The 57,671-nt window shown below is 72.5% G+C and carries 43 protein-coding genes and 1 pseudogene (2 of these 44 cut by a window edge); 26 read left to right on the forward strand and 18 right to left on the reverse strand.

The genetic code is table 11. The annotated features are described in order from the left end of the window. A protein-coding gene (locus AB0J74_RS21535; RefSeq protein ID WP_363450499.1) for a hypothetical protein crosses the window boundary here: on the reverse strand, nucleotides 1-42 show its 5' end (the start). It extends 888 nt beyond the left edge of the window; 42 of the gene's 930 nt are visible here — the first part of the coding sequence; the start codon lies at nucleotides 40-42; the stop codon falls past the left edge of the window. 48 nt (nucleotides 43-90) lie between these two features. Then, nucleotides 91-1,362 carry a glycosyltransferase family 4 protein gene (locus AB0J74_RS21540; protein WP_363450502.1) on the reverse strand — a complete coding sequence of 424 codons (1,272 nt, stop codon included), beginning with the start codon at nucleotides 1,360-1,362 and terminating at the stop codon, nucleotides 91-93. A 356-nt stretch (nucleotides 1,363-1,718) separates the two neighbouring features. Here AB0J74_RS21540 and AB0J74_RS21545 point away from each other — a divergent pair, with 356 nt between their 5' ends. The 3 genes from AB0J74_RS21545 (at nucleotide 1,719) to AB0J74_RS21555 (ending at nucleotide 10,298) form a co-directional block, all read left to right on the forward strand. Next, entirely contained in the window at nucleotides 1,719-5,396 is a 3,678-nt protein-coding gene (locus AB0J74_RS21545) for a PQQ-dependent sugar dehydrogenase (RefSeq protein ID WP_363450504.1), read from the forward strand. A 138-nt stretch (nucleotides 5,397-5,534) separates the two neighbouring features. After that, complete coding sequence (locus tag AB0J74_RS21550; protein WP_363450506.1) at nucleotides 5,535-9,209, forward strand: PQQ-dependent sugar dehydrogenase; 3,675 nt, start codon at nucleotides 5,535-5,537, stop codon at nucleotides 9,207-9,209. A 21-nt stretch (nucleotides 9,210-9,230) separates the two neighbouring features. Then, on the forward strand, nucleotides 9,231-10,298 hold the full coding sequence (locus AB0J74_RS21555; RefSeq protein ID WP_363450508.1) for a DUF2855 family protein: 1,068 nt from the start codon (nucleotides 9,231-9,233) through the stop codon (nucleotides 10,296-10,298). On the opposite strand, the gene AB0J74_RS21560 is transcribed toward AB0J74_RS21555, so the two are convergent. Then, complete coding sequence (locus AB0J74_RS21560; RefSeq protein ID WP_363450510.1) at nucleotides 10,299-11,171, reverse strand: class I SAM-dependent methyltransferase; 873 nt, start codon at nucleotides 11,169-11,171, stop codon at nucleotides 10,299-10,301. 120 nt (nucleotides 11,172-11,291) lie between these two features. On the opposite strand from AB0J74_RS21560, the gene AB0J74_RS21565 reads away from it, so the two are divergent. After that, nucleotides 11,292-11,936 carry an SUMF1/EgtB/PvdO family nonheme iron enzyme gene (locus tag AB0J74_RS21565; RefSeq protein ID WP_363450512.1) on the forward strand — a complete coding sequence of 215 codons (645 nt, stop codon included), beginning with the start codon at nucleotides 11,292-11,294 and terminating at the stop codon, nucleotides 11,934-11,936. Beyond that, nucleotides 11,936-12,715, forward strand: coding sequence for a GNAT family N-acetyltransferase (locus AB0J74_RS21570; RefSeq protein WP_363450514.1), 780 nt, complete (start codon nucleotides 11,936-11,938; stop codon nucleotides 12,713-12,715). The genes AB0J74_RS21565 and AB0J74_RS21570 overlap by 1 nt, the downstream gene beginning before the upstream one ends. Before the next feature lie 39 nt (nucleotides 12,716-12,754). On the opposite strand, the gene AB0J74_RS21575 is transcribed toward AB0J74_RS21570, so the two are convergent. After that, nucleotides 12,755-13,588 (reverse strand): NAD(P)H-binding protein, encoded by an 834-nt coding sequence (locus AB0J74_RS21575; RefSeq protein ID WP_363450516.1) that lies wholly within the window; start codon nucleotides 13,586-13,588, stop codon nucleotides 12,755-12,757. Between the two features lie 102 nt (nucleotides 13,589-13,690). On the opposite strand from AB0J74_RS21575, the gene AB0J74_RS21580 reads away from it, so the two are divergent. Then, complete coding sequence (locus AB0J74_RS21580; RefSeq protein WP_363450518.1) at nucleotides 13,691-14,047, forward strand: helix-turn-helix domain-containing protein; 357 nt, start codon at nucleotides 13,691-13,693, stop codon at nucleotides 14,045-14,047. Here the strand turns inward: AB0J74_RS21580 and AB0J74_RS21585 are convergent. Together AB0J74_RS21585 and AB0J74_RS21590 are read right to left on the reverse strand one after the other, a co-directional pair. After that, nucleotides 14,029-14,895: an SDR family NAD(P)-dependent oxidoreductase gene (locus tag AB0J74_RS21585; protein WP_363450520.1), complete on the reverse strand. Its 867-nt coding sequence runs from the start codon at nucleotides 14,893-14,895 to the stop codon at nucleotides 14,029-14,031. The genes AB0J74_RS21580 and AB0J74_RS21585 overlap by 19 nt on opposite strands. A gap of 70 nt (nucleotides 14,896-14,965) precedes the next feature. Further along, entirely contained in the window at nucleotides 14,966-17,737 is a 2,772-nt protein-coding gene (locus AB0J74_RS21590; RefSeq protein ID WP_363450522.1) for a BREX system ATP-binding domain-containing protein, read from the reverse strand. Between the two features lie 43 nt (nucleotides 17,738-17,780). Here AB0J74_RS21590 and AB0J74_RS21595 point away from each other — a divergent pair, with 43 nt between their 5' ends. Both AB0J74_RS21595 and AB0J74_RS21600 read left to right on the forward strand, forming a co-directional pair. Then, nucleotides 17,781-18,083, forward strand: coding sequence for a hypothetical protein (locus AB0J74_RS21595; protein ID WP_363450524.1), 303 nt, complete (start codon nucleotides 17,781-17,783; stop codon nucleotides 18,081-18,083). Then, nucleotides 18,080-18,988: an NAD(P)-dependent oxidoreductase gene (locus AB0J74_RS21600; RefSeq protein WP_363450526.1), complete on the forward strand. Its 909-nt coding sequence runs from the start codon at nucleotides 18,080-18,082 to the stop codon at nucleotides 18,986-18,988. Before AB0J74_RS21595 ends, AB0J74_RS21600 begins: the two co-directional genes overlap by 4 nt. Here AB0J74_RS21600 and AB0J74_RS21605 read toward each other — a convergent pair. From AB0J74_RS21605 to AB0J74_RS21625, 5 genes are read right to left on the reverse strand one after another with little or no spacing between them, the layout of a single operon-like run. Further along, nucleotides 18,972-20,225, reverse strand: a complete 1,254-nt coding sequence (locus AB0J74_RS21605; protein WP_363450528.1) for a Coenzyme F420 hydrogenase/dehydrogenase, beta subunit C-terminal domain — start codon at nucleotides 20,223-20,225, stop codon at nucleotides 18,972-18,974. The genes AB0J74_RS21600 and AB0J74_RS21605 overlap by 17 nt on opposite strands. Then, nucleotides 20,222-21,490 (reverse strand): polysaccharide pyruvyl transferase family protein, encoded by a 1,269-nt coding sequence (locus AB0J74_RS21610; RefSeq protein WP_363450530.1) that lies wholly within the window; start codon nucleotides 21,488-21,490, stop codon nucleotides 20,222-20,224. Before AB0J74_RS21610 ends, AB0J74_RS21605 begins: the two co-directional genes overlap by 4 nt. After that, nucleotides 21,487-22,113 (reverse strand): PIG-L family deacetylase, encoded by a 627-nt coding sequence (locus AB0J74_RS21615; RefSeq protein WP_363450533.1) that lies wholly within the window; start codon nucleotides 22,111-22,113, stop codon nucleotides 21,487-21,489. The genes AB0J74_RS21610 and AB0J74_RS21615 overlap by 4 nt, the downstream gene beginning before the upstream one ends. 5 nt (nucleotides 22,114-22,118) lie before the next feature. Next, a complete protein-coding gene (locus tag AB0J74_RS21620) occupies nucleotides 22,119-22,934 on the reverse strand; it encodes a glucose-1-phosphate cytidylyltransferase (protein ID WP_363450536.1) in 816 nt (271 codons plus the stop codon). Beyond that, nucleotides 22,934-24,163: a class I SAM-dependent methyltransferase gene (locus AB0J74_RS21625; RefSeq protein WP_363450538.1), complete on the reverse strand. Its 1,230-nt coding sequence runs from the start codon at nucleotides 24,161-24,163 to the stop codon at nucleotides 22,934-22,936. Before AB0J74_RS21625 ends, AB0J74_RS21620 begins: the two co-directional genes overlap by 1 nt. Nucleotides 24,164-24,358: 195 nt before the next feature. Between AB0J74_RS21625 and AB0J74_RS21630 the strand changes: the two genes are divergently transcribed. Genes AB0J74_RS21630 through AB0J74_RS21645 form a run of 4 tightly spaced genes read left to right on the forward strand, consistent with a single transcriptional unit; the run spans nucleotide 24,359 to nucleotide 28,997 of the window. After that, on the forward strand, nucleotides 24,359-25,387 hold the full coding sequence (locus tag AB0J74_RS21630; protein WP_363450540.1) for an NAD(P)-dependent oxidoreductase: 1,029 nt from the start codon (nucleotides 24,359-24,361) through the stop codon (nucleotides 25,385-25,387). Next, on the forward strand, nucleotides 25,375-26,553 hold the full coding sequence (locus AB0J74_RS21635) for a methyltransferase domain-containing protein (protein WP_363450542.1): 1,179 nt from the start codon (nucleotides 25,375-25,377) through the stop codon (nucleotides 26,551-26,553). Before AB0J74_RS21630 ends, AB0J74_RS21635 begins: the two co-directional genes overlap by 13 nt. Then, entirely contained in the window at nucleotides 26,553-27,449 is an 897-nt protein-coding gene (locus tag AB0J74_RS21640; protein ID WP_363450544.1) for a glycosyltransferase family A protein, read from the forward strand. The genes AB0J74_RS21635 and AB0J74_RS21640 overlap by 1 nt, the downstream gene beginning before the upstream one ends. Beyond that, a complete protein-coding gene (locus tag AB0J74_RS21645; RefSeq protein WP_363450546.1) occupies nucleotides 27,450-28,997 on the forward strand; it encodes a lipopolysaccharide biosynthesis protein in 1,548 nt (515 codons plus the stop codon). A 15-nt stretch (nucleotides 28,998-29,012) separates the two neighbouring features. Here the strand turns inward: AB0J74_RS21645 and AB0J74_RS21650 are convergent, their stop codons facing one another. From AB0J74_RS21650 to ccrA, 5 genes are all read right to left on the reverse strand, one after another. Then, complete coding sequence (locus AB0J74_RS21650) at nucleotides 29,013-29,999, reverse strand: hypothetical protein (RefSeq protein WP_363450548.1); 987 nt, start codon at nucleotides 29,997-29,999, stop codon at nucleotides 29,013-29,015. A gap of 112 nt (nucleotides 30,000-30,111) precedes the next feature. Continuing rightward, a complete protein-coding gene (locus AB0J74_RS21655) occupies nucleotides 30,112-31,209 on the reverse strand; it encodes an AI-2E family transporter (RefSeq protein ID WP_363450695.1) in 1,098 nt (365 codons plus the stop codon). A 154-nt stretch (nucleotides 31,210-31,363) separates the two neighbouring features. After that, complete coding sequence (locus AB0J74_RS21660) at nucleotides 31,364-32,797, reverse strand: hypothetical protein (protein ID WP_363450550.1); 1,434 nt, start codon at nucleotides 32,795-32,797, stop codon at nucleotides 31,364-31,366. A gap of 136 nt (nucleotides 32,798-32,933) precedes the next feature. After that, on the reverse strand, nucleotides 32,934-34,175 hold the full coding sequence (locus AB0J74_RS21665; RefSeq protein ID WP_363450552.1) for a cell division protein DivIVA: 1,242 nt from the start codon (nucleotides 34,173-34,175) through the stop codon (nucleotides 32,934-32,936). Between the two features lie 137 nt (nucleotides 34,176-34,312). Continuing rightward, nucleotides 34,313-35,662 carry a crotonyl-CoA carboxylase/reductase gene (gene ccrA / locus AB0J74_RS21670; RefSeq protein ID WP_363450554.1) on the reverse strand — a complete coding sequence of 450 codons (1,350 nt, stop codon included), beginning with the start codon at nucleotides 35,660-35,662 and terminating at the stop codon, nucleotides 34,313-34,315. Between the two features lie 172 nt (nucleotides 35,663-35,834). On the opposite strand from ccrA, the gene AB0J74_RS21675 reads away from it, so the two are divergent. Beyond that, a complete protein-coding gene (locus tag AB0J74_RS21675) occupies nucleotides 35,835-36,767 on the forward strand; it encodes a TIGR03621 family F420-dependent LLM class oxidoreductase (protein ID WP_363450556.1) in 933 nt (310 codons plus the stop codon). On the opposite strand, the gene mce is transcribed toward AB0J74_RS21675, so the two are convergent. Then, nucleotides 36,760-37,230 carry a methylmalonyl-CoA epimerase gene (mce, locus tag AB0J74_RS21680; protein WP_363450558.1) on the reverse strand — a complete coding sequence of 157 codons (471 nt, stop codon included), beginning with the start codon at nucleotides 37,228-37,230 and terminating at the stop codon, nucleotides 36,760-36,762. The genes AB0J74_RS21675 and mce overlap by 8 nt on opposite strands. A gap of 66 nt (nucleotides 37,231-37,296) precedes the next feature. On the opposite strand from mce, the gene AB0J74_RS21685 reads away from it, so the two are divergent. From AB0J74_RS21685 to AB0J74_RS21745, 13 genes and pseudogenes are all read left to right on the forward strand, one after another. Further along, the gene (locus tag AB0J74_RS21685) at nucleotides 37,297-38,481 is read left to right on the forward strand and encodes an acetyl-CoA C-acetyltransferase (RefSeq protein WP_363450560.1); all 1,185 of its coding nucleotides are present in this window, start codon (nucleotides 37,297-37,299) and stop codon (nucleotides 38,479-38,481) included. Next, nucleotides 38,478-39,464 (forward strand): methylmalonyl Co-A mutase-associated GTPase MeaB, encoded by a 987-nt coding sequence (gene meaB, locus AB0J74_RS21690; protein WP_363450562.1) that lies wholly within the window; start codon nucleotides 38,478-38,480, stop codon nucleotides 39,462-39,464. The genes AB0J74_RS21685 and meaB overlap by 4 nt, the downstream gene beginning before the upstream one ends. A gap of 32 nt (nucleotides 39,465-39,496) precedes the next feature. Further along, nucleotides 39,497-42,601 carry an FtsX-like permease family protein gene (locus AB0J74_RS21695; protein ID WP_363450564.1) on the forward strand — a complete coding sequence of 1,035 codons (3,105 nt, stop codon included), beginning with the start codon at nucleotides 39,497-39,499 and terminating at the stop codon, nucleotides 42,599-42,601. Further along, nucleotides 42,598-43,497 carry an ATP-binding cassette domain-containing protein gene (locus tag AB0J74_RS21700; protein ID WP_363450566.1) on the forward strand — a complete coding sequence of 300 codons (900 nt, stop codon included), beginning with the start codon at nucleotides 42,598-42,600 and terminating at the stop codon, nucleotides 43,495-43,497. Before AB0J74_RS21695 ends, AB0J74_RS21700 begins: the two co-directional genes overlap by 4 nt. Next, nucleotides 43,472-44,146 carry an ATP-binding cassette domain-containing protein gene (locus AB0J74_RS21705; RefSeq protein ID WP_363450568.1) on the forward strand — a complete coding sequence of 225 codons (675 nt, stop codon included), beginning with the start codon at nucleotides 43,472-43,474 and terminating at the stop codon, nucleotides 44,144-44,146. The genes AB0J74_RS21700 and AB0J74_RS21705 overlap by 26 nt, the downstream gene beginning before the upstream one ends. Nucleotides 44,147-44,179: 33 nt before the next feature. Continuing rightward, nucleotides 44,180-44,740: an Asp23/Gls24 family envelope stress response protein gene (locus tag AB0J74_RS21710; RefSeq protein ID WP_363450570.1), complete on the forward strand. Its 561-nt coding sequence runs from the start codon at nucleotides 44,180-44,182 to the stop codon at nucleotides 44,738-44,740. Nucleotides 44,741-44,796: 56 nt separating this feature from the next. Further along, nucleotides 44,797-46,470 (forward strand): methylmalonyl-CoA mutase family protein, encoded by a 1,674-nt coding sequence (locus tag AB0J74_RS21715; RefSeq protein WP_363450572.1) that lies wholly within the window; start codon nucleotides 44,797-44,799, stop codon nucleotides 46,468-46,470. A 50-nt stretch (nucleotides 46,471-46,520) separates the two neighbouring features. After that, the gene (locus AB0J74_RS21720; protein ID WP_363450574.1) at nucleotides 46,521-47,387 is read left to right on the forward strand and encodes an ATP-binding cassette domain-containing protein; all 867 of its coding nucleotides are present in this window, start codon (nucleotides 46,521-46,523) and stop codon (nucleotides 47,385-47,387) included. A gap of 66 nt (nucleotides 47,388-47,453) precedes the next feature. Next, a complete protein-coding gene (locus AB0J74_RS21725) occupies nucleotides 47,454-50,522 on the forward strand; it encodes an FtsX-like permease family protein (protein WP_363450576.1) in 3,069 nt (1,022 codons plus the stop codon). Beyond that, a complete protein-coding gene (locus AB0J74_RS21730) occupies nucleotides 50,519-53,530 on the forward strand; it encodes an FtsX-like permease family protein (RefSeq protein WP_363450578.1) in 3,012 nt (1,003 codons plus the stop codon). The genes AB0J74_RS21725 and AB0J74_RS21730 overlap by 4 nt, the downstream gene beginning before the upstream one ends. Nucleotides 53,531-53,536: 6 nt before the next feature. Beyond that, nucleotides 53,537-54,469, forward strand: a complete 933-nt coding sequence (locus AB0J74_RS21735; protein ID WP_363450580.1) for a tetratricopeptide repeat protein — start codon at nucleotides 53,537-53,539, stop codon at nucleotides 54,467-54,469. A gap of 13 nt (nucleotides 54,470-54,482) precedes the next feature. Then, nucleotides 54,483-55,385, forward strand: a pseudogene (locus tag AB0J74_RS21740) (arginase family protein); the annotation flags it as partial. Nucleotides 55,386-56,497: 1,112 nt separating this feature from the next. After that, nucleotides 56,498-57,388 (forward strand): Shedu anti-phage system protein SduA domain-containing protein, encoded by an 891-nt coding sequence (locus AB0J74_RS21745; RefSeq protein WP_363450582.1) that lies wholly within the window; start codon nucleotides 56,498-56,500, stop codon nucleotides 57,386-57,388. A 3-nt stretch (nucleotides 57,389-57,391) separates the two neighbouring features. On the opposite strand, the gene AB0J74_RS21750 is transcribed toward AB0J74_RS21745, so the two are convergent. Then, on the reverse strand, nucleotides 57,392-57,671 hold the 3' end of the coding sequence (locus AB0J74_RS21750) for a penicillin-binding transpeptidase domain-containing protein (RefSeq protein ID WP_363450584.1). The gene runs 1,649 nt beyond the window's last position; only the last 280 of its 1,929 coding nucleotides appear in the window; its start codon lies off the right edge, out of view; it ends in the stop codon at nucleotides 57,392-57,394.

Consider the following 57,671-nt stretch of genomic DNA (forward strand, 5'->3'; position numbering starts at 1 on the left):
CCACCGCCGGACGACGAGCTTGAGGAGGTCAAGGAGGTCCATGGAAAGGCCCTTTGATCGAATGCGGCGGGAAGGGGCGTCAGGGGGTCGTCAACCGACCGTCTGGTTGGTATCACGCTGGCTCCCCGGTCGGTCGCCTCCCCCCACCGGTGAACCTGATTTGTAACCTTTTCGCGTCTGGCCCAGCAACCTGTCCCACAGTCGGATATAAGACTTGGCCTGGTGGTCCCAGGCCAGCACGTCGACGAAGCGGCGGCGGGCCACCTTGCTCATCTCGGCCCGCGCGGTGCTGTCGCTGAGCAACAGGTCGAGCGCCTTGGCGAGCTCGTCGGGTGTGCCTGTGGGCACGTAGAGCGCCGCGCCTTCGGCGGTGCGGCGGGTCTCCAGCAGGTCGACGGCGACCACCGGGAGCCCGCGGGCGACATATTCCACTGTTTTGGCCATAGTGGACAACTCGGCCATCTTGGTCGGCGGATCCGGCTGGATCGCGATGGTCGCGCTGTTGAGCAGGGCGTCGACCTCGTCGGCCTCGAGCCAGCCGCGGAACTCGACCACGTCGTCGAGATGCCGGGTGGCGGCCAGCTCGCGCAACTCGGGCAGGCACTCGCCGTCGCCGGCGACCACCAGTTTCCAGTCGTGGTTGCCGCGCAGCCCGATCAGCCGCTCGGCGGCGAGCACGGCGGCGTCGACGTGGTCCTGCGGGTTGATCACGCCAAGGTAGACCACGGTGTGCCGGTCGGCCGGCGCGGCCGCGGCGTCGAAGGCGACCTCGGCGACGGCGGGCCCGTTGCGGACCACGACGACCTTGTCGGGGTCGACGCCACCACGGGTGATCGCGAGGTCACGGTAGGACTCGTTGGTCGACACGACGGCGGTGGCCCAGCGCCAGGACATCTTCTCGAACCACTTGAGGATGGCCAGCACGGCCGGTTTGGGGGCGTCTGTCTTGCACTCGTAGAGCTCGGGGCTCAGGTCGTGGTGGTCGAAGACGAACGGCCGGCCGAGCGCACGCATAAGCAGGGCCAGCACCCAGAACACGTCGGGCGGGTTGCAGGCCTGGACCGCGTCGACCCGGGTGCGCAGCATCAGGCCGAGCAGGCGGGTGGTGACCGCACAGAGCGCCCAGGCGAACTCGAAGGCGAACGACAGCACCCCCGCACCGGCCAGCGGTTGGGGGAACGACCGGATGTCGGTCGACCGGCTGCCCGGCAGGCGGGTCAGTCGGTTGGCGCCTCGCGGGCAGATCACCGTGACCCGGTAGCCGGCTTCTTCCAGCGCCAGGCACTCGCGGATGACCCGGCGGTCGCGTTCGACCGGCAGGTTGACCACGACGATGACCACATGCCCCCGCGTTTTGGTCATCTCCACCTCTGGATACTGTGGACAGTTTGTGCGCTCCCTTAAGGGAGGCTTAACCAACACAGGCGACGATGCTCTATCCGAACCACGCGTGGCAAGGGTGACCGATGGACCAACTAGTGTCGACTTCACTACATGGCCATGGCCGATCGGGCGATTGCTCGTCGGAAGACCGGACCATACTTGCTGGCGGGTCGGTCGGCCAAATCCCGGATATGCCACCGGATGGTGCGGGTGCGCCGCAATTGCCGGCAATCAGCCGTCAACAATCGGACACCGCTTCCCCTTGAGCCACTGGCTAGCCTGTGCGCCTGCGACGCAGCGTATGCGTACATGTGAATCTTGGGGGAGGTGGCGCGATGACGCGCCCACGACGTCCGCTGCGGACGGTGCTGGCCATGGTGCTGGTCGCCGGCGGGCTCAGCGCGCTGGCGGGGGCGGAGCCGGCGGCGGCGACCACGCTGCCGAGCGGCTTCCAGGAACAGATCGTGTTCAGCGGGCTCTCGCAGCCCACGAACATAGAGTTCGCCCCCGACGGCCGCGTCTTCGTCGCCGAGAAGGGCGGCCGGATCAAGGTGTTCGACAACCTGGCCGACCCGACCCCCACGGTGTTCGCGGACCTGTCGACCAACGTCTTCAACGTGTGGGACCGCGGCCTGCTCGGCCTTGCGCTGGCGCCCGGTTTCCCGGCCAACCCCTACGTCTACGTGCTCTACAGCTACGACGCGCCGCCCGGGCAGACCGCGCCGTTCTGGAACGACAACTGCGGCGACGCCAACAACGGGCAGTGCGTCGTCCAGGGCCGGCTCTCCCGGCTGCAGGCGGCCGGCGACGTGATGACCGGCAGCGAGCAGGTGCTCATCACCGACTGGTGCCAGCAGTTCCCCAGCCACTCGATCGGCGACCTCAAGTTCGGCGCCGACGGCATGCTCTACGTGAGCGGCGGCGACGGCGCGAGCTTCAGCGCCACCGACTACGGCCAGTTCGGCACGCCGCGCAACCCGTGTGCCGACCCGCCGTCGGCGGTCGGCGGCGCGATGAACCCGCCCACCGCCGAGGGTGGCGCGCTGCGCTCGCAGGACGTGCGCTCGACCGGCGACCCGACCACGCTCGACGGCGCGGTGCTGCGGCTCGACCCGGCCACCGGCGCCGCCGCCGCCGGCAACCCGCTGGCCGCCTCACCCGACGCCAACGCGCGCCGGATCGTCGCGCACGGCCTGCGCAACCCGTTCCGGCTCACCGTGCGGCCGGGCACCAACGAGGTGTGGGCCGGCGACGTCGGCTGGAACGTCTGGGAAGAGATCAACCGCGTGACCAACCCGACCGGCGGCGTCACCAACTTCGGCTGGCCCTGCTACGAGGGCATGGGCGTGATGGGCTCCTACGACGGAGCCAACCTCAACCTCTGCGAGTCGCTCTACAGCGGCGGCGGGCACACCCAGCCCTACTACACCTACAACCACAGCGCCGCCGTCGTGCCGGGCGAGAACTGCGGCAACGGCGGCGACGCCACCAGCGGCCTGGCGTTCTACCCGGCCAGCGGCGGCAACTACCCGGCGGCGTACGCCGGTGCGCTGTTCTTCGCCGACTACTCGCGCAACTGCATCTGGGCGATGAAGCCGACCACACCGGGCGGCCTTCCGTCGACCAGCGCGATCGAGGCGTTCGGGCAGGCCGCGGCCGGGCCGGTCGACCTGCAGATCGGGCCCGGCAACGAGCTCTACTACGTCGACCTGGGCGGCACCGTCCGCCGGATCCGCTACTTCCCGGGCAACCAGCCGCCGGTGGCCGCGTTCAGCGCCACCCCGGTCGCCGGCCAGCCGCTGCGGGTCACCTTCGACGCCAGCGCCTCCTCCGACGCCGACCCGGCCGACCAGGGCCGGCTAACCTACGCCTGGGACTTCACCAACGACGGCTCGACCGACGCGACCGGTGCGACCGCGGCGTTCACCTACCCGGCGGCGGGCAGCTACACGGCGAAGCTGACGGTGACCGACACGCTCGGCGCGACCGACACCCACCTGGTGGCCCTCCAGCCCGGCCACACCGCGCCGGTCGCCGTCATCGACACCCCGGCCGCCGCGACCACCTGGAAGGTCGGTGACACGATCGCGTTCAGCGGCCACGCCACCGATGCCGACCAGGGCGACCTGCCGGCCGGCGGGCTCTCCTGGCGGCTGCGGATGCACCACTGCGAGAGTGTCGGCAACTGCCACGTGCACGAGGTGCAGCAGTGGACCGGCGCGGCCGGCGGCTCGTTCGTCGCGCCGGACCACGAGTATCCGTCCTATCTGGAGCTCGAACTGACCGCGACCGACGCCGACGGGCTGAGCAACACGGCCTCCCGGCAGCTCGACCCGAAGACGGTCGACCTGACGTTCCGCAGCAACCCGGCCGGGCTGCAGCTCAACGTCGGCGCGTTCACCGGCGCGACGCCGTTCACGCGTACCGTGATCCAGGGTTCCACCAACTCGGTCAGCGCGCCTACGCCGCAGAGTTCCGGCGGCAGCGTCAACACGTTCGCGAGCTGGTCCGACGGCGGCGCCAACAGTCACGTCATCACCGCGCCGACCGCGGCCGCCACCTACACCGCGACGTTCACCGGCACGCCCGGCTGCGCCGACAGCTTCGGCTATGTCTGCACCACACAGACCGGCCAGCCGTTCGCCGCGGCCGACGGCGCGGTGCTGCCGCTGACCGGCGACGACGCGGTGGCACCGGTGTCGCTGCCGTTCCCGTTCCGGCTCTACGGTCAGGAATACGGCAACGCCTGGGTCTCCACCAACGGCTTCGTCTCGTTCGCCGACCCGGCGGGCGCGGTGCCGGCCAACGGGCCGCTGCCGTCGACCGGCCCGCCCAACGCCGCCGTCTACCCGTTCTGGGACGACCTGGTGCAGCGGGCCGACTCGACCGTGCGCACCGGCGTCAGCGGCGCGGCGCCCAACCGGAAGTTCACCGTCGAGTGGCGCAACAGCGGCTACTACGGCTCCAACTCCGGTCGCGTCCGGTTCTCGGCCGTGTTCGGCGAAGACGGCTCGATCACCTACCACTACGCCGACCTGTCGACCGCCGGCCGCGAGCAGGGCAACTCGGCCACGGTGGGCATCGAGGACGGCTCCGGGACCGTCGGGCTCGCGTACTCGGTCGAACAGCCGGTGTTGCGCGACGGCACCACGGTGACCTTCTCGCCGCCCGGTGGCACACCGCCGCCGACCTCCGGCACCATCTCCGGTGTGGTCAGCGCCAACGGCAACCCGCTCGGCGGCGCGACCCTGACGCTGTCGCCGGGCGGGCGCACGGCGACCTCGGCCGGCAACGGTTCCTACCAGTTCACCGCCGTGGCACCGGGCGCCTACACCGTCGCGGGCACCGCGCCGGGCGGGTTCACCGGCTCCGCACCGGTCACCGTGACGGCCGGCGGCGCACACACCGTCAACCTCACGCTGACCGGGCCGCCACCGGGTTCGGGCGACTACACCAAGACGACGCAGGCGCGGCCCTACGTGTCGACGGCCGACGGCACGGTGCTGCCGCTGACCGGCGACGACGCGGTCGCACAGATCTCGCTGCCGTTCGGGTTCGAGTTCTACGGCCAGCAGCAGACCACGGCCTGGGTCTCGACCAACGGCGTGCTGTCCTTCGTGAACCCCGGCGGTGCCACGCCGGACAACACGGCGATCCCCGCGACCGGGCTGCCGAACGCGGCGATCTATCCGTACTGGGACGACCTGGTGCAGCGCTCCGGTAGCGCGATCCGCACCAAGGTGGTCGGCTCCGCACCCAACCGCCAGTTCGTCATCGACTGGTTCAACACCGGCATGTACGGCTCGTCGTCGGCGCGGATCTCGGCGCAGGTGGTGCTGGCCGAGAACGGCGAGATCGCCCTCAACTACGCCGACCTGGCGACCACGGCCCGGGAACGGGGCGACTCGGCCACCGTCGGCATCGAAGACGCGGCCGGTCTGGCCGCCGTGCAGCACTCCTTCAACCAGGGTGTGCTGACCAACGGCGAGGCGATCGTGTTCACTCCCAACTGATTCGTCCGGTCCGACCGGGCGGGCAAATAGGCCCGTCCGGTCAACGGGACCGGTCACGAAGCTGACGATTTGATGGCGCCATCCGGATGACCATGAGCATCCGGGATGCGGTGGTTCACCGCGGGATGGAGCAGTGCCGTGTCGTTGCACGTACGGCGGTTTTTCGCCGGCCTGCTGGCGTTGGTTCTCGGCGTGCCGTTGTCGGCCGGGCTGCTCACCGCGCCCGCCGCGGCCGGCCCGCCGCCCACCGGCTTCACCGAGCAGGTGGTGATGACCGGCCTGACCAGCCCGACCAAGCTGGTCTTCGCACCCGACGGCCGGATCCTGGTGGCGCAGAAGAACGGCGTCATCAAGATCTTCGACAGCCTCTCCGACACCACCCCGACCGTGTTCGCCGACCTGAGCACCGAGGTCTTCAACTACGGCGACCTCGGGCTGCTGGGCCTCGCGGTGCCCCCGGACTTTCCGGCCACGCCCTACGTCTACGTCAGCTACACCTACGACGGGCCGATCGGCGGCAGCGCACCGACCTACAACGACAAGTGCGCGGTGCTCGGCGACTGCATCGTCAGCAGCCGCGTCGCCCGGTTGCGCATCGCCGGCGACGTGATGACCGGCACCGAGCAGGTGCTGCTGCACGACTGGTGCCTGCAGTACGAGACGCACTCGATCGGTGACATCAAGTTCGGCCCCGACGGTGCGCTCTACGTCAGCGGCGGCGACGGCGCCTCGCCCAGCTTCCCCGACTACGGCCAGCGCGGCGCGGTGACCAACGCCTGTGGCGACCCGGGCGCGCCGGTCGGCGGCGCGATGACCCCGCCGACCGCCGAGGGCGGCGCGCTGCGCTCCCAGGACGTCCGCACGCCGGGCGACCCGACCGGGCTCAACGGCACGTTCATCCGGGTCGACCCGGACACCGCCGCCGCGCTGCCGGACAACCCGATGGCCGGCAGCAGCGATCCCAACACCCGGCGGATCCTGGCGTACGGGCTGCGCAACCCCTACCGCTGGGTCTTCCGGCCGGGCACCGACGAGGTCTGGTTCGGCGACGTCGGCTGGCGCACCTGGGAAGAGATCGACCGGCTGGCCAACCCGCTGGCCGGCCCGGTGGAAAACTTCGGCTGGCCCTGCTACGAGGGCGACGAGGACCAGAACGGCTACAACGCGCCCAACCTCTCGCTCTGCGAGACCCTCTACGCGCAGGGGCCGAGCGCGGTCGTGCCGCCGCAATACACCTACAACCACGCCGCGGCCGTGGTCTCCGGCGACGGCTGCCCCACCGGCGGCTCGTCGCCCAGCGCGCTGGCGTTCTACCCGACCAGCGGCGGCAGCTACCCGGCCACCTACCAGGGGGCCCTGTTCTTCGGCGACTACGCCCGGCAGTGCATCTGGGCGATGCTGCCCGGTGCCGGCGGCGTGCCCGACCGCGACCACATCGTGCCGTTCACGTCGACCGCGGCGACGCCGGTCGACCTGGAGATCGGGCCCGACAAGCGGCTCTACTACGTCGACCACTCCGGCGGCACGATCCGCCGCTTCGACTACAACACCGGCAACCAGCCGCCGACCGCGGCCGTGACCGCGACGCCGACCGCCGGCAACGCGCCGCTGACGGTCAGCTTCGACGCGTCCGGCTCGACCGATCCCGACCCCGGCGAGGTGCTGTCCTACCAGTGGGACTTCACCAACGACGGCTCCTACGACGCCGCCGGCGTGACCGCGTCCTACACCTACCCGAGCACCGGCACCTATACCGCCCGGCTGCGGGTCAGCGACCTCGGCGGCCTGTCGTCCGAGAAGACCGTGCAGATCCTGGTCGGCACCGGCGCGCCGACCGCGTTCATCGACACGCCGGCCAGCAACCCCAGCTTCAAGGTCGGCGACCAGATCTCGTTCAGCGGGCACGCCACCGACCCGCAACAGGGCAACCTGCCGGCCTCGGCGCTGCACTGGCAGTTGCTGCTGCAGCACTGCTACGCGGCCGACAACTGCCACACCCACGACGTGCAGGAGTGGGACGGCGTGGCCGGCGGCACGTTCAACGCGCCCGACCACGAGTATCCGTCCTATCTGGACCTCAAGCTGACCGCGACCGACGACGGGGGCCTGACACACACCGTCACCCGGCGGCTCGACCCGCGGCACGTCGACCTGACGTTCACCAGCAACCCGCCCGGGCTGCAGATCAGCGCCAACGGCGTGCTGGTGACCACGCCGGCCACCCGCACCGTGCTGGCCGGCTCGACCAACTCGATCAGCGCGCCGACACCGCAGAGCGGCTACGCCTTCGACCACTGGTCCGACGGCGGCGCCGCGACCCACGTGGTCGTCGCGCCGGACGCGCCGGCCACCTACACCGCGACCTACACGGCGACCTCCGGCGTTGGCGGCGACTACGAGATGAGCGACGCCACCGGCCAGCCGTTCGTCGCGGCCACCGCGACCACGCTGCCGCTGGCCGGCGACGACGTGAAGCAGCAGGTGTCGCTGCCGTTCGCGTTCCCGTTCTACGGTGTGCCGCAGAGCAGCGTGTGGGTGACCAGCAACGGCTACCTGTCCTTCGCCGACCCCGGCTTCAACGGTCTGATCGCGGAGAACACGCCGCTGCCCAACGGCAACGCGCCCAACGCCGGCATCTACCCGTTCTGGGACGACCTGGTGCTGCGGGCCGACTCGACGATCCGTACGGAGACGCTCGGTTCCTCGCCCAACCGCCGCTTCGTGGTCGAGTGGCACAACGTCGGCCATTACGGCTCCAACTCGGCGCGGCTGTCGGTCAGCGCGGTGCTCTACGAGTCGGGCCGGATCGACTTCAACTACGAGGACCTCAACACCGCCCGCGAAGACGGCAATTCCGCGACCGTCGGCATCGAGGACGCGGCCGGCTCGACCGCGTCGACCTACTCGTTCAACCAGGCCAACCTCGACAACGGCAAGCGGGTCACGTTCACGCCGGCCGGCGGGGGTTCCGACGATCCGCCGCCGCCGACCACCGGAACGGTCAAGGGCGTGGTGACCAACGCCGGCGGCACACCGATCGTGGGCGCGAGCGTGACGCTGACCCCGGGCAGCGGCTCGACCACGACCGCTGCACAGGGTGCCTACCAGTTCGGCGGGGTGCCGGCCGGCAGCTACACGGTGACGGCGACGTCGGGCGGCCAGAGCGCCAGCAAACCGGTGACGGTGACGGCGGGCGGCACCGCGACGGTCAACCTCGCGGTGGGCAGCGCACCGGCGGAGCCGGGCTACACGAAGAGCACACAGCAGCGGGCGTACGTGCCGGCGACCGGCGGCACCGTGGTCGACCTGACCGGCGACGACGCGGTGGCCCAACTCAGCCTGCCGTTCCCGGTGCCGTTCTACGGGCAGGCGAAGTCGCAGGCCTGGATCTCCACCAACGGTTTCGTCTCGTTCGCCGATCCCGACTGGGCCCAGCCGGAGAACGTGGCGCTGCCGGCCGCCGCGCTGCCCAACGCCGCCGCCTACGCCTACTGGGACGACCTGGTGATGCGGCCGGACAGCACGATCCGCACGAAGGTGACCGGGTCCGCGCCCAACCGCCAGTTCGTCGTCGAGTGGAACAACATCGGCCAGTACGGGTCGGCGTCGGCGCGCGTCTCGATCGAGGCCATCTTCGGCGAAGACGGCACCATCGTCTTCAACTACCTCGACCTGGCACCGACCAAGACCCGCGAACGCGGCGACAGCGCGACGGTCGGCGTGGAGAACCCGACCGGCACGGCCGCCGTCCAATACTCGCTCAACCAGGGGATCCTGGCCGACAACCAGGCGGTCATCTTCACCCCGAACTAGACAACGGTTACCGTCACGGGCATGGCTCACGCATGGACGTTCGCCGTTGCCCGTGACGACCTGACCCGCACCAGCGTCGCCGAGGGACCGGTGCCCGAACCGGCCGACGGTGAGGCGGTGCTGCGGGTCGACCGCGTGGGCATGACCGCCAACAACGTCACGTACGCCGTCCTGGGTGAGTCCTTCCGCTATTGGCGGTTCTTCCCGCCCGAGCCCCGCGGCCTCGACGCGGGTTGGGGGCTGGTGCCGTTGTGGGGCTTCGCCGACGTGGTCGGGTCGACGGTCGCGGGGGTGGAGCCGGGGCAACGCGTCTACGGCTATCTGCCGCCCGCGAGCCACCTCGTGGTGCGGCCCGACCGGGTCGACGCGAGCGGCTTCCGTGACGGCAGCGCGCACCGGGCCGACCTGCCCTCGCCCTACAACGCCTACCGGCTGACCACCGGCGACGCGGCCTACCGGGCCGAGGAGGAAGACCTGCTGGTGCTGTTCCGGCCGCTGTTCTTCACCTCGTTCATGCTGGCCGACCAGATCGCCGACAACGAGTTCTACGGAGCGCAGGCCCTGGTGCTCTCGTCGGCGTCCAGCAAGACGGCCTACGCCGCCGCGTTCGAGCTGCGCGGCCAGGGGCCGCGGGTGGTCGGGTTGACCTCGCCCGGCAACGTCGCCTACACCGAGTCGCTGGGCTGCTACGACGAGGTGCTCTCGTACGCGCGGGTCGAGGCGTTGCCGCCGGTGCCGACCGCCTACCTCGACCTGTCCGGCGCTCCGGCGACCCGGGCCGCGCTGCGCGCGCACCTCGGCGAGCACCTGGTTCGCGACATCGCGGTCGGGCTGACCAACCAGGTGCCCAACACGGAAGCGGCCGGCGAGTTCTTCTTCGCGCCGGTGCAGATGCGCAAACGCGGCGCGGACTGGGGCCGCGACGAGTTGGATCGCCGCTTCGGCGTGGCCTGGCGCCGCTTCGTCGACGCGTTGGGCGACCGGGTCGAGGTGCGCGTCGGCGACGGCCCCGAGGCGTTGCGCACGGCCTGGCTGGACGCCCTCGCTGGCCGCACTCCGGCCCGGGTCGGCCGGATCGTGCGGATGTGATCACATCCGGTCGGCGACCAGCACTGCGCTGAGCACCAGTGAGGCCGGGTGCCGCACCGGGGTGCGCAACTCCCGGGCCACGTCGAGCAGGTTGAGGTCTTCGGAGACGGTGAAACCGTGCCGGCCCAGCAGGTCGCCCATCGACTGCGGTGTCCAGAACGAGAGCCACGGCTCCTGCGCGAACACGCTCGACCGGCCGGTGGACGCGCTCAGCAACCGGGCCAGGACCCGGCTCACCCGGCGCGAGCCGGCCGGTAGCTGGTAGTTGACGACCAACCGGCTGCCCGGTGCCGAGCAGCCGGCGAGCGCCTCGACCGTCGCCGCCACCTGGTCGGTGGTGAGGTAGGGCACGACGCCCTCCCAGATCCAGGTCGTGGCGAGGTCGGCGCGATGCCCGGCCGCGGCCAGCGCGGTGCTCAACACGTCGCGGGTGAAGTCGACCGGCACGAACGCCGGCGGCCGGCCGGGCAGGGCCGCGGCGCGGTCGCGCTTGTCCTGTTGGGAAGCTGGCTGGTCGACCTCGAAGACCGGGCCCCCGGCGAGTTCCGGCATCCGCCAGGCCCGGCCGTCGAGCCCGGCGCCGAGGATGACCACCTGCGGGCTCGGGTGGGCCCGGACAGCGTCGTCGATGGCCACGGTGCGCGGCACCATGAGCTCGGCCATCGCCCGCACGGTCTCGTAGTCGACCCGCGCCCGCCACTGCCTGGGCACGTCGCCCGCGCGAACCGCCGCCACCGCTACCCGCTCGTCGGGAAGCAGCAGCGGCAGGGCGGTCGGATCGGCGAACCGGTGCGGAACGACCAGGCCGTCCGCGGCCGCCCGGCCCTGGCACACCAGGACCGCGGTGCGACTGGCCCGCAACGTATCCGCCATCGCTTCGAACCTAGCGCGAACTCACGAGATCGTCAGTTCGGCGGTTAGGGTGCTCCGGTGAACGAGTGGCGCAGGGCAGTTGTCGGTGGCCGACCCGCATGGCGGCATGAGCCATCCGGCGTGTTGTTCCGGATGGTGCGGGGCGGCACGTTCCGGATGGGTCTCTCCGATGCCGAGGCGGCGGCACTGCGCGTGATCGCGGCACGACAGGGCGACGACCTCGACTGGTTCCTGAAGGACTGCGCGCCGGCGCGGACGGTCACGGTGCGGCCGTTCCTGCTGGCCCGGCACCCGCTGACGGTGGCGCAGGTGCGGCACTGGCTGCCCGACTACGCCGACGACCACGCCCACAGCGATGACGAGGCCGCACACCTCGACGACCGGCTCGAAGAGCTGTTGACGGCACTGCCCTTCCGGCTGCCGAGCGAGGCCGAGTGGGAGTACGCCGCCCGGGCCGGCACTACCACCCTCACCTACCGCGGCGACCACCTGCCGTCGGAAGACGACCTGCTGATGGACTTCGGCGTGGAGGAGCGGGTCACGGCGCACGAGAACGCGTTCGGGCTCGCGGCCATCGGCTCGCCGGCGGAGTTGTGCGCCGACCCGTTCGACGCCGGCGCTTCGCGGGCCTGCCGGGGCGGCGCCGGCGACCTGCGCCCGTGGCAGGGCGGCAACGAGTGGCTGGGTATGGTCTCGGTCGCCCGGTCCGCATTCGACATGTTCGCGTCCGTCCGCCCGGCCGCGAACCTTCCGGAAGGTGCCTAGTGCGCGACGAACTGCTGCTTCTGCATGACCAACAGGTGCGCGGCACGGTCGCCGCGCGGATGCCCGGCTCGTGGGAAGTCGTGCAGGACGGCCCGGTCCTCCAGTTCACCACGCCCGGACGCGGCCTGACCTTCGCGCGCGATCTCGACGGCGTCAGCGTCGAAGACCTCGACACCTTGATCGCCCGAGTACGCGACCGCGCCGCGGCGACCGGGCGGACGGTCGAGTGGAAGACCTACGGCCACGACCGGCCGGATCTCCCCGAGCGGCTTCGGCTGGCCGGCTTCGCGCCGGAAGACGCCGAGACGGTGGTGATCGGGTTGGCCGAAGACCTGACCGCGGCCGGCGCGGCTCCCGATGGCATCACCATCCGCGCGACCACCGAGATGTCCGACCTGCGCAGGATCGCGGCGATGGAGTCCGAGGTGTGGGGCCAGGACCTGTCGTGGCTGGCCGACGACCTGCGCGACCGGATCGCGTCGGGGCCGGACCGCATCGTGATCCTCGTCGCGGAGGCCGGTGACGAGGTCGTCTCGGCCGCGTGGCTGGTCGTCTTCCCCGGCACGGAGTTCGCGGCGCTGTGGGGCGGGTCGACGCTGGCGGCCTGGCGCCGCAAGGGCGTCTACCGCGCCCTCGTCGCGCGCCGCGCCCAGATCGCCGTCGACCGGGGCATCAAATACCTCCAGGTGGACGCGTCCGACAACAGCAGCCCGATCCTGCAACGGCTCGGGCTGCGGCCGGTGACCACGACCACGCCCTGGGTGTGGAGCCCCGCATAGGTACGGGTGGGCGAGCGCCACGCCCAGGGCACCGGGTCGCTACAGCTCTTCTGAGCCGCCGAACGCGGCGGCGTTGCGGCGGGCCCAGTCGGCGAAGGCGCCGGGTGCCCGGCCGAGCAGCGCCGCGCCGTCGGGGCTGATCCGCTGCTCGGCCGCGGTGGGCGTGCCGAGAATGGCCAGGGTGCCGTCGACCACCGGCTCCGGCATGAACTGGAGCATCCGGGCGCGGGCCTCCTCGCGGGTCAGGTCGACGAACCGGATCGGTTCACCCAGCGCCGCCGAGATGGCCTCGGCCTGCTCCCGGGGCGTCACCAATGCCGGGCCGGTCAGCTCGTATACCCGGCCGCCGTGCCGGCCGTCGCGCAGCACCGTGGCCGCCGCCCCGGCCAGGTCCGCCGGGTCGACGACCGGCAGGCCGACGTCGCCGAACGGCGCCGCCACCGTGCGCTCGGCGCGGATCGACGGTGCCCAGGCGAACGCGTTCGTCGCGAAACCCGTCGACCGCAGCACCGTCCACACCAGACCGGAGCCGGCGATGGCGTCTTCGATCGCCCGCAGCGGGGCGTAGGACGGGGAACCCGGCCGGGTGCCCACCGCCTGCGAGGAGAGCAGCACGATCCGCCCTACGCCGCCGGCCCTGGCGACGTCGAGGATCGCTCCGATGTCGAGCCCCGCACCCGCACCGGAGACGAGCAGAAAGAGGGCGTCGGCACCGTCGACCGCCGGCTTGAGCGTCTCCGGTCTGAACAGGTCGGCCGGCACGCCGGGAGGCGTTGCCGTGCGGGACACCGCCGTCACCCGCTCGCCCGTCTCGCGCAGGGCCCGCACCAGCGGACGGCCGACATTACCGGTTGCTCCGGTCACCACGATCATCGAAAGCTCCCCGATGTTTGGCGTCAGCCGCGCCTGGTGCGCGGCGACCGGGCGACGCTAACATCGCGTTGATAGTAGGTACCTAGAGGAAAGTGACTACCCATGGAGCTGGCGCCGGAGCAGGCCTGCCCGATCTCGCCCGTGGTCGACATCGTGTTCAGCCGGTGGACGACGCCGATCCTCTGGTCGCTCAACTACTACGGCCGGCAGCGCTTCGTCGAACTCGAGCGCGGCATCGCCTCGATCACACCGAAGGTGCTCACCCAGCGGTTGCGGCAACTCGAGCGCGACGGGCTGGTGGTGCGCACCTATCACGCCGAGATCCCGCCCCGGGTCGAATACGAGATCAGCGACCTCGGGCGCACCCTCGCGCCGCTGTTCGCGCACCTCTCCGAGTGGGCCACCACCCACCTCGACGCCGTCGAGGAGGCCCGGCAGGCCTACGACGGGCCGCGCTGAGCGGGGAGGTGGAAGATCCGCCGGCGCAGCGCGTCCTGGGCCCGGATGGGCAACCAGCGGCCGACTGCGGCCAGCAGCCGGGCGTCCTTGCCGGTCAGATAGCGGGCTCGGGGCCGGCGCGCCGTCAACGCCTTCGCGACCGTCGCGGCGACCACCTCCGGCGGGCTGCCGGCCCGCTCGCGGGCCATCGCGCGGGCGACCATGCCGAGGTAGGTGTCGGCGTAGAGGTCGCGCAGTTCGGCCGGGAACTGCTCGACCGCCCGACGCGCACCCTGCTCGACCTTGTCGACCGCCTCGGTGTGGATGCTCGCCGGCGCCAGCAGCACGACCCGCACGCCGAACGGCGCCACCTCCTGGCGCAGCGACTCGGTCAGCGCGCCCAGCGCTGCTTTCGAGGCACCGAGCGGGCCGCCAAACGGGATGCTCATCCGGTCGCCGATCGACCCGATCACCACGATCCGGCCGCGGGCCGCGCGCAGCAGCGGGAGGAAGCCCTGCGTCACCGCGACCTGCCCGACGACGTTGACCTCGAACTGATGGCGGAGCGTCTCCAGCGGCAGCAGTTCGAGCGGCCAGGTCACCCCGATGCCCGCGTTGTCGACCAGCCCGGTCAGCCCGGCCGGGCCGACGTGCTCCTCCACCGCCACGACCGCAGCCTTGACCTGGTCCTCCCTGGTCACGTCGAGGATCAGTGGGGTGATCGCCGCCGCTTCGACCGCGCGCGCGTCGACGTCCCGCCGCACGCCCGCGAAGACGTGCCAGCCCGCCGCGGCGAGCCGCGCTGCCCTGGCGCGGCCGATTCCGGTCGACGCGCCTGTGACCACCACGTGTGGTTTCCCGCATTCCATGCGCGCCAGCCTGCGCCGTCGGAGCCGGCCGCCGAATCTGTCGGACGACCGGTCACCCGGCCGGATCGGCTCAGCTCAGGTCGATGCCGGCGAGCTGGTGCCGGTCGGCGATGCCGAGCTTGGGGAAGATCTTGTAGAGGTGGTAGCCGACCGTGCGGGGGCTCAGGAACAACTGCGCGCCGATGTCGCGGTTGCTCAGCCCGCTGGCCGCCAGCCGGGCGACCTGCAACTCCTGCGGTGTCAGCCGGGTGAGCACGCTGGCCCGGTCGGCGGCGACCGGCAGCGTCTCGCCGGTCGCGCGCAACTCGGCGCGGGCGCGCTCGGCGAACGGGCGGGCGCCGACCTCGTCGAACACCCGCAGGGCGGCGCGCAGCGGCTCGCGGGCCTGCGTCCGGCGGCGCACCCGGCGCAGCCATTCGCCGTAGAGCAGCCGGGTGCGAGCCAGCGCGAGCGGCCGGTTGGCCTCGCCCAGCAGCGCCAGCGCCCGGTCGTAGAACGGCCCGGCGTCGTCGGCCAGCAGCGCGCGGCAGCGGGCGACCAGGCCGGCGACCACCGGGCCGCTCTGGTGTGCGGCCCAGCCGGCGTAGCGGTCGAGGACCGGCGCGGCGCGGTCCGGTGCACCGGCCCGGACCGCGGCCTCGACCCACTCGGGCGGTGCGAGATAAGAGAAACCGAGGTGGGTACGCGCCCCCTCCGGCATGGACTCGAAGCGCTCCAGCGCCGCCGGGTAGCGGCCGGCGGCCACGTCCATCGTGCCCAGCGCGAGGGTCGCGAGCGCGGCGTTGGCCTGGTGCCGCTCGCCGCCGAGCCGGATCGCCTCGGCGGCCCAGTCGGCGCAGCGGTCCTCGTCGCCGGTCAGCGCGTAGATCCGGGCGACCAGCGTGCGCAGGTTGCCGGCCGAGTGCTCCTGGCCGGTCTCCTCGGCGATCCGGACGCCCTCCAGGCCGCTGCGTTCGGCCTCCCGGAGCCGGCCGAGGGCGAGGGCGGCCATTGCGTGGTTGAGCAGCAGGTGCGGCAGGCCGCCGATCAGCCCGCGGGCCCGGCCCTCGGCCAGGAGCCGGCCGCTGAGCTCGAACGCCCCCTCGTCGGCACCGACGAACAGGCGCAGGAAGGCGACGTGGGCCCGGGTGCCGGCGATCGCCGGGCTGATCAGGTCGGGGCGGACCGCGTGCACCGCGGGCCCGAGCGGCGCCGCGGTGTTGCCGCCCAGCAACTCGCCCAGGGTGGCGCTGGCCGACATCAGCGGGCGTAGGGGGTCGTCGGCCGGCAGGCGCAGCGTGCGGATCAGCGCGACCGGCCGGGTCAGATCCGGTGGCCGGTCGGCGAAATAGGCCATCCGCATCGTCTCGATCAGCATCTGCGCGGCGCGGTCGGGATCGCTGTCGTGGATCAGCGCCGCGCCGTCGGTGACCATGGTGGACGCGCGGGCCGGAGAGCCCTGCTCGAACTCGACCTTGGCCCGCACCCAGGCCGTCATCGCCGCCGTGCCGGGGTCGGTGGGCAGGTCGGCGACCTCGGCGGCGAGCGCGGCGGCCCGGCCGAGCTGACCGGCGTCGCGGGCCCGGGTGGCGGCCGCCGCCAGGCGCCGGCCCCGCTCGGTCGGGTCGGCGGTCAACCGGGCGGCCCGCTCGTACGCCGCCGCACTGGCCGCGTAGCCACCCCGCAGCCCGGCCCGGGCGGCCGCCTCGTCGAGCGCGTCGGCGGCGGTGGCGTCGAATCCGGTGGCGGCGGCGGCCAGGTGCCAGGCGCGGCGGTCCCGCTCCTCCGGCCCGGTCAGCGCCTGTGCGAGCGCCCGGTGCGCGGCCAGCCGGTCGACCGTGGCCGCCTTGCCGTAGACCGCCGTGCGGATCAGCGGGTGCCGGAACGCCACCGTCCCGTCGGTCAGTCGCACCAGGTCGGCGGCCTCGGCCGGGGCGAGGTCGGCCAGGCCCGCGCCGAGCCGCTCGGCGGCGTCGAAGACGACGCGTGGCTCGCCGGTGTCGTCGGCCGCGGTCACCAGCAGCAGCCGCCGCGTGGCCTCCGGTAGGCGGTCGACCTGGGCGCCGAAGCTCGCCACCACGCGGCCGGCGGCGCGCCCGTCGGTCGGGCCGGCGTGGCCGCGGGCCGACTCGACCAGCACGAGCGGGTTGCCGCCGGCTGCGGCCCGGCCGTCCTGGGCACGGGCCAGCTCGATCAGGGCGAGCGGGTTGCCGCCGGCCTCACTGAGCAGGCGGTCGCGCGCCGCGGCCGGCAGGTCCGGCGCGTGCGCGTCGAAGAGGGCGGCCGCCTCCGCACCGGACAACCGGCGCAGGTGCCGGGTGGGCAAACCGGTCGCCGGCGCGTCGTCGCGGGCCGCGAGCAGCAGCAGCACGCCCTCGGCGTCGAGCCGGCGCGCGGCGAAGAGCAGGGCCTCCACCGAGGCGGCGTCGAGCCACTGCACGTCGTCGACGAGGCAGACCAACGGCGCGGCCTCGGACAGCAGGGTCAGGGTGGCCAGACCGGCCAGAAACCGGTCGACACCGGGCGCCTCGGCCAGGCCGAACGCCGCCTTCAGCGCGGCGACCTGCGGGTCCGGCAGCGCGTCGAGCCGGTCGAGGGTGCCGCGCAGCAGCATGTGCAGGCCGGCGAACGGCAGCTCCGCCTCGGACTCGACACCGGCGCAGCGCAGCACCCGCAGGCCCGACCCCTCGGCCGCCGCCGCGGCCCGGTCGAGCAGGGTGGTCTTGCCGCTGCCGGCCTCGCCCTGGAGCAGCAGCGCGGCGCTGCGCCCGGAGCGGACGCCGGCGAGCAACCGGTCGATCTCGGCGAGCTCGGCGGCCCTTCCAACCAGCACGACCTTCAACCTATCGCCGGGACCGGTCACGCGACGGATTCGGGCGTGCCGGGCGGCCGCCTACCGTGGCGGAATGTCTGGTTGCACCCTCACCCGCGACCTCGATCGGCTGGTCCTGCAGTCGGCGGCGCCCTCGGCCGGCACGATGCTGGCCGCCTCGAGCCTGGCGTTCAGCGTGTCGCTCGAGGTGTGCGCGGTGCTGCGGGCCTCGGCCCGGCTCGACGAGCACGCCCGCCTGATCCGGCACACCGCCACCGGGCTGGCCGCGCAGGAGTCCGACGGCGCGGTGGCGGTGGCCGAGCTGCGGCGGCACCTGGCCGAGCTGTCCGACGATCTCGAGCGCCATCCGTCCGATGTGGAAGAAGTCCGCCCATGAAGGTGTTCCTCGCCGGTGGCACCGGTGTCCTCGGCATCCCGCTGACCCGCCGGCTGCTCGCGGCCGGCCACGAGGTGATCGGGTTGACCCGTGGCGGCGCCGGGCCGGCCACCCTCGCGGCCCTGGGCGCGCGGCCCGTCGTCGCCGACGCGCTCGACCGCACGAGCCTGCTGCGCGCGGTCGACGGGATGTCGGCCGACGCGGTGGTGCATGAACTGACCGCGCTGCGGGCGGCACCGACCCGGCACCGGGGAATGGTGCCCACCGACCGGCTGCGCGAGGCCGGCACGGCCAACCTGCTGGCCGCGGCGGAGAGCCTGGGCGCCGGGCGGTTCGTCACCCAGTCGATCATCCTGGGGTACGGCTACCGCGACCACGGCGACCGCGTGCTGACCGAGGACGACCCGTTCGGGCAGGCTCAGGGTGACGCCTGCGATCCGCACCTGGCCGCGATGCGCGCGACCGAGCAGCAGGCGTTCACCGCGCCGGCCGGGATCGCCCTGCGCTACGGCATGTTCTACGGCGGCGACCCGGCCGAGAAGCGGGCGCTGCTGGCCCGGCGCCGGCTCCCGGTCAGCCGCGGCGGCCTGCTCGGCTGGATCCACCACGACGACGCGGCCGCCGCGACCGTCCTCGCGCTCGAAGCGGGCCGCGCCGGGCAGGCCTACAACATCGTCGACGACCGCCCGGCGTCGTGGGCCGACCTGTTCACGGCGATGGCGGCCGCCTACGGAACTCCCGCGCCGCCCCGCCTGCCGCCGTGGCTGTTCCGGTTGGCCGCGCCCTATGTGGCGACCTTCGCGATCGACACCTCGATGCGGGTGTCCAACGCCAAAGCCGCCCGGGAGCTGGGCTGGCGGCCGGCCTACCCGTCCTATGTCGAGGGTCTCACTCCATCGGCTTGAGGTCGGCGGGGTCGCGCAGCCGCTTGCGGCGGATCCGCCGGACCGTGCCCACCGTCGACTGGAGCTTCTCCTTCGCGGACAGGTTCTCCCGCCACATCCGGGCCATCGGCAGGTGCCGGGTGCGCGGGGTCATCAGGCCCGCCGCCCGCAGCGTCACCATCCGGCCCCACACCGCACCGCGGGCGCGCAGCAGGTTGGGCTGCGACGCCGGCAGCAGTTCCGGGCCGACCTGCTCGAGGACCAGCGCGCCGGCGGCGATCGCGGCCTCGATCAGCTTCAGGCCGCGCTCGGTGCGGGCCAGCACCAGCGAGCGGCCGGGGTCCCCGGCGGTCGGGCGATACCAGGGGTCGCCGACCGCGACGTCGGCGAACTCGCCGGTGTGGTCGGCGCACAGGTAGCAGCGCCACTGGCGGTGCTTCTGCAGGATGTCGCCCCACGACTGCTCGTAGGTCAGAGTGCGCTCCCGCGACTCGCCGGCGACCGCGGTGCGGGCCTCGCCGGGCCAGCCGTTGCCGCGGTAGGCGACGTGCGTGATGGTCGACGGGTCGTCGACACCCATCACCTTGAGCATCTCGAGCGTGCCCTGGGTCGACGGGGTGCCGGCACAGAACACCGCGATGGTCAGGCCGACCTTGCGGTCGAGCTCGGGCCGCTCCCGCCGCGCCATCGAGACCGCGGCCACGTCGCACGGCTTGCCGATGAACACGCTCGGCGTCTCGCCCGCCTCGACCAGGTCGAGCCGCTCGCACGGGCTGGCCGGCGCGTAGCGGGAGCCGGCGTTGGCCAGCAACTCCTCCCGGCTGCGGGACAGCCGCGCCTCGTTGAGATAGGGCACGTCGGCCCGGGCGCCGATGTGCAGCGCGCCGGTCATCCCCTCCTGCTCGATGAGGAACGCCGAGAGGGCGGTCGCCACGCCGCCGCTGGAACCCGCGAAGCGAATCTCCGGATCGGCCGCGTAGCCCTCGTACACCCGGAGCACCGGACCCCAGGCGGCGCGCAGGTCGGCGTATTCGCCCGGCCCGGGCGCACCCGAGTCGTGTTCGAGCTTGACGCCCGGGCAGCACCTCAACGCTTCGGCCGCGCCGGGGCCGCGGACCGGCAGCAGCGGCAGCGGGCGGCGACCGTATTCGAGGACGTCACCCATCCGCACCTCGTCGGGCGCCAGGTAGGCGCAGACGCCGCAACCGGTGCACATCTTCCCGGCCGCGACGTCGTGCACGTCGCGCGGTTCCCTCATGCCGCACCCTCTCGAGCCAGCGCCACGATCTCGTCCATCTGCTCGCCCGCGCGGCGCACGGCCACCGGCACGCGTTCGGCCAGCTCGGCCGCGGCGGCCGAGCGGTTGGACCACGACTTCCACAACGTGTCGAGCAACTCGTCGTCGCCGAGCGTGCGGGCGTCGGCCACGTGCCGCTCCTGCCCGACGGTGGCGAACACCCCGCGGGCCTTGAGGCTGTACGCGAGGATCGCCGCCGGCACGGCCGAGGAGAGGGCCGCGATCGTGGCGTGCATCCGCATACCGCAGAACCACGCGGTGCGACTGATCACCCACTTGGTCTGGTGCGGGTCGAGCCCGCGCGGCGTGATCGCGATCCGGTCGCCGTACTTGGTGGCCAGGTCGGCGCGCAGCGCCTCGCTGGTCGCGGTGTCGTCGTCGGTGCCGCCGGCGGCCAGCACGTGCGGCACGATGATCACCCGGGTGTCGGGCTCGTCGAGCACCCGCTCGCAGATCTGCCGGGCCACCCGGCCGCCGTCGCCGGCCAGCCGGAACTGCGCGATGCCCTCGGCCCGCGACATCAGGCCGCTGACGTTGATGCCCATCACCGGGCCGTCGGCGGCCGAGAACCAGGCCGACAGCTGATCGAACGCCGCGCCCTCGGGCGCCCGCGGCTCCAGGCCGAAGGCCACGTCGACGCCCTCGCGGTGCCGGCGGGGGTCGAAGTCGGCGCCGAGCAACTCCTTGAGCGCCGCGTAGCTGTCGGGGTCGCGGGCCCAGGCCATCGCCGCGCCGCGGGCCAGGCCGGTCGCCTCCGCACGGATCCGCGGAATCTTGAACGGGCCGTAGGTCTGCGGCAGCAGCACCAGCTTGCGCTTGCGCAGCAGGGCCAGCTTCTTCGGCCAGGCGACCGTGCGGAACCGGTGCTCGCCGTAGATGTCGCTGAAGCTGTCGCCGCCGCTGACGTCGAGCACCACGTCGGCGCCGTCGATCGCTGAGACGCCGCTGTTGCCCAGGCCGCCGAGCGCCGCGCTGACCCGCATGTTCACATAGGACTCGGGCTTGTGGTAGCGCCGGGAGTGCCGGGCGCCGGACAGGATGATCGGCACCGGCCGGCCGTGCACGTAGGCCGTGCCCGGGCGCTCGCCCCAGCCGTCGTCGAAGACGGTCATGCGGGCGTCCGGCTCGCGCGAAAGGAACGCGCCGATGGTGGCCGCCCGCAACGCACCGACGCCCAGGTTCAATGTGGACCCTGGGACACCGAACAGACACGCCGCGACAGTCACAGCGAGATCACCGCCTTCTCACAGGTGTATGCCTCGGCATACCGCGACCGGCATTCCATCCCGCGCAACCGGGCCAGGCCGAGGAAGACCTCGTCGTCCCACCAGTCGCGGTCCTTCTGTGACGGGAAGTTGGCGTGCAGCAACTCCACCTTGCGGCGGGCGCGCTCGTCGGGCAGCGGCACGTAGACGTTACGCCGGCCACAATCGCCGTCCCATTTCGGGATCTCGTAGTGCAGCACGACCGCGTCCCGGAACGCGGTCGGCACCAGTTCGGCGAGCAGCCGGTGGTCCTGGTGCGCGTCGTCCCTGGCCGGCGCGACCACCAGGTCGGCACCGCCGGCGGCGGCCGCCTGGACGATGTCTTTGGCCCGGTCCCAGTGCGCCGGTCCGCGGCCGTCGGGCAGGTCGTGCAGGTCGAAGGTGATCCGTGCGCCGGGCAGGAACGCGGCCGCGGCCGCCCGGGCCTCGGCCTGCCGGTCGGGCGTGCCGCTCAACAGGACGTAGCGCACGTCCAACGGCCCGGCCAGGGAGAGCAGCAGGCCGCCGGCGCCGATCTCGATGTCGTCGGGATGGGCGCCGAACAGGACGACCCGGCGGACGCCGGCCAACGCGAAGGGAAGCATCGGCGTCAGGAGATCAGTGCCGGCGCGAGCGAGCCGCCGGTGCGGTTGGTGTCCCAGAGCATCCACGGGCACTGCGCCGAGTAGTAGAGCTGCTCCAGCTCGGCCCGGTCCTTGAAGGTGTCGGCCGCGCGCCAGAAGCCCTTGTAGCGCTGGGCGATCACCCGCCCGCTCGGCATCAGCCGCTCCAGGGCGTGTGGCACCAGTTCCTCGCCCTCGCGCATGTAATCGAAGATCTCCGGGCGGAGCACGAAGTAACCACCGTTTTCCCACTGCATGAGTTCGTTGACCGGGCGGATGCCGGCGACCCGGTCGCCGCCCTCGATGTCGAGCACGTGGTGGGTCGACTGCACCGGCACGGCCAGCAGGCTGGCGACCGCCTCGCTGGCCTCGAACCGCCGGATCATCTCGTCGAGCGGCGCGTTGGTCAGCGTGTCGGCGTAGTTGGCCAGGAACACCGGCTCGTTCTCGACATGGGCCCGGACCCGCATCAGCCGCTCGCCGATCGAGGAGTTGAGCCCGGTGTCGATGAAGGTGATGTTCCAGTCGGTGATGTCGGACGAGAACAGCCGCAGGTCGCGGTCGCTCATCGCGAGGGTGAAGTCGTTGGAGAGCGTCTCGTCGTAGTGCAGGAAGTAGTCCTTCACCGCGGCCGCGCCGTAGCCGAGGCAGAGCACGAAGTCGGTGTGCCCGAAGTGGGCGTAATAGCGCATCACGTGCCACAGCAGGGGACGGTCACCGATCATCGCCATGGGCTTCGGCGCGGACTGCGCGTCTTCGCGCATCCGCATGCCCAGGCCGCCGCAGAAGAGGACGACCTTCATCACACCACCTCGAGGTCCGGGATCGGGAAGACCAGCCGGCCGCCCCACTCTCGCACGTAGGCCAGTTGGGCCGAGATCTCGGTACGCAGGTTCCACGGCAGCACCAGCACGTAGTCGGGCCGGTCCTGCGCGATCCGCTCGGGCGCGTGGATGGGGATGTGCGTGCCCGGCAGGAACATGCCCTGTTTGTGTGGGCTGCGGTCGACGGTGTATTCGAGCAGGTCTGACCGGATCCCGCAGTGGTTGAGCAACGTGTTGCCCTTGCCCGGCGCCCCGTAGCCGACCACCCGGCGACCCTCGGCGCGCGCGGTCAGCAGGAAGTCGAGCAGGTCGCGCTTGATGTCGAAGACCGCCTCGGCGAAGCCCTTGTGGCCGTCGACGGTGTGCAGGCCGGCCTCGGCCTCGGCGTCGAGGACCGACTTGACGTTGCTGGACGGCTCGCCGGCCGCGGCGCCGTGCTTGGCGTGCACCCGCAGCGAGCCGCCGTGCGTCGACAGTTCCTCGACGTCGACCACCACGAGGCCGGCGGTCGCCAGCGCCCGCTGGGCGGTCAGCAGCGAGAGGTATTGGTAGTGCTCGTGGTAGATCGTGTCGTACTGCCGGCGCTCGATCAGTCGCAGCAGGTGCGGGAACTCGAGCGTCACCAGGCCCTCGGGCTTGACCAGGGCGGCCAGGCCCGCGGTGAAGCCGACCAGGTCGGGCACGTGTGCGTAGACGTTGTTGCCGGCGACCAGGTCGGCCCGGCCGTGCTTGGCGGCCAGCGCGGCGCCGGTCTCCGCGCCGAGGAACTCGTTCTCGGTGCGGATGCCCGCGAGCTGTGCCACCTGGGCGATGTTGGCGGCCGGCTCGACACCCAGCACCGGCACGCCGCGCGCGACGAAGTGCTGCAGCAGGTAGCCGTCGTTGCTGGCGACCTCGGTGACCAAGCTCTCCGGGCCCAGCCCGAGCTGGTCGGCCATCGTGTCGGCGTAGCGCTTGGCGTGCGCCACCCACGAGTCCGAATACGACGAGAAGTAGGCGTAATCGGAGAAGATGTCTTCGCCGGCGACGTATGCGGGCAACTGCACCAGCAGACAACTGGGGCAGAGCCGGACATGCAGGGGGTAGAACGTCTCCGCGCTGTCCAGCCGCTCGGCTGGAAGGTAGCTCTCGCACAGCGGGGACATGCCCAGGTCGACGAACGTTTCGGTCAACTGCGTCGCGCAGAGGCGACAAACGGCAGTGGTCATGAGCAGGTACCCCGATTTCGAACCAACACCGGTCAGCGCGGACAGTCGGCCCGGCCCGCGCCCGGCCGAAACGCTAGCCAGGTGGCGCATGGCCATGGGGCGTGGAGTAAGAAGTCCGACACTAGTCCGGACCGTCCCGCCGAGCCGTCCGTAGACTCGCGATTCTCACCCCGGACAACGCTGCGGAGCTTCACCATGCGCACACTCGTGACCGGCCATGACGGATACATCGGCAGCGTGCTGGTGCCGCTGCTGCGGGCCGCGGGACACGACGTCACCGGCCTCGACATCAGCTTGTACGCCGACGGCGTGCTCGGCCCGCCACCGCCCGCGGTGCCGGCCCTGCGGGTCGACCTGCGCGATGTCGAGCCCGAACACCTGCGGGGCTACGACGCGGTGCTGCACCTCGCGGCGCTGTGCAACGACCCGATCGGCAACCTCAACCCCGACCTGACCTACGACATCAACCACCGGTCGACCGTACGGCTGGCCAAGGCGGCCAAGGCCGCGGGCGTCGGCCGGTTCCTGTTCTCGTCGTCGTGCTCGCTCTACGGCGCCGGCCTCGACGACCGGCCGCTCGACGAGGACGCCGGCTTCGCGCCGGTTACGCCGTACGGCGAGTCGAAGATCCTGTCCGAGCAGGGCCTGGCCGAACTCGCCGACGACGACTTCTCGCCGGTCTACCTGCGCAACGCGACGGCCTACGGCTTCTCGCCGCGGCTGCGCGGCGACCTGGTGGTCAACGACCTGACCGCGCACGCGCTGCTGACCAGCGAGGTGCGGTTGCTCTCCGACGGCACCGCCTGGCGGCCGCTCGTCCACGTGGAGGACATCTCCGCGGCGTTCCTGGCGCTGCTCGAGGCGCCGCGTGACGTGGTGCACAACCGGGCCTACAACATCGGGCAGACCGGCGAGAACTACCTCATCCGCGACGTGGCCGAGATCGTCCGCGACGTCGTCGTCGGCTCGACCGTGACGTTCGCCGGCGGCGCCTCGGCCGACTCCCGCAACTACCGGGTCAGCTGCGACCGGATCGCCGCCGAGGTGCCCGGCTTCCGTCCAGCATGGACGGTGCGCAAGGGTGTGGAGCAACTGGTCGAGGAGTACGGCCGGCACGGGCTGACCATCGAGGCGTTCACCGGCGAGAGCTACCAGCGGCTCAAGAAGATCCGCGCGCTGCTCGCCGCCGGCCGGATCGACGAGCAGCTCCGGTGGACGTCGTGACCCGCTGCGCCGCGTGCGGCGACGACGACCTGGTCCCGTTCGCCGACCTGGGCACGATCCCGGTCTTCTGCGGGGTGCACTGGGCCAGCCGTGACGAGGCGCTGGCCTCGCCGCTGGGCCGGATGGCGCTGTCCTACTGCCCGTCCTGCGCCTACGTGCGCAACGTCGAGTTCGACCCGGCACTGCTGCACTACGACACGACAATGGACACCAACCTGCACCACTCGCCGGCGTTCCAGTCGTTCTCTGCCGAGTTGGTCAAGCACCTGGTCGACCGCTACCCGCTGCGTGGCGCGACCGTGCTCGACATCGGCTGCGGCCAGGGAGAGTTCCTCCGTGAGCTGTGTCACGTCGCCGGCGCCCGGGGCATCGGTTACGACGCGATGTATGCCGGGCCGGAAGGTCCGGACCCGTCCGGCGCTGAGTTCCACAGTGGACACGCACCGCTCGACGGGACGATGCCGCCCTTCGACTTCGTGACCTCGCGCCACTGGTTCGAGCATATCGACGATCCCTACGAGTTCCTGGTGGCGCTGCGCCGGATGGCCGGCGACCGGCCGGTCCGCGGCTACATCGAGGTGCCGGACGCCTGCTACGACATGGCCACCGCGGGCTGGGAGGTCATCTACCCGCACGTCTCGTACTTCGACGCCTACTCGCTGCGCCGGATCGTCGAGCGGGCCGGCTGGCGGGTGGAAGACACCGGGCCGCTGTTCCAGGGCATGTTCCGGTTCGTCGAGTTCTCGGTCAACGTGTCCGGCCCGCCGGCCTCCACGGCGCCGCTGCCCGGCGCCGAAGCGGTCTCCCGCCAGCTCGAGGCGATCCGCGGCTTCGCTGCCCGGCACTTCGCCGAGCGCGACCGGTGGCGCACGCTGATCGCCGACCGGATCGCGGCCGGCGACCACCCGGTGCTCTGGGGCGCGGGCTCGCGCGGCGTGCAGTTCCTGCACCTCGCCGACCCCGACGGCAAGCTGGCGGCGGTGGTCGACGTCAACGCCCGCAAGTGGGGTAGGTTCCTGCCCGTGACGGGACACGAGGTCACCGCGCCGGCGACGCTGGCCGGGCTGGGCACCCGCACCGTCATCATCACCAACCCGGCCTACCGGGGCGAGATCGCCGAATCCCTGCGTGCCCTCGGCGTCGACGCCGAGTTGCTGGTGGCGTGATGCCCCGGCTCACGGTCGGCGTGCCGGTCTACAACGCGGCCCGCTACCTGCCCGTGGCGCTCGACGCGCTGCGGGCACAGGACTACGCCGACTTCGAGATCCTCATCAGCGACAACGCCTCGACCGACGAGACCTGGGAGATCTGCCAGCGCTACGCGATGGCCGACCCGCGGATCCGGTTGTGGCGCAACGAACAGAACCAGGGTGGGCACGCCAACTTCGGCAAGCTGGTCGAGCTGGCGTCGGGGGAGCTGTTCAAATGGGCGGCGTACGACGACATCTGCCGGCCGGGATTCCTCAGCGCGTGTGTCGCCGCGCTCGACGCCGCCGGGCCGCGCGCGGTGCTCGCGTACCCGAAGACGGTTCTGATCGACGAGGAAGGCGCGCCGATCGGCGCGTATGCCGACAAGCTCGACCTGCGGGACGCGCGGGCCTGGAAGCGGCTTTCCGGGCTGGCCAACAACATCAGCCTGTGCCACGCCCATTTCGGGGTGTTCCGGCTCGAGGCGCTGCGCCGCACCGGGCTGATCCGGCCGTTCCTGTCGTCCGACTACACGCTGATGGCGGAGGTAGCGGCGCTCGGCGAGATCCACGAGGTGCCCGAGCCGCTGTTCCTGCGGCGCGTGCACGGCGCGTCGACCCGGCAGGCCGGCAACAGCGCCGCGTCGGCGACCGCGTGGTTCGCGCCGGCCGGTGGCGCCAAGGCGGCCCGCTCGCCGCGCACCAACATGCTCCGCCAGACGGCCCGGGCGTTGCGCGGCCATCCCGGCGGGTTGGCCAACTCGGCCGCGTTCCTGGGCACCTGGTTCGCCCGCCGGGGCCGGGTGCGGCTCGGTGCGCTGCGGCGCCGGCTGACCGGCCGGCCGATGCCGACGCTGACCGAGAGCGGCGCGTAGGTGGTCACCGCACCGACCGCCGAGCCGGCCGCGGCTCCGGCCGCGAAGAAGCCCGGCGTGGGCAGCGCGATCGGCTGGTCCTACGTGCTGACCGGTGGCCGGATCGGCGCCACCGTGCTGGTCACCTTCGTGCTCGCGAAACTGCTCGGGCCGAGCGAGTTCGGCGTCGTCGCGATGGCGACGGTGTTCATCACGGTCGCGCAGACGATCCTCCAGCAGGGCCTGGTCTCGGCGATCGTGCAGCGCGACAAGCTGACCCCCGAGCACCTCGACGCGGCGTTCGGCGTGATGGTCATCTCCGGCGTCGTGGTGTGCGGAGCCGCGGCCGCGCTCAGCCCGGTCTGGGCGCTGGTCAACCGCGAGCCGCGGCTCACCGTCGTCTGCCTGGCGCTCTCGCCGCTCGTGCTGATGCAGGCACTGACGATCGTGCCCGAGGCGGTGCTCCGGCGAGACCTGCAGTTCCGCTCGGTGGCCCTGCGCACCCTGAGCGCCTCGCTGGTCAGCGGCGTGGCCGGCGTGGTGCTGGCCCTGCTGGGGGCCGGGGTGTGGGCGCTGGTCGCACAGTCGCTGGTGAACGCCTTCGTCGGCCTGGTCGTGCTGTGGACCGTCTGCCCGTGGCGCCCCACCGGCAGCTTCAAGCTCGGCGCGATCCGCGACCTGTGGAAGTTCTCGGTCCACTCCGCCAACGCCGGCCTCGGCTCGATGCTGAGCTCGAAGGCCGACATCATCTTCACCGGCCTGTTCTTCGGCCCGATCGCGACCGGCATCTACCGGTTGGCGGCCCGGCTGCCCGACATGCTGGTCGACGTGACGGTGCGCTCGCTGCAACAGGTGGCCCTGCCGTCGCTGTCCCGGCTGCAAAAGGATCGGGTGGCCTTCGTCCGCCACCTCACCACCCTCCAGCACCTGGGTGCGCTCACCGGGCTGCCGCTGCTCGGCGTCCTGGTCGCGACGGCCGGCCCGCTGGTCGAGTTCCTCGGCCCGCAGTGGGCGGGCACCGAGGTGCCGCTCGCGCTGCTGTGCCTTTATGGCGCGCTCAACGCGTACGGGGTGCTGCTCGGCCCGGCGTTGCAGGCGATCGGCCAGCCGGCCAAGCTGGCGGCGATCCTGTGGACCCGCGGCATCCTGGGCGTCGTGGTCTTCGCCGGCGTCGGCACCCTGCTGCACGGCTCGTCGGCCACCCGCCAGGCGACGGCGATCGCGCTCGCCGCGATCTGCATGCAGGTCGTGATGAACGCGGCCTCGGTCTGGGTGACGGTCGGCAAGGCCGTGGGCGGCTCGATACCGCGCTTCCTGGCCCCGACGATCCCCTCGATCCTGTCGGGTGCGGCCGCTGCCGCGGTGCCCTGGCTCCTGCACACGCTGCATGTCTCGATCGAGCCGCCGTTGCTCGCGCTGCTCGCCTACGCGGCCGTGGCGGGCCTGCTCGCCGGTGTGGTGCTCTGGTTGCTCGACCGCCGCCTCCGCACCCTGGTCCGCGGCAAGCTCGGCGGCAGGCTGGCCTGGATCCCGCTGAGCCACCCCCGCGCCGGCCGGCACGCCGCCTAGAGCGCGGCGCGGAGGTCAGTTGTCGAGGACCGGCTTGCGGTTGTCGGCCCACAGGTTGGTGTTCGCCCAGTCGATGCCCGGCAGGTCGGGGTGGGCGACCACGCCGTAGCGGAAGTCGCGGCCGAAGACGTTGCGGCGGAAGGTGACCGACTGCGCCTTCAGGTCGTCGCGGATGCCGACCGAGTAATTGCCGCCGTTGCAGTAGTTGTCTTCGAAGACCAGGTCGCGGACCACCGGCGAGGTGGTCGAGCCGACCATCATGCAGGCGTTGAGCGGGTCCTTGGCGGCCTTGTCGTAGGGCTCGAGGCGGTTGTGCTTGACCACGATGGCGGTGCCGCCGGTGGTCTGCAGCGCGTCGTTGTGTGAGTCGCCCAGGCGGGCCAGGTCGTGGATCCAGGAGTCGACCACGGTGGTGCGGTCGCCCAACCGCGGGCCGTCGACGACGTTGTGCACGTTGACCCGGCGCAGCGTGTAGTCGTCGCAGCAGACCGCCGTCGAGTTGACGCCACTGCCGTCGATCTCGACATCTTCGATCACCAGGTTTTGCGCCGTGTCGAAAATGCGGACCGCCCACGTCTTGCGGTCGCAGGTGATGCGGGACTGGCGGATCGTCACGTTCTTCGCGTGGACGTCGACGCAGCCTTCGATGTCGAGGCCGGCCACCACCTGGCCGTCGGTCACCAGGTCGAGGCTCTCGGCCCTGGTCAGCGCCATGCCCTTGGGCACGCCGGTGTTGGTCGCGTCGGGCCAGGCGGTCGGGACGGCGCCGGTGGCGTCGACCGCGGCGCCGGGGGACGCGGCCGGAGCGCTCGTGCCGGCCGCCGGCCCCGGTGGTTTGTCGGCCGGCGGCACCCAGGTCGCCACCAGGGCACCGACCAGCAGCACGGCCAGCACGCCGAGGGCGATCGCGATGGGGCGGCGCCAGCGGGTCTTCCAGGGCGGTCGGGGCGGGGGATCTCCGGGGCCACGCACCCGCGCGACACCGACGGCGGTGTTGGTCACGATCCCCCCAGATGTCGCGCGACTCGGCACCGGGTGACGGCGCGGCGAACGCACCGACGTTACAAGGCGCGGTCGAGAGGTCACAACCCCACGTGGCGTCCGTTGTGGATAACTACCGTGCTTCCTGTCTGGGCATTACCACTTCACGGACGATGAGTTGGACGGCGGCCACCGCTGGAATCGCGACCAGGGCGCCCAGCACGCCGAACAGGCCGACACCGACCAGGGCGGCCACGATCGCGGCCACGTCGCTGACCTTGACGGACTTGCGCATCACCTTCGGGTAGATCAGATAGTTTTCGACCTGCTGGTAGACCAGGAAGAACACGGCGGCCGCGATGCCGATCGTGAGCGAGTCGGCGAACGCGACCACGGTGACGATCACCGCGCCGATGGTCGCGCCGATCTGCGGGATCAGGTCACAGACCGCGACGACGACGGCGAGCGCGAACGGGTAGGCCAGGCCGACGATCATCGCGAACACGAACGCGCTGATGCCGGCCAGCACCGCGATGGCCAGGGCGCCGACGATGTAGGCACCGACCTTGGCCAGGATCTCGTCGGTGAGCAGTTGGACCCGGTCGCGGCGGCTCCGGGGAACCAGCGCGTAGGCGGCGCTCTTCATCTTGTCGAACGACGCCATGAAATAGATGGTCAACACCAGCACGGTGAGCACCTGGAACAGCGTGCCGAAGATCAGCTTGGCGCCGCCGAACACGCCGCCCAGCGCCCGGCTGAACGTCTCCGGGCTGGCCAGCGACTTGGCCCGCTCGACCAGGTCGAACTGGCCGACCAGGTCGTTGATGGTGGCGTTGCGCTGCAGCGCCTCGACGTAGCCGGGTGCCGCCGCGATGAAGTCGCCGACCTGGGTGACCAGCGGCGGCACCAGCGCGCCGATCGCGCCGGCCAGCACCAGCACCAGCGCGAGGGCCACGATGGCGACCGCGCCGCCGCGGGGCACGCCCCACGTGCGCAGCCGGACCACCGCCGGGTTGAGGCCGATGGCCAGGAACAGCGCGATGAAGATCAGGATCAGAATGCTGAAGGCGTTGCGGACGGCGAGATAGCTCGCGTACGCCAGGACCAGCCCCAGCCCGCCGACGAAGCCGAGCAGGAACGGGCTGCGCCGGAACGGCCGGCCCGGCTGGCCGAAGGGCGACTCGTCGTCGTGGGCGATGCGCGGCTTCGGCACCGGCTCGGTCTCGGCCACCGCGCCGTCCGGTTGCTCGGTCGTCGGTGTCGAATCGTCGACGCTGCTCACCTGGCACCCCTCTCCACCCGCCAGGCCCGGCACCTTACAAGACCGGTGCGACGGTCGCGAGACCGCCGCACCGACTCGAGGCTCAATGGATGATTGTGGCCGGTTAGTCGGCGGCGAGGGTACGGCTCTTCCGCTCGGCGCCATCGACGCTCGCCGTGAGCGCGGCGCCGTCGACCTTGCCGTTGCCGTTGGCGCCCTTCGGAGCGGCCTCCGGCTCGGCCTGGGCCGGCGAGTGGTCCTCAGCCTGGGGCTCGGGCTGAGCCTCGGCCTGGGGCTGAGCCTCGGCCTGGGGCTGAGCCTCGGCCTGGGGCTGAGCCTCGGCCTGAGCCTCGGCCTGGGGCTCGGGCTGAGCCCCGGCCTGAGCCTCGGCGGCCGCGGCTGCGCCCGCGGCCTGAGGCTGGGCCTGGTCGGTCCGGGCCTGCTGGGCTTGGACTTCCTGGGCTTCGGCCTGCTGGATCTCGGCCTGAGCCAGCTCGGCCTGGACCTCGGCCAGCTGCTTGCGGGCCAGCTCGGTCTCCTGCTGAGCCTCGGCCAGCCGCGCGCTCTCCTCGTCGAGCTGCCGGCGGATGGCCGCGGCGTGCTCTTCGGCCTGCCGGCGCAGCTCGACCGCGTAGCGCTCGGCCTCGACCCGCTGGGCCGTCACCTGCTGCTCGACGCCGGTGCGCCACTGGGTCAGCTCGCGCTCGGCGGTCGCGCTGCGGGTCGCGTAGTCCTGCTCGGCCTTGGTCTGCCGCTCGCGGATCTCCCGCTCGAGGTGGGCCCGGCGGTCGCCGAGCTCCTGGTCGATCGCGGCCTGCCGGGTCGTCTTCGACTGCTCCAGCGCGGCCCGCTGCTCGGCGGCCTCGCGCTCCAGGGCGGCCCGCTGCTCCGCGGTCTCGCGCTCCAGCGTGGCCCGCTGCTCGGCGATCTCGCGTTCGACGGCGGCCCGCTGGCGGGCCAGGTCACGGTCGACCGCGGCCCGGTTGGCGTCGGCCTCGCGGCGGGCGGCGGCCAGGATCTCGGCCGCCTCGCCGTGCAACCGGTCGATCTCGGCGTGGACGGCGGCCAGCTTGGCCTCGGCCTCGGCCCGGCGGGCGGCGTCGACCTTCTCCTCTTCGGCCCGGCGGGCGGTCAGCGCGAGTTCGAAGTCGCGGATCGCCGCGGCGGCGTGCCCGCGCGCCTCGTCGACCAGGTTGTCGGCCTCGTCGCGCTGGGCCTGCACGGAGCGTTGCGCGTCGGCGCGGATCTCGTCGGCCTGCTCCTCGGCGAGCGCGAGGATCTGCTCGACCCGCGGACCGAGGTGCCGGAACCGCACGACGTCGATGCTCGCGGCCTCACGGCGGACGGCGGCCAGCTCGACCTGTAACTGCTCGAGTTGCGCGGAGAGGGTGTGTATCTGGGCGAAGCGGTCGTCGCGTTCGGTGAGTAGTGCGGCGATCTCCTGCTCGGCCTGCGCGACGTAGCGCTCGACCTGGCGACGGTCGTAGCCGCGTAGCGCTGACTCGAAATGGGGGGAGGAGACGTCGCCCATAGCGAAGAGTTCGGCGCCGTTGGACATAGTCACATCCTCACACGCAACGCCCCATAGCGTTCCGATACACCCAGCATGTTAGACGAGGCCTCACATGACGTCAGGCCGCACCGCGTACTCGCGGTGCGGCCTGACGTCGCGTGCCGTTGCCCCAGCCGGCGCCTCAGACGTTGGCCGCGGACTTGTCGTCGGCGTCCTTGTCCTTCTTGGTCTCCTGCTTGGGCGCCGTCACCGACGGGACGATGCCAGCCAGGCCGGACAGCATCTGGCCGAGCTGCGCGGTGACCGCGTCCTTCTGGCGGGTGAGGTCTTCGACCTCGCGCCGGGCGGCGTTCGTGGTGATCTCGGCCTCGGTGCGCGCCTCGGTGAGGTGGCGGTGCGCCTCGGACTGGGCCTCCTTGAGGGCCTTGTCGGCCGCGGCGCGGGCCCGGTCGACCGTCTCGGCCGCGGTGCGCTCGGACTCGACCCGGCGCGCCTCGGCGCGCTGCTCGATCTCCTTGGCCCGGTCTTCGGCGGCGCGGGCGCGCTCCTCGGCCTCGGCGACCAGCTTCTGGGTCTGCGCGACCTGGGCGGCGTGCCGCTCGGACTCCTCACGCTCGGACTTCTCGCGGCGCTCGGCCAGCTCGAGCGCGAGGGCCTGCAGGTCCTTGTCGCGCTTGTCGCGGGCGTCGGAGAGCATCTTGGTGGCCTCGGCGCGCTTCTCCTCGGCCTCGCGGCCGGCCTTGGCGCGCAGCTGGGTGATCTCGCGCTCGGCGGTGGCCCGCAGGGTGGCGACCTCACGCTCCACCGTCGACTTGAGCTCGGCGACCTCGTGGGCGGTGACGGTGCGCAGCTGCTTGGTCTCGCGGTCGGCGTCGGCACGGAGCGTGTCGGCCTCGCGGCGGGCCTGGACGCGGACCTCGGCGGCCTCGCGCTCGGCGGCCGTGCGCAGGCTGCCGGCCTCACGCTCGGCGGTGGCCTTCATGGCCGCGGCCTCGGCACGCGCCTTGTCGGTGATCTCGCGGGCCTCGAGCCGGGCCGCGGAGAGGATGCCCTCGGACTCGCGCTTGGCTTCGCCCCGGTGGTCGTTGGCCTGCTCTTCGGCGAGACGCAGGATCTGCTCGACCCGGGTGCCCAGGCCGGAGAGCGTCGGCCGGTTGTTCTCCTCGAGCTGCTTGTTGGTGTCGTTCAGCTTCTGCTCGAGTGCGCCGAGCCGCTGCTCGGCCTGGCGCAGGCGGCGCTGCGCGTCGTTGGTCTTCTGCTCCGCGTCGGCGCGCTCCTTCTCGGCGGCGGCGAGGCGGTTCTGGAGGCGCTGGAGGGTGTCGTCGACCTGCCTGCGGTCGTAGCCGCGCAGAGCGACGGTGAACTCTTCCGTCGAGTTAGCGTTCTCGAAGAAGCCAAGGGAGGAGGACTGCTGCTGGGGCATTGGGACATCCTGGCAGACCTACCCAGGGGCAGCGCAAGGGTGGTGCGGCCGTTGTCGCCCGACAAAGCATGGTCATCTTACCAGCCTTGGCCGTCGACATAGGAAATTCCGCCGATCGTGGACAAACGGCGAGTCGGCTATTCCCCCCGGAACCGGTTGATCGCTTCTTCGTGGCGTGCCCGCAGCTCAGGATCACGGACGCCCAGTCCTTCGACGGGTGCGAGGCACCGGACACCGACCTTTCCCTGGTGCCGGTTGCGTTGTACGTCGAGGGCAGCCTGACCCGTCTGCTCCAACGGATAGACGCGGGAGAGGGTGGGGTGGATTCGAGCCGAAGAGATGAGTCGATTCGCTTCCCACGCCTCGCGATAGTTGGCGAAGTGGCTGCCGATGATCCGCTTCAGGTTCATCCAGAGATAGCGGTTGTCGAACTCGTGCTGAAAACCACTCGTCGAGGCACAAGTGACGATCGTCCCGCCCCGCCGGGCGACGTACACGCTGGCTCCGAAGGTTTCCCGGCCCGGGTGCTCGAAGACGATGTCGGGGTCACGGCCGCCGGTCAGCGACCGGATCAGGTCGCCCAGCCGGCGCCACTCGCCCGGGTCCTGGGTGTGTTCGTCGGACCAGAACCGGAAGCCCTCCGCGGCGCGGTCGATGACGAGTTCGGCGCCCATCCGCCGGCACAGTTCGGCCTTCTCGGGCGAGGAGACCACGCAGACCGGCGTCGCACCGCCGTTGAGGGCGTACTGGGTGGCGTACCCACCGAGCCCGCCGGAGGCGCCCCAGACGAGCACCACGTCGCCCTGCTTCATCGCGGCGCCGTGGTGGGAGACGAGCTGCCGGTATGCCGTCGAGTTGACCAGCCCCGGGCAGGCCGCCTCCTCCCAGGTGAGGTGCCGCGGCTTGGGCATCAGCTGGTTGGCCTTGACCACGGCCAGCTCGGCGAGGCCGCCGAAGTTGGTCTCGAAGCCCCAGATCCGCTGCTCCGGGTCGAGCATCGTGTCGTCGTGCCCGTCGGCCTCCTCCAGTTCGACCGACAGGCAATGTGCGACCACCTCGTCGCCGGGGTGCCACTTGGAGACGCCGTCACCGACCCGCAGCACGACGCCGGCGGCGTCGGAACCCACCACCTGGTACGGCAGTTCGTGGCGCTTGGTGATCGCGGAGAGCTTGCCGTAGCGGCGCAGGAACGCGAAGGTCGGGACGGGTTCGAAGATGCTGGTCCAGACGGTGTTGTAGTTGATCGCGCTGGCCATGACCGCGACCAGGGCCTCGCCGGGCGCCAGCTCGGGGGTCGGCACGTCCTGCACGTGCAGCGACTTGCGCGGGTCCTTGTCGCTGGTGGCCAGCCCCTCGAACATGCCGGTCTCGTCGGCCCGGACCACGACACCGCGGTAGGTCGGCGGCACCGGCGCCCGTCCCAGCGCCGACAGATCGGGTGACGTGGACCCTTCGGCGGCCATGATCGTTTCGACGATGTCGCGCACCGGAACCTCCCCGACAAACCTGGTGATCCGGACGTTACGCACGTACCGCCCCGCCCGGACCCGGTTCCTGAAAGAGGCTTTGCTTTGCACCCTTGTAGGAAGCGCCGCTTGACCTGGGCGCTTCCTGCAAGGGTGCAAAGCAAAGCCTCGAAAACCCACTAGGGTCGGCGCCATGCCGAAGGCGTTTCGCTTCACCGCTTCCATGCCGGGGCTCAACCGCACGCCAGCGCAGTGGCGCGAGCAGATCCGGCGGCTGGAGGGGATGGGGTTCAGTTCCGTTTCCGTCTCCGACCACTTCACCGACGGCTGGGCGATGGACCCGATCGTGGCCATGACCGTGGCGGCCGAGGCGACCAGCACGCTCAAGGTGCTCGCGCTGGTGTTCTGCAACGACTTCCGGCACCCGGTGCTGCTGCACAAGTCGATGGCCAACCTCGACGTGTTCTCCGGCGGCAACCGGGTGGAGATCGGTCTCGGTGCCGGCTGGAAGCAGAGTGAGCACGAGGCCGCCGGGCTCACCTTCGACGCGCCGGGCGAGCGGATCGAGCGGCTCGGCGAGTCGATCGAGGTGATCACGGGGCTGTTCCGGGAGGCCCCGCTGACGTTCGACGGCAAGCACTACCGGATCACCGACCTCCAAGGGTTGCCCAGGCCGGCCAGCCGACCGCGGCCCCCGATCCTGGTCGGTGGGGGCAGCCGCAAGGTGCTCGAGTTGGCCGGGCGCGCGGCCGACATCGTGGGGATCAACCCGCGACTGACCGCCGGTGGGGGACTGGCCGCCGCGATGGCCGACATGACCGCCGAGCGGATCGCGACCAAGGTGGGCTGGGCCCGCGCCGCGAGCACAGACCCGGACGCGCTGGAGTTTCAGCTGACCATGCTCGACGTGCGGGTCACCGTGGGCGGCGAGACGCACGGTTCGACGTCGAGCCAGGCCCGCGACGCCTCACCCGAGGAACTGGCCGCCTCGCCCGCGGTGCTGCACGGCTCGGTCGGCGAGTGTGTCGACAAGCTGGTGGAGGTGCGCGAAAAGTTCGGCATCAGCTATTTCCACCTGGGCAGCAACCTGGCCGCGGCGGCACCGATCGTGGCGAAGCTCAGCTAGCCGGCTCGACCAACTCGACCAGCACCCCGCCGGCGTCCTTGGGGTGCACGAAGTTGATCCGGGAGCCGGCGGTGCCGCGCCGGGGCGCGTCGTAGAGCAGCCGCATGCCGCGGGACCGCAGCGCCGCGGCCGCCGCCTCGACGTCACGCACCGTGTAGGCCACCTGCTGCACACCGGGCCCGGACCGGTCGAGGAACTTCGCGATGGCCGAGGTCGGTGACAAGGGCGCGAGCAGTTGTACGCACCCGCCGGCAGGAGTCGGGCCGACCGACATCATGGCCTCGCGTACGCCCTGGTCCTGGTTTTCCTCAACGTGGACACACGTCATCCCGAAGACCCGCGAGTAGAACTCGATGGCCTCGTCAAGGTCGTGCACCGCCACCCCGACGTGGTCGATCCGGAGCAAACCCACATCCGAAGTGACTGAGTCGTCAGCGTGCTTCCCGGCGGCGTCCTGGCCCATGGCGATATTCTGGCCGAACGATCGCTAAGGTGACCGGTCGACACTCTGTTCTGAGAGGTATACGACATGACGAGCGTGATCGTTGGCGGCGCGCGCACGCCGATGGGCCGGCTGTTGGGCAACCTCAAGGACTTCCCGGCCACCAAACTGGGCGGCATCGCCATCAGGGCGGCGCTGGAGCGGGCCGGCGTGGCCCCCGAGCAGGTCGACTACGTGATCATGGGTCAGGTCCTCCAGGCCGGTGCCGGGCAGATGCCGGCCCGCCAGGCCGCGGTCGCCGCCGGCATCCCGATGTCGACGCCCTCGCTCACGATCAACAAGGTCTGCCTTTCGGGCCTCGACGCGATCGCCCTGGCCGACCAGCTGATCCGGGCCGGCGAGGCGGAGATCGTGGTGGCCGGCGGCATGGAGTCGATGACCAACGCGCCGCACCTGATGCTCGGCCAGCGCGGCGGCTACAAATACGGCGACGTCACGGTCAAGGACCACATGGCGCTCGACGGGCTCACCGACGCCTACGACCAGGTCAGCATGGGCGAGTCGACCGACCGGTTGGGCCTGCGGCTGGGCATCACTCGTGAAGAGCAGGACGAGTTCTCCGCGCGCAGCCACCAGCGGGCCGCCGCCGCGCAGAAGAACGGCAACCTGGCCGAGGAGATCGTCGCGATCGAGATCCCGCAGCGCCGGGGCGAGCCCATCGTGATCGAGGAAGACGAGGGCATCCGGCCCGAGTCGACCACCGAGTCGCTGGGCAAGCTGCGGCCGGCGTTCATGGCCGAGGGCACGATCACGGCGGGCAGCTCCTCGCCGATCTCCGACGGCGCCGCCGCGGTCGTCGTGATGAGCCAGGCCAAGGCGGCCGAGCTGGGGCTGACCTGGCTGGCCGAGATCGGCGCGCACGGCATGGTGGCCGGCCCCGACAACTCGCTGCACGCGCAGCCCTCCAACGCGATCAAGAAGGCGCTCGACAAGCAGGGCCTGACCGTCGCCGACCTCGACCTGATCGAGATCAACGAGGCGTTCGCGCAGGTCGGCATCCACTCGATGCGGGAGCTGGGCGTCACCGAGGAGATCGTCAACGTCAACGGCGGCGCGATCGCGCTCGGCCACCCGATCGGCATGAGTGGCGCCCGGCTGGCGCTCACCCTCGCGCTGGAGCTCAAGCGACGCGGTGGCGGCACCGGCGCGGCGGCCCTGTGCGGCGGCGGTGGCCAGGGCGACGCCCTGATCATCACCGTCCCGAAGGCATGAGCCTTCGCCGCAGCAGGAACGTTCCCGAGCTGGTCGAGCAGGCGCGCGCGGGCGACCACCGCGCCGTCGCGCGGCTGATCACCCTGGTCGAGAACGGCGACGAACTCCTGCCGGAGATCGCCGCCGTGCTCGCACCGCACACCGGTCAGGCCCAGGTCATCGGCCTGACCGGCTCGCCCGGCGTGGGCAAGTCGACGACCACCAACGAGTTGGTCCGCGAGCTGCGCAAGCAGGGGCACCGGGTGGGCGTGCTGGCGGTCGACCCGTCCAGCCCATTCACCGGCGGCGCGATCCTCGGCGACCGGGTGCGGATGCAGGACCACGCCACCGACCCGGGCGTCTACATCCGGTCGATGTCGTCGCGCGGGCACCTGGGCGGCCTCGCGGCCGCCACACCGCAGGCGGTGCGGGTGCTGGAGGGCGCCGGCTGCGACGTGGTGCTGGTCGAGACCGTCGGCGTCGGCCAGGCCGAGGTCGAGGTCGCGTCGCTGGCCGACACCACGCTGGTGCTGCTGGCGCCCGGCATGGGCGACGCGATCCAGGCGGTCAAGGCCGGCATCCTGGAGATCGCCGACGTGTTCGTGGTCAACAAGGCCGACCGCGACGGCGCCGACAACACCTACCGCGACATCCAGGGCATGATCGGGCTCGGCGAGCGCGGCCCGGGCGAGTGGCGGCAGCAGGTGGTGCGCAGCGTCGCCAGCAAGGGCGAGGGCATCGGCGACATCGCCGCCGCGATCGACAAGCACCGCGGCTGGCTGGTCGAGCACGGCGAGCTACGGCATCGCCGGGAGAAGCGGGCCGCCGCCGAGGTCGAGGCGATCACGCTGGGCGTGCTGCGTGCCCGGATGGCGTCGTTTCGCGACGGCTCGACGCTGAAGGAGCTGGCCGGGTCGGTCGCCGCGGGCGAGCTGTCGCCGTACGCCGCCGCCGACCGACTGCTGGCCACACTTGATCAAAAAAACGAGCAACCTTCTGGGTGACGTCGCGCGTTACGTAGCCCGGAGGTGGTCCAGTGTCCGGTCTGGTCGTGACGCTGCGCGGCATCCGATCGCGGTTCGGCCGGTCGATCCTGGTCGTCCTGCTGTCGACCGTCGCGATCGGGGCAGCCGTGCTCGTGCCGCTGTATTCGAACGCCGCGGCACAGTCGGTGTTGACCGACACGGTCGCCGCCCCGCCGCCCATCGTGGCCGGGCTCAACGCCCGAGGCGCCGCGCCGCCGATCGTGGCCGGGCTCCAGGTCCCCAACGGCGCGCCGACCAGGGTGCTCGCGCAGGACGTGCGGGCCGCGATCGACAAGGCCCTCGACGACGCGCCCGCGGTCGCCGCCGTGCTCGGGCCGCCGCAGGCCACCACCGGCGACCTGGTCAACCTCACCGTCAAGACCAAGAACCAGGGCCGGCTGGTGTTCCGACCCGGCGCCTGCGACCACCTCACGATCACCGAAGGGCACTGCCCCGCACCCGGCGAGCTGATGCTCAGCGACCGGACGGCCGAGGCACTCGGTGTGCGCGTCGGCCAAGCGGTCCAGGTGGCCGCCGACGGCGGTGCGACGCGGTCCTACCTCGGGGAGCCGCCGACCGTCGACCCGAGGTTCACCGTGGTCGGCATATACCGGATCGGCGACCCGACCGACCCCTATTGGGAGACCACCGGCTTCTTCCGCGGCGCGCCGACGAACATTCTCGAAGACGGCACCCACATCGTCGACGAGGTGTTCACCGGCGACGAGGCCGCGGTGCTGAAGATCCCGCACGGCCGCCCGTACGCCACCGTCGACTACCCGCTGATGGCGGAGAAGGTGCGCCTCGCGGACGTACCCGAACTCACCCGCGAGCTGGAGCAGCTCGGTGAGCGCGACGAGGTCGACCGGGTCGCGCTGATGATCGGCCTGCTGCCCAGCCTGCGCGACGCGGAGAAGCAGCGGGCGGCGATCACCGCCGGTGTGCCGACCGTCGCGCTGCCGCTGATCATCCTGTGCTGGTTCGTGCTGTTCCTGGTCATCGCCGCGGTGACCGACGACCGGCGGGCGGAGATCGCGGTCGGCAAGCTGCGCGGGTTCAGCGTCGGCGGCATCACCCGGTTCGCGATCGGTGAGCCACTGTTGCTGATCGCGGTGGCCGCGCCGCTCGGCGCGCTGCTCGGCATCGGGCTGACGAAGCTGGCCGCCGCCGCCTTCCTCGCGCCCGGTGTCGACGTCCAGGTCGGCTGGCCGGCCTTCGCGGTCGGCCTCGGCGCCCTGCTCGGCGCGGTCGTGGCCGCCGTGCTCGGTGCCCGGCAGACCGTTCGCGCCACCATCGCGGCGTTGTTGCGCCGGGTGCCGCACCGGTCGGGCCGGCGCACGGCCGTGGCGGAGGCGATCGTCGCCGCCCTCGCCGTCGCCGCCCTCTACCAACTGCTCTTTGGCGGCGACGGGCAGCGGGCCACGCTCGGCTACGCCGCCCCCGCGCTCGTCGCCCTCCTCGCCGGCCTGCTCACCGGGCGCCTGCTCGGCCTGGTGGCCCGGCGGCGGCTGGTCAGCGCCACCCGGCGCGGCCGGTTGCCCGCGCTGCTCGCCGCGGCCCAGGTCGGCCGCCGGCCGGAGAGCGCCCGGCTGGTCGCGGTGCTGACGGTCGCGCTGGCCCTGCTCACCTTCGCGGCGACGATCTGGGACGTTTCGTCGGCGAACCGGTCCCGCACCGCCGACGCCGATCTTGGTGCCGACCGGGTCTACGTGGTCAGCGCGTCGGAGCCCGGTGCGGTGCGGGCCGCCGTCGAACGGATCGACCCGAGCGGCAAGCAGTTGATGGCCGTGGTGCGGAGCCGGCAGAGCTACAACGGCGCCTACGTCGATCTGGTCGGCGTGCAGTCAGACAGGATGGCCGCGGTCGCGCGCTTCCCGGACAAGAACGCGGCCCAGGTGGCCGCCCTGGCCGCCGAGCTGGGTGAGCAGGGCGCGCCCCCGGTGCCGCTACACCAGGGCCACGTCGTGCTGCGGGCGACGGTCACCAAGCTGAACCACACGCCGGGCCGCCCGATGGGGCTCGGCATCGTGGTCGGCGAACCGGGTGCCGCGCCCCGGGCGGTCCCGCTGGGCCACCTCCAGAGCGGCTCGGCGTCGTACGCCGGTGATCTGACCTGTGCCGCCGACTGCCGGCTGCTCGGCCTGCAGGTGCGCCGGTTCGGCGGCGACAACACGCCCGGCGCGGCGACGGTGACGATCGACGGCATCGAGCTGGACGGCAAGCCGGTCGACGCCTCGCTCAGCAAGGCCGACGCGTGGCGCCCGGTCGCCTCGCCGCCGGTCGGGCAGACGCTCACGGTCTCGGCCGACGACGCCGGGCTCACCCTCGACGTGACCAGCGAGAGCAGCTCCGATGTGGTGGCGCAGTACGCCGACGTGGTCAAGGACGCTCCCGTGGCGCTGGCCGGCCCGGCACCGACCGACGACAAGAACGCCACCGAGTTCTCGTTCCCGGTGCTGGGCAAGGCACCCGACGACGTACGCGTGGTCGACCGGGTGCCGCTGTTGCCCCGGGTCGGCGACCACGCGCTGCTCTTCGACGGCGCCGCCCTGGTCTCCCGCGCCGAGCGGTCGGCCGGGCTCCTCCTCGACGAGCTGTCCTACGAGGTCTGGGCGACCGACGCCGCGCCGCCCGACCTCGCCGCGCGGCTGGCCGCCGAGGGCACGCCGGCGACGCTGACCGAGAGCCGGTCGACCCGGGTGTCCCAGCTCGGTCGGGCCGCGCCTGCGTTGGCGCTGCGGCTCTACCTCTTCGCCGGGCTGGTCGGGCTGCTGCTGGCCCTCGGCGCGCTGGTCCTCGACGCCGGCGTCACGGCGCCGTGGCGCCGCCAGCAGGCCAGCGCGTTGCGGATCACCGGCGTGCCGGCCAAGGTGCTGCGGGGGATGGCCAACCGGGAGAACCTGATGGTGCTCGGCTTCCCGGTGGTGGCCGGCATCGTCGCCGGCGTGGGCGGCGCGGCGCTGGTGTTGCCGGCGATCGCGCTGGTCTCGATCGACGGCGGCGATCAGGCCTACCGGCTCGGCGGCTGGTGGCTGCCCGGATCGCTGCTGTTCCTGGTGGCCGCGCTCGTGGTCGCCGGTCTGGTGCTCCGCCGCATTCGGGGAGGTGCGCGGTGAGCGAGCGGGTCGACACACTCGACGCCGAAACCGGCTTCGTGCCGTTCGGTGTCACCTGCCGCGGTGTGGTGCTCATCTACCGGCTCGAGGGCTACGACGTGGTGGCGCTGGCCGGCGTCGACCTCGACATCGCCCCCGGCGAGGCGGTCGCGCTGGTCGGCCCGTCGGGTGCCGGCAAGTCGACGCTGTTGTCGCTGATGTCCGGGGTGCTGCGCCCGTCGGCGGGCCGGCTGCACGTCGGCGAACTCGACCTGGTGCGGGCCGGCGCCGCCGACGTGCAGCGGTTGCGTGCCGTCGACGTGGGCGTCGCGCTCCAGGGCAGCGGCCGCAACCTGTTGCCCTACCTGACCTGCGAGCAGAACGTGCGGTTCGCACAGCGCGCGGCCCGGGCCCTGGGCAAGCGGCCGCCGGACCCGGCGGTCATCCTCGACGACGTCGGGCTGCTCGGCCGGCGCCGGGCGGTGCCGGCCGAGCTGTCGCCGGGCGAGCGGCAGCGGTTGGCCTTCGCCGTGGCGGGCGCCTGCCGGCCGCGACTGCTGCTGCTCGACGAGCCGACCAACCAGCTCGACGAGCACTCCCGCGACGAGGTGCTGGCGGTGCTGCACCGGCTGCACGAGGCCGGCACCACGATCGTCGTGGTCACCCACGACATGGCGGTCGGCAAGGCCCTCGGCCGCACGGTGACCATCCGCGACGGCCGGGTCGGCGCCGAGGGCCGGCGCGGTGAGGACTACTCCGTGGTGGGTCGCGACGGTAGCGTGCACCTTCCGGCGGAGCTGCTCGACCGGCTTCCGCCGGGCACGCTTGTCAAGATCGCGTCCGATGCCGACGGCACCATCCGGCTGGTGCCGGCGCTTGAAGGGGGAACCGATGAGCAGGACCATCGTCGTCGATGAGGTGACCGTCGCCTACGGCGCCGGCGAACCGGTGCTGTCCGGCGTGTCGGCGGTCGTGACGCCGGGGCAGGTGCTGGCGGTGACCGGGCCGTCCGGGGCCGGCAAGACCACGCTGTTGTGGACGATGGCCGGGCTGCTCCGCCCGTCGGAGGGCAGCGTGACGGTCGACGGCGAGCCGATCCGCGACCGCGACTTCGCCGTGGCCCAGAAGGTCGTGCTCGTGCCGCAGGACAACGGCCTGGCCGCGATCCTGACCGCCGCCGAAAACGTGCAGGTGGCGCTCATCGCCGGTGGGGTCGCCCCGCCCGAGGCCCGCCGGCGCACTGCCGAGGCGCTGGAGCGGCTGGGCCTGGCCGGCCAGTCCGACCAGCTCGTCGAGGAGCTCTCCGGTGGCCAGCAGCAGCGCACCGCGATCGCCCGCGGGCTGGCGCTGCACGGCGATGTGGTGCTGGCCGACGAGGTGACCAGCGAGCTCGACGCGACCAACCGGCAGAAGGTCATCGACCTGCTCCGCGAGGAGGCGTTCCGCGGCGCGGCGGTCGTGTTCGCGACACACGACCCGGAGGCCGCGGCGGCCTGCGACGCGGAACTGCACCTCGTCGACGGCCGGGCCGAACTGGTCCGGGGACCGTCACCTGTTGGTCACTGACAACGCTGGCGGGGCGGGGTTACTGTGCCCGGCATGAGCGATGTCGCACCCACCGCCGACCCGGCGGTCCAGGTCCACGTGCCCGCGCAGCGTCCGGAGAGCAACGGCGCCGCCGACAAGATCAGTGACGCGGTCGAGCGCGCCACCGCTGTCTCCGGCCGGGTCGCCTCGGCGGTGGTCGAGCGGCTCCGCAACGAGGGCTCGCTCACCGCCGACCGCGGCGCGACGACGATCGCCGACGAGGTGGTCGAGAAGATCGCCGGGATCGCGGCGCGGAGCGTGCCGGGCGTGCACGACCTCGGTGGCGACGTGGCCCGGGTCTTCGCGGGGCTCAAGGAGCGGGTCGGCCTCGACGACGCCTCCGACCGGGGCGTGTCGGTCCGGCTCGACGGCGAGCAGGCCACGGTCGAGATCACCCTCGTCATCGAGTACGGGCAGGTCGTACGTACGGTGACCGAAGCGGTGCGGGCCGAGGTGATCGCGGCGGTGGAGAAGATGCTCAGCCTCCAGGTCACCGAGGTGAACATCAAGGTCGACGACGTGCACGTAGCAGGACCGGAAGACGGGTTGACGCGGCAGCGTCAAGCCGTCTGAGGACTTTAAGTAGCACAGCCTTAGCGATCGTTCAGGCCAGCCTCTAGACTGGCCGAATGGACGCCGAGGAGATCGCTGCCGGACGGGCCCGCTGGCAGGCACGCTATGACGCCGCACGCAAGCGGGACGCCGACTTCACGACGCTGTCCGGGATGCCGGTCGAGCCGGTCTACGGCCCGCCGCCCGGCGTCGAGGTGCCCGGCTTCGAGAAGATCGGCTGGCCCGGCGAGTTCCCCTACACCCGGGGCCTCTACCCGACCGGCTACCGCGGTCGCACCTGGACCATCCGGCAGTTCGCCGGCTTCGGCAACGCCAGGCAGACCAACGAGCGCTACAAGTTGATCCTGGGGGCGGGCGGCGGCGGGCTGTCGGTCGCGTTCGACATGCCCACCCTGATGGGCCGCGACTCCGACGACCCGCACTCGCTGGGCGAGGTCGGGCACTGCGGCGTGGCCATCGACTCGGCCGCCGACATGGACGTGCTCTTCGACGGCATCGACCTCGGCGCGGTCACCACGTCGATGACCATCTCCGGCCCGGCCGTGCCGGTCTTCTGCATGTATCTGGTCGCCGCGGAGCGCCAGGGCGCCGACCTGTCCAAGCTCGACGGCACGCTGCAGACCGACATCTTCAAGGAATACATCGCCCAGAAGGAGTGGCTCTTCGAGCCCGAGCCGCACCTGCGGCTGATCGGCGACCTGATGGAATACTGCGCCCGCGAGATCCCGCGCTACAAGCCGCTGTCGGTCTCCGGCTACCACATCCGCGAGGCCGGTTCGACCGCCGCGCAGGAGCTGGCCTACACGCTCGCCGACGGCTTCGGCTACGTCGAGCTGGGCCTGTCCCGCGGCCTCGACGTCAACACGTTCGCGCCGGGGCTCTCGTTCTTCTTCGACTCGCACGTCGACTTCTTCGAAGAGATCGCCAAATTCCGCGCCGCCCGGCGGATCTGGGCCCGCTGGCTCCGTGACGTCTACGGCGCCACCGACGAGCGGGCCCTGTGGCTGCGCTTCCACACCCAGACCGCGGGTGTCTCGCTGACCGCGCAGCAACCGGTCAACAACGTCGTACGCACGGCTGTCGAGGCTCTTGCCGCCGTGCTCGGCGGCACCAACTCGTTGCACACCAACGCGCTCGACGAAACCCTGGCGCTGCCGACCGACGAGTCCGCCGAGATCGCCCTGCGCACCCAGATGGTGCTGATGGAGGAGACCGGCGTGACCAACGTGGCCGACCCGCTGGGCGGCTCGTGGTACGTGGAGGCGCTCACCGACGCGATCGAGGCCGAGGCCGAGAAGATCTTCGAGCGGATCCGCGAGCTCGGCTCCGACGGCACCATCACCTCGGGCATCCTGCGCGGCATCGAAGACGGCTGGTTCACCGCGGCGATCGCCGACTCCGCCTTCACCTACCAGCGGGCACTGGAGAAGGGCGAGAAGAAGATCGTCGGGGTCAACACCGCGACCAGCACGGTCGCCAAGGAGCTCGACATCCTGCGTGTCTCGCACGAGGTCGAGGTCGAGCAGCGCAAGACGCTGGCTGGCCGCAAGTCCGGCCGCGACCAGGCGGTGGTCGACGCGGCCCTCAAGCGGATGGTCGACGTGGCCCGCACCAGCGACAACATGATCCCGTCCATGCTCGACGCGGTGCGGGCCGAGGCGACGCTGGGCGAGATCTGCGACGTGCTGCGGGCCGAGTGGGGCGTCTACCGGGAGCCCGCCCGGTTCTAACCAGTGATCACGGGGCTGCGCGATCATCGACGAGGTGGTAGGCAGTACCCGTGTCAGGTCTCGCAGTCGCATGCCGCCGCGTGGTGCACATCTACCGTGCCGAGGCGGGCGACGTCGTCGCGCTCTCCGGCGTCGACCTGTCGATCGGCCCGGGCGAGATGCTCGCGCTCGTCGGCCCGTCGGGGTCCGGCAAGTCCACGCTGGTCGCGCTGCTCGCCGGCCTGATGCGACCGTCCGCCGGCCGGGTCAACGTCGGCACCTTCGATCTCGGCAAGCTCAGCGACGCCGAGATCTCCCGGCTGCGCGGCACGCAGATCGGCGTCGTGCTCCAGGGGGCGGCCCGCAACCTGCTGCCCTACGCCTCGCTGGAACGCAACGTCTGGCTCGCCCAGCGCCGGGCCGCCCGCACCGAGGGCATCGAGCTCGAAGACCCGGAGCGGATCCTCGACCTGGTCGGCCTGACCGGAAAGGGCGCGGCGAAGCTGACCGACCTGCCGCCGGGCGCGCGGCAGCGGGCCGCCCTCGCCGTCGGCATCGCGGCCTCGCCCGGCCTGCTGCTGGTCGACGAGCCGACCAGCCAGCTCGACTCGCACGGCCGCGACGAGGTGCTCGACGCGCTCGAGACGGTCAACGCCGAGCGCGGCACCACCGTCGTCGTGGTCACCCACGACGCCGAGGTCGGCGCCCGCCTGGGCCGCGCGGTCACCATCCGCGACGGCCGGGTCGGCGCCGAGGGGCGCGGTGGTCAGGACTTCGCGGTGGTCGCCGGCGACGGCACCGTGCAGCTCCCGCCCGACATCCTCGGCCACTTCCCGCCGGGCACCCTGTTCACCGTCGACCAGGCTGACGGCTCCGTCACCCTCGTTCCCGGTGGCGCCGCCCAGATCCCGGATTCACACACCGGCGACGCGGCCTAGCCCCGCATGTCGGGAGTCATTCGAGGGGCCCTGCGATCCCGGCGCGCGCAGGCCGCCACCGTTCTGGTGCTCACCGGGTTGGCCGTCGCGGTCGCCGCCGCGGCGCCCTGGTACGTCCGCGCCGCCGAACGCTCGGTCGCCGTGGCCGACGTCGAGGGCGCGCAGTCCAGTGAGCTCGTCGTGCGGGTCTCCGGCCGGGTCGAGGGTTCGACCGCGCCGGGCGGCACCGTCCACACCGGAACCCAGGTGGTCGACGGAATCCGGCAGCAGGCCGGCGCGGTCGTCGACGTGCCCGGCGCCGAGACGACGGTGTCCATGCGCGAGTCCGGCGTCATCACCTCCGACCTGGCCCGGGTCAGCCTGCGGCTGGCCTACCGCGACGAGATGTGCGAACACCTCGACATCGAGGGCGCCTGCCCGCGGGCACCCCGCGAGTTGCTGCTGAGCCGCCGCACCGCGCAGGCGCTGCAGGTCGGTCCGGGCGACGAGGTCGACTTCACGCTCTCCTCGCTGGAGCCGGTGCCCTACCGCGTCGTCGGCACCTACCAGTTGGTCGACCCGCTCGGCCAATACTGGGCGCTGACCGACTTCGGCGGTTCGCCGGCGCTCGACCCGGGTGCCGACGGGCCCGGCGACCCGGCCTTCGTCTCCTCCGACACGATGGCCCAGCTGCCGATCAAGGAGATCCTCTCCGACTACCACCTGCGCATCCCGAAGGGACTGTTCCTCGACGACATCGAGGGCCTGCGCGGCTACCTGGCGCCGGTCGCCCGCGACAACGGCGTCTGGCGGGCCAGCACCGACGCGGTCAGCCTGGCGAACCGGATCGACCGCGAGCGTGACCTGGTCGCCCTCGGTGTCGGCGTCGCCGCCGTACAACTGCTGGTGCTCTGCTGGTTCGGGCTGTTCTTCGCGGTCCGGCACACGGCCGAGCAGCGGCGGCCCGACATCGGCCTGCTCAAGCTGCGCGGCGCGGCCCGCTGGCGGCTCTGGTACCTGGCCATCGCGCAGAGCGCCGTGCCGATGGTGCTGGGCGCGGTCGGCGGCACCGCGCTGGGCCTCGGTGTCGCACGGTTGGTCGCCGGCAACGTCACCGACAGCGGCACGGCCGCCGTCATGTCCGGCATCGCCGCGCTGGCCGCCCTGGTCGGCGCGGTGCTGGCCGCGGTCGCCGCCGATGCCGGCGGGATGCGTACGCCGGTCACCGATCTGCTCCGTCACGTGCCGTCCCGGCGGCGCGGCTGGCGGGCCGAGGTGGTCGACCTGGTCATCGTGCTGATCGCCGCGGCCGGTCTCTACCAGAGCTACGCGACCACGGCCGACGACGACGACACCACCGGCCTGTCCCTGCTCGCACCGGCCCTGGTCGCCGTGCTCGTCGCCCTGGCCGCCGCCCGGCTGCTCACCCCGCTCGCCGGCCGCGTCGGCCGCCGGTCGCTGCGGTCCGGGCACGTGCCGGCCGCCCTCGGCGCCATCCAACTGGCCCGCCGGCCCGGCACTCACCGGGTGTTCGCGCTGCTGGTCATCGCCGTCGCCCTGCTCGGCACCGCGGTCGGCGGCTTCACCGCCGCGTCCGGCAGCCGGGTCGAACGCGCCCGGCACGAACTCGGCGCCGACCGGGTGCTCACCGTGCAGGCCCGCAGCCGGGCGCAACTCGTCGCCGCGGTCCGCGCCGCCGACCCGGGCGGCCAGACGGCCATGGCGGTCGTCCGCGGCAACAACGGGCCGGCGACGGTGATGCTCGCCGTCGACAGCGCGCGCTTCGCGGCGGTCGCCGATTGGCAGCCGGCGTACGGCGGCCCCGCGCCCGCCACGATCGCCACCCTGCTCCGCCCGGCGGCACCGGCACCGCTGCCGGTCAAGGACGGCCAGCTGACTCTGGAAGCCGCGGCCAAGATGCTGCCGGCCCCGCTCGCGCCGCTGCGGGCGGGCGACGACACCGGCGGGGTCGCGGCCGGCGCCGCCGCGCCGCCGACCGAACCGCTCTTCGTGCTGCTCCACCTCGCCACCGCCAGCGGCGACCAGCTGACCGTCCAGTTCGGCCCGGTGACCGGCGCACGCGCCAACTACACCGCCTCGGTGACGGGTTGCGGCACCGGTTGCCGCCTGGTCGGCTTCGAGCCGGCGGCCCGCAACTTCGCCGGCCGCTCGCAGGTGCCCGACCCCGGCGCGACGATCACGATCTCCGGCCTCACCGGTGCCGAGGGCCCGGTCGTGCCGGCCGCGGTGCTGGGCGACGTCGGCCGCTGGCGCGCCGGTGTCGGCGAGACCACCACCGGTCCCAACGTGACCGCCTCCGGCAGCACGCTCACGATCACCGCGGTCCGTGCCGCGCGCGAGGCCGACCGGGCGACCCGGGTCTTCGCGGTCGACGCACCCGCACCGTTGCCGATGGTGACCACCGCCAACACCGTGACGCCGCCCGCCGGTGACCCGCGGCTCGCCGTCTTCGGCGGCGAGCCGGTGCCGTTCCAGGTGGTCGCGACCGTGCCGACGCTGCCGGTCGCGACCCGGTTCGGCTATCTGATGGACCTCGAATACGCCGACCGGATCGCCGAGAACCCCGGCGTCGGCGACATACCGCAGGTCTGGCTCACCGACGCCGCCGCACCCGACATCGTCGACCGGTTGCGGGCCGGCGGGCTCACGGTCATCTCCGACGAGACGGCGGCCGGGCTGACCGCGCGCTTCGACCGCGAGGCGCCACCGGCCGCGCTGCGCTTCCAACTCGTCGCCGCGGTCGCCGGGCTGCTGCTCACCGCCGGCGCGTTCATCGTGGTGGCCGCGGTCGAGCGGCCGGAGCGGGCCGGTGAGCTGGCCGCGTTGCGCGCGCAGGGCCTGCCACCCGGCGTCGTACGCAAGGTCTCCTGGGGCGGGTACGGCGGGCTGGCCGCGGCGGCGATCCTGCTCGGCGCCGGCGCCAGCGCGCTGGCGCAGGCGGTGACCCGGCGACCCATTCCGCTCTTCGTCGACGGCTGGGACGTGCTGCCGGTCCCCGTCGGCCCGCAATACGGGCCACTCGGCCTGGCCGCGCTAGCTGCCCTCGTGGTCGTCGGCGCCGCCGGCGCGGCCGCGGCGGTGCTGCTGGTGCGAGCGGTCGTCAACGCCGGGTCGTCGTCCAAGGAGTCCGCGTGATCGCGCTGGTGACGTTGATGCTCACCGCCCGCCGGTTCCAGGCGGCGCTGGTCGTGCTGCTCAGCGCGCTGGCGACGGCGGCCGCGGTGGCCAGCCCGGTCTACACGGCCGCGGTCGACCGGGCCGCGACCGCGGCCGAGGTGGCCAATACCCCGCCCGCGGAACGCACCGTCGCCGTCCGCGGCGGGATCGACAGCACCCAGCGCGACCGGTTCGATTCGCTGGCCAACGACCTGGCCGACCTGCCCGGCTTCCACACCGTGATGTCGGCGGTGCTGCCGGTGCTGGGCCTCGAGCCCGAGCGCGGCGAGATCTCCTGGCTCACCTTCCGCGACGGCGCCTGCGAGCACCTCGAGATCGTCGTGGGGCGCTGCCTGATGGCCGGCGGCGAAGTGATCGTCGGCGAGTCGACAGCGCACCGCCTCGGCGTGACGCCCGGCCAGTCGGTGACCCTGAGCTGGGCGACCTACGACGACGTCAGCCGCTCCTGGGTGGTCGCCGGGCGACCGGCGCCGATCACGATCGTCGGCGTCTACCGGCCGCGCGATCCGGCCGAGCCCTACTGGGGCCGCAGCGGCTATTTCGCGCCGACCGCGCCCGACTCGACCCGCGAGCCGGTCTTCACCGGCCGGACGACCGCCGACGCCCAGGAACACGACGCCGACAACCGGTCGGTCGAGGCGATACCCGGCCCCGGCGCGCTCGACGCCGACCGGCTGCCGGCGCTCAGCGTCGCGCTCGACGACCTGAGCGAGAAGCTGGGTGAAGACGAGGAGTCGTCCGGTTTCGCGACGCTCACCGACGAACTTCCCAAACTCTTCGAACGGGTACGCCGTTCCGACGCGCTGACCCGTGAACTCGTGCCGCTCGCCGGCCTGCCGCTGATCGGCCTGTGCTGGCTGGTCATCTTCGTCGCGGTGGCCGGCGCGACCGCCGCCCGCCGCCACGAGCAGGCGTTGATCGCGCTGCGCGGCGCGCCCCGGGTCGGCCGGTTCTGGCTGGCGGCCGGCGAGAGTGTGATCGCGATCGCGGTCGGTGCGCCGATCGGCTACGTCGCCGGCACGCTGGCCACCCGGGCGGTCGCCGACGCCCGCTTCGGCCCGGTCCCGGTCTTCGACCTCGCCCCGGCGCCGGGCGCGCTGCCCGCGGCCCTCGTCGCCGTCGCCGGCGCGGTCGCGGTGGGCCTGCTCGCGCTGCGCAACGACCTGGCCAGCCCGGTTGTCGACCTGCTGCGCCGGGTGCCGCCGCGGGGCGCCGCCTGGCGCACCGTCGCGATCGACGCGGGCGCGGTGGTGCTCGCCGTCGTGGCCGCGGTGCAGTTGCGCGCGTTCGACGGCCAGCTACTCGGGCTCGGCCTGCTGGTGCCGGCGCTGATCGGCCTCGCGATCGCGGTGCTGGCCGGCCGCCTGCTGGTGCCGCTGGCGGGCCGCCTCGGCCGCCGGGCGATCCGCCGCGGCCGGCTCGGGCTGGCGCTCGGGGCGCTCCAGGTCGCCCGCCGACCCGGCAGCCAGCGGCTGTTCGTGCTGCTCGCCGTCGCGGTCGCGGTGCTCGGCTTCGCGACCACCGCGGTCGACGTGGCCGCGCAGGCCCGGGCCGACCGGGCCGCCGTGGAGACCGGCGCCACCCGCACGCTGACGGTCGGCACGCTCGACTCCGGCGCGCTGCGGTCCGCGGTCCGGGCCGTCGACCCCGAGGGTCGCTTCGCCATGGCCGCCGGCGTGCGGCGCGCCGTCGAGGGCCCGTCGGTGCTGTTCGTCGACACGGCCGCACTTCCCGCCGTCGCGCTCTGGCGCTCCGACTACGGCGACCGCTCGGCGGCCGAGGTCGCGGCCGCGTTGGCCCCGCCGCCGGACGAGCCGGTCGTGGTCAAGGGCAACGAACTCGCGCTGACCGTCGACTACGCGCAGCCCACCTCCACCGGCACCGAGTTGCGGCTGACCGCGCTGCTGCGGCCGCTGACCGGCGGTCCGCCGGTGCGGGCCGGCTCCGCCGAGATCACCCCGGGTCGGCACGTCTGGACGATGGTGAGCCAGCGCTGCCAGGACGGCTGCCGGCTGGCCGGGATCGAGGCCGTCTACGCCGCGTCCGGCGGCTCGGCCGCCGAGATCTCGATCATTTCGCTGGCCGCTCGGCCCGACCAGACGGCGCCGTTCACCGACGTGGTGCCGGCCTTCACGCCCGACCAGTGGCGCGCCAACGACGACGCGACGCTGACCGCGCAGGACGGCGGCGTGCACGTCGTCGTGCCGGGCACGGTCGTCCAGCCGCGGCCGACCGTGGTCGTGCCGGCCGGCACACCCACCGACGCGCCGGTGCTCAGCGGCGGGCCGCCGCCCAAGTCCGGCGAGGCCGAGGGCGTCGACGGCAACGTGGTGGCGGTCCGGCCGATCGGCGAGGCCCGCGCGTTGCCCCGGATCGGCACCGGACTGCTGATGGACATCGGGTACGCCGAACGGCTGGCCACCAGCGCCACCGACCTCGCGACGGCCGAGGTCTGGCTGGGGCCGGCGGCGCCGCCCGACGTCGAGCGGCGGCTGACCGAGCAGGGCCTGATCGTGACGGGCCACGACTCGATCGAGGCCGCGGCCGACCGGCTCGACCAGCGTGGGCCGGCCCTGGCGGTCTGGTTCCACCTGCTGGCCGGCGGGGTCGCCGTGGTGCTCGCGGCGTGCGGCATGTGGCTGATGGCCGCCGTCGACCGCCGGCGCAACCTCGACGACCTGGTCGCCCTGCGGCGGCAGGGGCTCGCGGCGCGTACCGGCGGAAGCTGGGTTCTCTGGGCCTATCTGCCGATCGCCATCGCGGCCGTGCTCACCGGTTTGGTGGCCGCCGTCATCGCGTGGGCGGTGGTCGGCAAGTATGTCCCATATTTCGTTGATGACGCCTTCGCCCTGGCCCCGCCGTCGTGGCCGCGGCCCCTCGCGATCGTCCTTCCGGCGGTCGCCGTCGCCCTCCTGTTCACCACCGTGGCGGCCGGTCTGCGTCGAGCGCTTCGCGTGCGAGACTAGGGAACCATGAGCGAACCACGGACGTCTCCGTCGATCTTCACTCGCGGCGCGGTCGATCTCGGCGCGCTGCGCCCTTCTGCATCTCCGTCCCCAGCCGCCGGTGGCGGCCCGGGCGGTCAATCAGCGCCCACCGAGCAACCGGCACCGGGCGGCTTCTCGCCCGGCGGCAGCGTCGCGGTCATCGACGTGACCGAGGCGACGTTCCAGGCCGAGGTCCTCGAACGCTCGCTGAGCACGCCCGTGATCATTGACTTCTGGGCCGAGTGGTGCGAGCCCTGCAAGCAACTCTCGCCGGTGCTGGAGAAGCTGGCGGTCGAAGGCGGCGGCGCATGGGTGCTTGCCAAGATCGACGTCGACGCCAACCAGCGGCTCGCCCAGATGTTCCGGGTCCAGGGCATCCCGATGGTCTTCGCGGTGGTCGGCGGCCAGCCGGTCGACGCCTTCTCCGGCGTCGTGCCCGAGTCGCAGCTCCGCCAGTGGATCGGCGCGGTCCTCAAGGCCGGCGGCGTCGAGGTCGAGACGCCGGCCGACCCCCGCCTCGAGTCCGCCGACGACGCCCTCATGGTCGGCGACCTCGACGCGGCCGAGGCCGCCTACAAGAAGATCCTCTTCGAGGCACCGGCCGACGCGGCCGCCGAGGCCGGGCTGGCCCAGGTCGGCCTCTACCGCCGGGTCCAGGGCATCGACGCGGCCAAGGTCATGTCAGACGCGGCGGCTTCACCCGACGACCTCGACCTCCAGGAGCTGGCGGCCGACATCGAGGTCCTCGGCGGCGAGGCCGAGCGCGCCTACAAGCGGTTGATCGACCTGATCCGGCGCAGCGCCGGCGACGACAAGGAGCGGGTCCGCAAGCACCTGGTGTCGTTGTTCACGATCGCCGGTCCCGACGACCCGGCGGTGTCCGCGGCCCGCCGGGCCCTGGCCAGCGCGCTGTTCTGAGACGGTGAGCGCCGTGCGCCGGATCGCACTCCTGGACGCGCCGTCGAACCTGGGCCTACGACCGCCCACGCCGACGTCGACTCCCGGCTGCGCCAAGGCGCCCGGCGCTCTCCGCGACCAGGGCCTGCTGGCCCGCCTGGCCGCCCGCGACGCGGGCTGTCTCACCCCACCCCGCTACGACCCGGGTGACTGGCGCCCGGGCGACGGCGTCTGCCACGCGGATGCCATCGCCGCCTATTCGGTGGCGTTGGCGGGCCGCATCGGCGCGATCATCGACGCCGACGAGTTCCCGGTGGTCCTCGGCGGCGACTGCTCCATCCTGCTGGGCTCGGCACTGGCGATGCACCGCCTCGGCGAGGCGGTCGGCGGCCGCATCGGGCTGGTCTTCGTCGACGGCCACTCCGATTTCCGGCACCCCGGCAACGCGTCCTATGTGGGCGCCGCGGCCGGCGAGGACCTGGCCCTGGCCACCGGACGCGGCCAGGCCGACCTGGCCGCCATCGAGGGCCGAAGACCCTACTTCCGCGACATCGACGTGGTGGTCCTGGGCATCCGCGCGCAAGACGAATACCGGCTCGACCTTCAGGCCGCCGGCATCGTCACCCGCGCGGTGCCGGCCCTTCGCGCCGAGGGCGCGGCACGCACCGCGCAGTGGGCCCGCGACCAGCTCGCCGACTGCGCCGGGTACTGGGTACACGTCGACGTCGACGTGCTCGATCCGGCCGTACTGCCCGCGGTCGACGCGCCCGACCCGGGCGGGATCGCCTTTCCTGAGCTGGAGTTGTTGATCGCCGGGCTGGTCGACACCCCGCATTGCCTGGGCATCGAGCTCACCGTCTTCGACCCGGACTACGACCCCGACGGCACCTACGCGGCCGAGATCGTCAGCGCCGTCGTCGCCGGTCTGGCGCCGATCCGCGCGGCCGCGTCGGCCCGGGGCCGGTCGCCGTTGGCTTTCACACCGCGCCGCCGCCCGGCCCCCGACGGCGACCGCTTCCGGCCGCCGGCGATTCCGGAGCCACCGTCGCGCCCCGTCGCGGCCGCTGAGACCACGTCCGTCTGGGACTCGGTCCCCACCGACGAGCCGGCGGCGGCGTGGGAGCCGGTGCCGCCGACCGAGGCCGTGCCGGCGTGGGAGCCCGTGCCGCCGAGCCCTGGGTGGCAGCCCGAGGCCGAATCGGCTGCGGATGCGTGGGAGCCGGCGGTCGAGTCCACGGTCGACGCGTGGCAAGCGGCCGCGGAAGCCGACGGCCCGTCTCCGGAGCCGGCGGCACCCGACGCGGAGCCGAGCGCGGCTGCTGAGCCCGCGGCCGGGCCCGAGCCGACCGTCGGCGAGGCCGAGCCGGCCAAGAAGCCGGCCATCGGGCGACAGCGCCGGTCCGCCTTCGACGCGCTGACCGACGACACCGCCAACAACCACAAGCGACGCTCGGCGGCCGAGATCCTGGCCGCCCCTCTCGGCGGCGACGCGACCGGACCCGGTCGCTTGCGCCGCTCACCCAGCGGCGACGCCACCGCACCAGGCCGACTGCGCCGGTCCGCCGACGACGATGTGGTGCCTCCTTCAGGGCGGCTGCGTCGTGCGGCTGACGACGACGTGGTGCTTCCTTCAGGGCGGCTGCGTCGTGCGGCTGACGACGACGTGGTGCTTCCTTCCGGGCGGCTGCGTCGTGCGGCTGACGACGATGTGGTGCCTCCTTCCGGGCGGCTGCGTCGTGCGGCTGACGACGATGTGGCGCCTCCTTCCGGGCGGCTGCGTCGTGCGGCTGACGACGACGTGACGCCTCCTTCCGGGCGGCTGCGTCGCGCGACCGATGACGAGGCCGGCGCTCCCGGCGAACCGCGCCGCGCGTCCGATGACGACGCCTCTGCTCCGGGCCGGTTGCGACGGACGACGGACGACGACGCGACCGGCCCTGGCCGGCTGCGGCGGGCCGACGAGGGTGACGCGATCACGACCGACGTCCGCCCGGGTGGGTTGCGGCGGCCGACGACGCCGCCCGACGACGCGGCTGCGGTCGACGAGGCTTGAGCCGCGCGGTGGCGTACAGCTTCACCAACTCCAGCGGCACGCAGTTCTTCCTGCACTCGAAGCGGGTCACCCTCCGCGGCGGCAAAGAGCAGCCCATCTACTTCTTCGCCAAGGAGGTCCGGTCGGCTGACGCCGTCAGCTATCTGCCCGACGGCTACGAGGTGTGGGAGAACCTCCGCAACGGGTTCCCGACCCTGCGGCGCCGGCCGCTGACGGGGGAGTCGTCGGGCGACGGTGGCCGGGCGGAGATCGTCATCGAGCCAGGTGCCGACGAGCTGACGGTTTCCCTCGTCGGCGACGACAACCTGGGCGTGAAGCTGCCGACCGGCGAGATCCTGCGGGTCGATCCGCGGGCCTACGTCGCCGCCGGTGGGGTGGCCCGGGCCGTCGACACACTGGAATCGCTGCTCGCCGACCCGACCACGAGCGAACTGACCTACCAGCGTCTGCTCGAGGAGAACCCGGAGATCCTGCTGCTCGACGAGTACGTCGAGGCCCGTCCCCAGATCAGCCTGACGCCGAACGACAGCACGCTGATACCCGACTTTCTCCTCCGGCCGGTCGGTCACGACCTCTGGGACATCCTCGAACTCAAGCGGCCGTCGGCCACGGTGTTGACCACCCGGGGCGGGCGGCCGCAGTTCACCCGCGAGGTGGCTGCGGCCGTCGCCCAGCTCCGGTCCTATGCGGAGGCCGTCGACGACCCCGCGGTCCGGGACCGGCTCGAAGCCCGCTACGGCATCCGGATGTTTCGGCCCCAGCTGCACCTGGTCGTCGGCCGGCTGGTGCCGCTCGACCGGGTGGCCCTCAAGCGGGCGTCCGACCCGTTCATCCGGGTCGTGGGCTGGGACGAACTCGTCATGCGGGCGCGGCGCCGGTTTCGCTGACGGTCAGTGCAGGGCGCGCAGGAAGCGTTCGGCCGCCGGGACGGCGGTTTCGCCGCTGCCACCGCCGTTTTCGACGAAGACCGCGAACGCCACGTCGCCCTGCCAACCCACGAACCAGGCGTGCGTGTGCGCCGGGTTGTCGTCGAACTCCGCCGTGCCGGTCTTGCCGGACACCGCGCCGCCAGGGACGTCCTTCAGCGCTGTCGCCGTCCCTGACGTGACCACCTGCCGCATCATCGCCCGCAGCGGGTCCAGGGACTGCGCCTTCAGCGCGGCTCCCGGC

The sequence above is a fragment of the Asanoa sp. NPDC049573 genome (genome assembly GCF_040676615.1).
Taxonomy (GTDB): domain Bacteria; phylum Actinomycetota; class Actinomycetes; order Mycobacteriales; family Micromonosporaceae; genus Asanoa.

Coding starts and splice junctions, on each gene's coding strand:
- AB0J74_RS21625 (WP_363450538.1), bottom strand. CDS start 24,163: ATGACCACTGCCGTTTGTCGCCTCTGCGCGACGCAGTTGACCGAAACG.
- AB0J74_RS21595 (WP_363450524.1), top strand. CDS start 17,781: ATGTCTGGTTGCACCCTCACCCGCGACCTCGATCGGCTGGTCCTGCAG.
- AB0J74_RS21620 (WP_363450536.1), bottom strand. CDS start 22,934: ATGAAGGTCGTCCTCTTCTGCGGCGGCCTGGGCATGCGGATGCGCGAA.
- AB0J74_RS21580 (WP_363450518.1), top strand. CDS start 13,691: ATGGAGCTGGCGCCGGAGCAGGCCTGCCCGATCTCGCCCGTGGTCGAC.
- mce (WP_363450558.1), bottom strand. CDS start 37,230: ATGGGCCAGGACGCCGCCGGGAAGCACGCTGACGACTCAGTCACTTCG.
- AB0J74_RS21675 (WP_363450556.1), top strand. CDS start 35,835: ATGCCGAAGGCGTTTCGCTTCACCGCTTCCATGCCGGGGCTCAACCGC.
- AB0J74_RS21660 (WP_363450550.1), bottom strand. CDS start 32,797: ATGTCCAACGGCGCCGAACTCTTCGCTATGGGCGACGTCTCCTCCCCC.
- meaB (WP_363450562.1), top strand. CDS start 38,478: ATGAGCCTTCGCCGCAGCAGGAACGTTCCCGAGCTGGTCGAGCAGGCG.
- AB0J74_RS21685 (WP_363450560.1), top strand. CDS start 37,297: ATGACGAGCGTGATCGTTGGCGGCGCGCGCACGCCGATGGGCCGGCTG.
- AB0J74_RS21555 (WP_363450508.1), top strand. CDS start 9,231: ATGGCTCACGCATGGACGTTCGCCGTTGCCCGTGACGACCTGACCCGC.
- AB0J74_RS21735 (WP_363450580.1), top strand. CDS start 53,537: ATGAGCGAACCACGGACGTCTCCGTCGATCTTCACTCGCGGCGCGGTC.
- AB0J74_RS21545 (WP_363450504.1), top strand. CDS start 1,719: ATGACGCGCCCACGACGTCCGCTGCGGACGGTGCTGGCCATGGTGCTG.
- AB0J74_RS21640 (WP_363450544.1), top strand. CDS start 26,553: ATGCCCCGGCTCACGGTCGGCGTGCCGGTCTACAACGCGGCCCGCTAC.
- AB0J74_RS21710 (WP_363450570.1), top strand. CDS start 44,180: ATGAGCGATGTCGCACCCACCGCCGACCCGGCGGTCCAGGTCCACGTG.
- AB0J74_RS21560 (WP_363450510.1), bottom strand. CDS start 11,171: ATGGCGGATACGTTGCGGGCCAGTCGCACCGCGGTCCTGGTGTGCCAG.
- AB0J74_RS21665 (WP_363450552.1), bottom strand. CDS start 34,175: ATGCCCCAGCAGCAGTCCTCCTCCCTTGGCTTCTTCGAGAACGCTAAC.
- AB0J74_RS21540 (WP_363450502.1), bottom strand. CDS start 1,362: ATGACCAAAACGCGGGGGCATGTGGTCATCGTCGTGGTCAACCTGCCG.
- AB0J74_RS21705 (WP_363450568.1), top strand. CDS start 43,472: ATGAGCAGGACCATCGTCGTCGATGAGGTGACCGTCGCCTACGGCGCC.
- AB0J74_RS21630 (WP_363450540.1), top strand. CDS start 24,359: ATGCGCACACTCGTGACCGGCCATGACGGATACATCGGCAGCGTGCTG.
- AB0J74_RS21605 (WP_363450528.1), bottom strand. CDS start 20,225: ATGAGGGAACCGCGCGACGTGCACGACGTCGCGGCCGGGAAGATGTGC.
- AB0J74_RS21575 (WP_363450516.1), bottom strand. CDS start 13,588: ATGATCGTGGTGACCGGAGCAACCGGTAATGTCGGCCGTCCGCTGGTG.
- AB0J74_RS21715 (WP_363450572.1), top strand. CDS start 44,797: ATGGACGCCGAGGAGATCGCTGCCGGACGGGCCCGCTGGCAGGCACGC.
- AB0J74_RS21600 (WP_363450526.1), top strand. CDS start 18,080: ATGAAGGTGTTCCTCGCCGGTGGCACCGGTGTCCTCGGCATCCCGCTG.
- AB0J74_RS21615 (WP_363450533.1), bottom strand. CDS start 22,113: ATGCTTCCCTTCGCGTTGGCCGGCGTCCGCCGGGTCGTCCTGTTCGGC.
- AB0J74_RS21585 (WP_363450520.1), bottom strand. CDS start 14,895: ATGGAATGCGGGAAACCACACGTGGTGGTCACAGGCGCGTCGACCGGA.